The sequence below is a fragment of the Alteromonas sp. 5NW40-0090 genome (assembly GCF_057552975.1).
Map to the genome: position 1 here is coordinate 230,179 of NZ_BAAJLT010000005.1, position 57,671 is coordinate 287,849.

Here is a 57,671-nt window from a genome sequence, read left to right on the forward strand (position 1 = left end):
GCGAAAGGGCAGCTTACCATCTGCGCTATGCCATCATTTGCAGAATCTCACCTACCGAATATCTTGTCAGTTTTTCATCAACGTATTCCAAACGTTAACCTGCGAATAGTGGATGTGGTGATGGAGCAAGTTATCCATGAAGTTACTAGTGGTCGTAGTGAAATTGGTTTCTCGTTTGAACCAGAGCGAAAAGATGGTTTAGTATTTAAAGGCCTTTTCGCTGATAAGTTTGTTGTTGTGACCAATAAAGCACAATCAGCGCATTTCGGGGACAAGTTACATTGGCAGGACTGTCTAACACTTCCATTAGTGATGATGAATAGGGGGTCTGCGGTACGCCATTGGACCGAATCGAAGCTAGCGCAGTATGGCGAATTAAATATTATCGCTGAAACGGGGCAGTTATCTACGCTCGGAAAACTTATTCAAAATGGATTGGGTATTTCTATTATGCCGGCAATTTGTAAGCCCCAAATGGAGAGATTGGGGCTAGTGGCAAAAGAAATATTTGAAGAACCTTTGACTAAAAATATTGGAATAATAAGAAATGAGCGAAAAGGACTATCGCTACCGGCTCAATCGATGTGGGACTTAGCCCTTGCGCATTATGCAAGAAAGGCATAATGCGCCAAATAGACTCTTTGCAGAATCGAAACCTACCACTTTTTCTTCGGCGCAAAGAGTTCGTCTAGCTCGTCTCTTTCTTCTTCCTGCTTCTTAGCGCGATCCTTTTCGTTAACGCTCTTAAGGTTACTTTGTATATCGTGTAACCACTCATTAAGTGAAGCGAGCTTGGACGCAGAATATTCGTCTTGAGGATTTTGATTTTCTAGTGCAGTTTTTGCCTTCTCGAAATACTGTCTTGCGGATCCAAGCATATTGGTTTGTAATGCAGCACGGCCGCGCTTAATCAATGTTTCTACATTTACCTTTACTTGCAAGCGTTCAAGCTGCTTATCTTCATCCATGAACACCTTTGAATCGATTTGGCCTTTGCTATGCTCAGAACGAAGAATAATGCGGAGTCGTTTAACTGCTTGGATGTACTGAATAATCATCTTGTCATTATCAGGTAATGAAAATTCAGCTGTTGCCCCGGAGTTATCAGAGAGCGCCGCAGCAGTTGCTTGTTCGCTATTAGAAATTCTTTGCTTCAGTTCAGCAGTGCTGGATAACTCGTTAATTGCTTTAAGCGCATTGAGGATACGGTTGTGGAGGATGCCCATGATCCTTGACGAAACCGGCATGTTTACACTTGCAGCGATAACGTTTTCGGTTTCATCGACAAGGGTGCGTTGTTTAGCAAGCTCAGTACGTCGCTCCGCCTCTTGCTTTTGTCGATGTTGTTGTATTGCATTTATGAAAATAGCTGCAATAAGCAAGACAACAATTAAAATAATAATGATCACGTACATGCGTGTGTTTCCGTCTGTTTTTATTTCTTATAACGCCAGTTTTTTCTTAAACGCGAGCGTTACTTTCTGAATTATCTATTGTTATCGGACAATACTACGGTATTTTTACTTCAAATACACTTCCACCGAAACATCCACCATTTAATAGGGCAATAGTGCCATTTCTATCGCCTTGTGAATGCGCACTTGCAATAAGTTTGGCAAAAAATAGCCCCAGACCTGTCCGGCCTTGGCTTAATTCAAAGTCACACAAATCTTCGTGGCTTTTGGATAACATTTCGTCTGGGTAACCACTACCATCATCTTCAATTTTTAACGTCATAAAATCATTATCGTCGACATGCGCTGAAACAAGTATGTTTGATGTCCCATAGCGCATAGCGTTTATAATGACGTCATTCAAAAGTAAATAAATTAGCTCACTGTCCAAATACCAGCTCAAGTCTTCTTCAATATCAATGATTATATTAATATTTTTTTGAGCTACATAAAGTGCGTTTGAGCCAATAACGTCTTCTACTAAATCTTTTAGAAAACTTTCGTCAACCGTTATGGGTAGGCTTTCTAGCTCTGCTCTGTATAAAGAGAGGATCTGGACAAGGTTAGTGTTAAGCCTAGACGCTTCATAATGAACACTGGCAACTTGTTCTCTTGCTTTTGTGTTCCGCGGAGAGAGGGTATCGCTTAGCGTTTCAATAGACTGAATCAAAAGAAAAAGTGAGTTTTTCATATCGTGTACAGCTGCAGCTAGTACCGATGAAAAATCAATTGTGGATGTAACCTGTTTACTGCTACTCATTAACTATTAAACGCCGTGCGACTATTTCACCCTAAACATACTGTAGAAGAGATTGAACAATGAAGGGCAAATTACGCGTAAATTTGTAAAAAAATAAATAAATTCAACTTTATAATGCAAATTTTGTAATAGCAACTAGTAAAAAACAGTAGTTTTGGTTATAACGGTGGGAGTAACGTGTCAGTCTTTCCTTTAAACGGTGTAAAATATGAAGCTACAGCAACTACGCTATATCGTAGAAGTCCTCAATAATAATTTGAATGTGTCGGCAACTGCAGAGAGTTTGTATACCTCTCAACCTGGTATTAGCAAACAAGTTCGCATGTTAGAAGATGAGCTAGGCGTTCAAATTTTTGGCCGTAGTGGAAAGCACCTTACACACGTTACTGACGCAGGCAACGACGTAATTAATATTGCGCGTGAAATCTTGGCGAAAGTTGAAAGTATTAAAGCCGTGGCTAGAGAGCACACACTTCCTGACCAAGGTAAACTGAATATTGCTACTACCCATACGCAGGCCCGTTATGCATTACCTGATGTCATACAGGGTTTTATGAGCAAGTATCCCAAAGTTTCACTGCATATGCATCAAGGTACGCCATCGCAAATTAGCGACTTAGCAGCTAAAGGCGAAGCAGATTTTGCTATTGCCACAGAAGCTCTGCACTTATACAACGATTTGGTCATGCTTCCCTGTTATCACTGGAATCGCAGTGTAATCGTAAACAAAGATCATCCGCTGTCGAAAAAGGGCACTATCGATATTTCTGATATCGCAAAGTATCCATTAGTTACGTACGTTTTCGGTTTTACAGGACGGTCTGAGTTAGACCAAGCCTTCGAAAGGGCTGGGCTAACGCCAAAGATTGTATTCACCGCTACCGATGCCGACGTAATTAAGACTTATGTACGCTTAGGAGTAGGTATTGGCGTAATAGCCTCCATGGCAGTCAGTGAAGAACTAGATGATGATTTGGTAAAAATAGATGCAAGTCACTTATTCGATTACAGCACTACCAAAATTGGCTTTAGAAAAGGCTCGTTCTTAAGAAGCTACATGTACGACTTTATTGAACGTTTTGCGCCACACCTAACAAAAGACAAGGTCGAGAAGGCCATGATGTTGAAAAACAATGAGGAAGTTGAAAAGATGTTTAAAGGCGTAACGCTTCCGGTGAAATAAAGTTTTTTAGCTTGTGAGCATAAATTGAAAAAGGGGCAAATGCCCCTTTTTTGTATCTTATTGACTGATTTATCCGGCTTAGCACTCGATAATATTCACTGCTAGTCCACCTCGTGCGGTTTCCTTGTATTTAGTTTTCATATCGTTACCTGTATCGCGCATTGTTTTAATAACCTTATCTAATGAAACCTTCTGCTCACCAGTTCCGCGCAGAGCAAGACGAGAAGCATTAATGGCTTTGATTGCGCCCATGGCGTTTCGCTCAATGCATGGCACCTGAACAAGGCCACCAACAGGGTCACAGGTTAGACCTAGATTATGCTCCATACCTATTTCAGCAGCATTTTCAACCGAAGCGGCCGTACCACCCATAATTTCCGCTAACGCTCCTGCAGCCATTGAGCACGCAACACCCACTTCTCCTTGGCAGCCAACTTCAGCACCAGAAATCGACGCGTTTTCTTTGTAAAGAATACCAATGGCTCCAGCAGTAAGCAGGAAGCGGCTTGCTACTTCTTCATCCACAGGTCTGATAAATTTATCAACGTACTGTAGCACCGCTGGAATAATACCCGCTGCACCATTAGTTGGTGCGGTGACAACTCGGCCTCCAGCTGCGTTTTCTTCATTTACTGCTAAAGCGAACAAGTTCACCCAGTCCATGGTCTGCATGGGATCGTTCGTATGTTCAGTTTGAAGACGACGATACAAGCCAGGAGCACGACGTACCACTTTCAAACCGCCAGGCAAAATCCCTTCGCTTTCAATACCGCGTTGTATGCAGGCTTTCATTACTAACCAGATATTATGAAGTTGTTGTTTAACTTCGTGCTTTGGCCTAAAAGTCGCTTCGTTTCGCAGCATTAATGAGCTAATACTCAAACCATTATTCTTGCACAACGCTAAAAGGTCGCCAGCGGTTTTGAAAGGAAAGGGAACAGATGCCTGTAGGCTGGCTGCGTGAGCTTTAGTGGCGTCAAAGTCCTCATCTTTTATGATAAAACCACCGCCAATACTGTAATAAGTTTGCTGTTTTACAAGCTCATCTTTCGCGTACGCATAAAACGTTAAGGCATTAGCGTGTTTGGGGAGCGTTTTACGGCGGTGAAAAACAATGGCGTTTTTGTTAGGAAAGCGCACTAACTTCTGGCCATTAAGGCAAAGCTTTTCCGTGTTGCGTATTTCTTCAAGTTTAGTCTCGATGCTGTCCACATCGACAGCGTCTGGAAGTTCTCCTAGTAAACCGAGGATAACAGCTTTTCCTGTTCCGTGGCCGATACCGGTTTGGCCTAATGACCCAAACAGTTCAACTTTCACGCTATCCACTGAATCAAAAAGCGCAGCTTCCTGAGCGAGTTCGGTGACAAACTCGGCGCCTGCTTTCATTGGTCCTACGGTGTGCGAACTCGATGGGCCAATGCCCACGCTGAACATATCAAATACACTGATCATAAACTTTCAAAATTAAAACAAAGTAATAGTAAGATCATGCATCCACCACGGAAAAACCACAATACAGAAAAGCTAATAAAGGGATTAGTTTTGCTAATACGCTGTAAAGTTTAATTTATAGTACACGCAAGAGCGGATAAGCAAATACACAGGCTAAGGATGAATATGATGAGATAGATTGCGTAACATTGCCGCCGTTGCGCCCCATATCATGCGGTTTTTCCATGGGATAAAGTAAATTGGAAATGCCTTTTTATCGCGATGCGTCGTGTGAACTAAATGATTTCTTCTGTCTAAAACATGTGCTAGGGGCACTTCAAAAGCACTTTCTACCTCATTTTTATCAATAATCGGCGTAAAGTCAGGATTTACAAAGCCAACAATTGGCGCAATTTCATATCCGCTTATTGTTCGGTATCTAGGCAACATGCCTACTACGTCTACGTGAGTAGCGGGTAAACCAACTTCTTCTTCTGCTTCTCTAAGTGCCGCGTCAAAAAAAGAATTGTCAGCTTTGTCGACCGCGCCGCCTGGAAAACTGATTTGACCTGGATGATGCTTGAGGTGGTGCGCTCGTTCGGTAAGCAATAATTGAAGCGAATTCCCATAATCTATCAGGGGGATAAGCACAGCCGCAGGGCGTCCTGTTTTTCGCAACGGAAAATCTGGCTCGGTGTGAGGCTGCCTTAGGTGGTGAAACTGTGATAGAAATTCGTTCTTTGTCATAGATATTTGCTTACAACCTATATGCTTACCTTTGTGCTAACACATTACGTACAGATACTGTGCTATTGGTTAATTGATTCAAGTACTGGCAGTATTCTAGACACTTTATCTAGGGTTTCTTGATATTCTTCGCTAGAAACCGAATCTAGCACAATACCACCTCCGGCCCAGCAATGTAATCGACGGTTCTCTGCCAATACGGTTCTAATACAAATACTTGAATCCATGTCTTCACGAAAACCCATATAGAACACGCTGCCACAGTAGATATTCCGGCGGTGAGGCTCTAGCTCATCGATTACTTCCATCGCACGGATTTTCGGTGCTCCAGTTATTGACCCCCCAGGAAATGCTGATGCCAGAAGGGATAAAGGCGAAGAAGACTCATTCAATTTACCGGTTACCGTACTAACTAAATGGTGCACAGCCTGATAACTTTCAAGAGCAAAGAGTGCAGGTACGTTTACCGAGTGAGGTTTGCAGTGCTTTGAAATATCGTTGCGCAGCAGATCCACAATCATAAGATTTTCTGCACGATCTTTTTCTGCAGAGAGCAAGCTCTGTGCACTGGCTGCATCTTCTTTCTCGTCTTCAAATCGTGGGCGTGTACCCTTTATTGGTTTTGTTTCTACAACCCCATCTTTAACGCGTAGAAAGCGTTCTGGTGAAATGGAAGCGATACAGCCTTGGGGAAGGTTATAAAAAGCTGAAAATGGCGCTTGATTTTGATTGCGTAGCTCACAATAGGCTTGCCACACATTTCCTTCAAACGCTGCGCTAAAACGTTGCGCCATATTTACTTGGTAGCAGTCACCGGCACGCAAATAGGCGTGTATTTTATTCAAACAAGCTTCATAGTCCGTTTTAGATAAATTTGATTCGAACCGCGACGTTAACTTGAAATTTGGCTCAGATGTTTTGTCGTTGAACGAAGAAAAAACCTGAGTCAGCGGTTGACTATCAACCGAGCAATAATAGATATAACCTGTTTTTGTATCTTCAATAAGCGAACGAAGATAAAGGCCAACCGCGAAATCAGGGGTTTCGTAGTCATCTTTGGCGATGCTTGGCATCGTTTCATAAAAGCGCCCAGTGTCATAGCCTGCCATACCAGCCACACCGATAATGAAAGGGAGGTGCGCTGTATTTACACTGGCATGTATCTGCACATTTGAAACGCGCGCATGTAAGTGTGCTTGCACCGCTTCGAAGGGGGCCAGTGTCAAGTCTTGGCGCTTTGAAGTGTTTAGTTCGATAAGTTGAACCTTGTCACCTTTTGCTTCGATAACTGCAGAAGGCGAAAATGCCATAATATTGAAGCGACCTTCACTTTTCGACGAACCGGAAGTATCCAGTAAAAGAGAATATGGGTGTGAAGAGACTCGCTTAAAAAGTGCATTGAAAACGGCTGTGTTCTCGTCACAATTTAGCGTTAATATGTCGGCTAATTCCTCTGCAGTGAAACGGGAAACATGAACGTGAATAGTATCTGCGTGTGACATAGGTGTTTTCTGTACTTCTTTTTATCGTGGGCGTTTGGTGCTTGAATTAAGCACAAACTTCCTTCTATTTCTAACGGGCGTTGACAAATAAGGGCTAATAACTGATGACATTCGGCTGCTTTTTCAGATATTCCTTCAGCATAGTTTTTAAAAATGACTGGAATTAGCCACAAGCACATGGTTTTACATGGTGCGTTGTCTTTAGATGCGCTAGTATACGCTTTTTTAGCTAGCTAAGACCACGAAAGCCAAATAAAAAGAGGATGTCATGACCGTTATCCGTCAACAAGACTTCATTGACAGCATTGAAGATGCCCTGCAATTTATTTCTTATTATCACCCGCTTGATTACGTTAAAGCCGTAGAAGAAGCCTATAAAAAGGAAAAGAGCCAAGCCGCGAAAGACGCGATGGCACAAATTCTTATCAACTCACGCATGTCTGCAGAGGGTAAGCGCCCTTTGTGTCAAGACACGGGGATCGTAACCTGTTTTGTTAAAGTTGGTATGGGTGTGACGTGGGATAAAACTGACATGACCGTTCAAGAAATGGTTGATGAAGGTACACGTCGTGCATACCTTAATCCAGACAATCCACTTCGCGCCTCTATCGTTGCTGACCCTGCCGGTGCGCGTAAAAACACCAAAGACAATACGCCATCTGTTGTGCATATCGACATGGTAGCGGGTGAAAAGATCGAAGTAATGATCGCGGCTAAAGGCGGCGGCTCTGAAAACAAATCAAAAATGGTAATGCTAAACCCAAGCGATGATATTGCTGACTGGGTAGTAAAAACATTGCCGACAATGGGCGCTGGCTGGTGTCCGCCTGGAATGCTTGGTATAGGTATTGGCGGTACGGCTGAAAAAGCAGCAGTACTTGCGAAAGAAAGTCTTATGGACCCAGTAGACATTCAAGAGCTTATTGAGCGCGGCCCGCAAACTACCGACGAAAAACTTCGTTTAGAAATTTTTGACCGCGTAAATAAGTTGGGTATCGGTGCGCAAGGCCTAGGTGGTTTAACGACTGTTGTTGACGTTAAGATTAAGTCGCTACCTACTCACGCTGCGTCAAAACCTGTAGCAATGATCCCTAACTGTGCGGCGACTCGTCACGCACATTTCTATTTAGATGGTTCAGGTCCAGCGGAGCTTACGCCACCTAAGTTAGAAGACTGGCCAGAAGTAACCTGGGAAGTGAGCGAAAACACCCGCCGCGTCAACCTTGATGAAGTTACAAAAGAAGACATTCAAGAGTGGAAAGTAGGCGAAACGGTACTGCTGTCAGGTAAGATGCTTACCGGTCGTGATGCTGCTCACAAGCGCATTCAAACCATGATGGAAAACGGTGAAGGTTTGCCTGAGGGCGTTGACCTAACTAACCGCTTTATCTATTACGTTGGCCCTGTAGATGCAGTGGGTAACGAAGTGGTTGGTCCAGCTGGCCCCACAACGGCTACCCGTATGGATAAATTTACCGACATGATGCTAGAGAAAACAGGCCTTATTGGCATGATTGGAAAAGCAGAGCGTGGTCCAGCAACCGTTGACTCAATTGCTAAACATAAAGCGGTTTACCTAATGGCAGTTGGTGGTGCAGCATACCTTGTATCAAAAGCCATTAAGAAATCTCGCGTTGTTGCTTTTGAAGATTTAGGTATGGAAGCCATTTACGAGTTCGACGTAGAAGACATGCCAGTAACCGTTGCAGTAGATAGCACGGGTGCCAATGCTCATAAGAATGGCCCAGCCATTTGGAAAGCAAAAATTGAGGAACTTGATGCCTCGCTATCTAAATAGAGAGGAAGGCAAAACTTAAGATGCAGCGTTCTGCTTAAGAAAGCCAATTAGGTTTCTTGCCACGATACAAAAAACGGGTGCAATAGCACCCGTTTTCATTTGTGTAGTTTCATTTATTAAAGTTTTACGTGCTAGTCGTTTCGCCCCAACTCCATTTTAAATTTATACCAGTTGGTATATTTATCTGATTTTGTTTATAGTGCTGTACAAAATAACAGTATGAACGTGCACTATGTTAATTAACCTTATTTCTAGCGAACCCACTTCCTTTCTAATAGCCTTCGTAAGTGTGTGTGCTTTTTCACTTTATTCATTTATTCGAGGCCAGTCGAATGCCACCAAGATAGCGCAGCTTAAGCAAATCAATGAACAGCTACAAAATAACTTGAATAGCGAGCGTATTGCTATTGCCAAGCTTCAAGCACAAAACGATGCGCACCAAGCAAGAATTCAGGCGCTTCATGCTGCGCATGAAGATAAACTAGCGTCTATGAACGCATCTGAACAGCGTCTGCATACGCAATTCGAAAATCTAGCAAATCGTATATTCGAAGAAAAGCAACAGCGTTACACGCAACAAACCAAACACAATATAGAAGCTGTACTGGCACCGTTTAAGAACGAATTAGAGGGCTTCAAACGCCAAATATCTGAGCAGCATATACGTGAAGGCCAAGAACGAGCCTCACTTAAAACAGAGATTCTAAGTTTAAAGGCACTCAACCAGAAAATTACGGAAGAAGCTGCAGCGCTGACCAATGCACTAAAAGGTGACAATAAAAAGCAAGGAAACTGGGGCGAAGTAGTGCTTGAGCGGATACTCAAAGAATCTGGTTTACGCGAGGGTCATGAATTTGAAACTCAAATGTCAGCAACATCAGATCAAGGCAAGCGTTTTCAACCAGACGTCGTAGTTCATTTACCCAACGATAAAGACGTAATTATTGACTCAAAAGTAAGTCTTGCCGCGTATGAGCGCTATTACAATTGCGACAATGAAACCGAGAAGGCGCAATATTTAAGTCAACATGTAGCATCCATAAAAGGCCACATTAAGGGCCTTGGCGCAAAAGACTATCAAACCTTACAAGGCATTAAAACGCTGGATTACGTTTTGCTGTTTATCCCGATAGAGCCAGCATTTCTTATCGCAGTTGAAGAAGAGCCCGAATTAGTTACCATGGCACTAAATCACAACATAATGCTAGTAAGCCCCACAAATTTACTGGTTGCATTAAGAACCATTAACAATATTTGGCAATATGAATACCAAAATCAAAATGCCCAGCTAATTGCTGACCAAGCGGCAAAGCTTTACGACAAATTTGTTGGCTTTATCGTCGACATGGAAAAGGTAGGAAAGTCTATGGATAGCGCACAAGCAAGTTATGAGCAAGCCATGAATAAATTAACTAGCGGGCGAGGGAATATCGTCAGGCAAATTGAGAAGTTTCGTGAACTAGGGGTACAACCGAGTAAACGGATGTCTCAGCATTTACAGCAACTTTCTAACGACGATTAAAAAAGGCCGCGATTGCGGCCTTTTTACTTATGAAGAGAACGTTATGAACGTTTCATACGTCTACGTAGGTATACCGCTGGAGCTAGAAGCAGTGCAATCCAACCCATAGAACCACCAGACTTATCGTTAACTACGATAGTCACGCTATCTGTGGTTGTATCGATACCGTCGGTTGCTGTTACTTGAACGGTTACACGATTAGCTTGCTCGTGACTTGGTGCAGTTCCAGTAAATGACGTTGTCTCAACACCGTCAATAGTGATTGTAACGTCGTCACCGTCTGCGTCAGTGGCTGATGCGGTTACGGTGAACGACTCACCTTCGTCCACGCTAGATGGCGCAGAGATTGAAAGGACAGGTGCATCTTGTACGCCTGCAACCGCTACCGTTACCGTACCTTCGCCTACGATGTCGCCTTCAACAACTTCGCCTGCGTCGGTAGTGGTGCCCTCAACCTGAACTGTGTAGGTAAATGCGTCTTCACCGAAGAAGTCTGCATTTGGCGTGTAAGTAACCGTGCCATCATCGTTAACCGTCACTGTACCGTTTGCCGCTTCAGTAGTAACTGTAACAGTTGACGGGTCAAGTGGCGCTTTATCAATAGTGATAGGCGTAAACGTACGGAAGTCTCCTGAAAGCGATTCCATAGTAAACGTGTTAATGATGGTGCTATCCATTTCATTAGCAAGAATGTTAGCCGTTACCGACGCATCTTCGTTTACTGAAAGCATATCGTCCATATACTCGCTTGAAGGAACCACAGTACCTGCGTAGCTGATTGTTACTTCATCGCCTGCATTAGCCGTTAGTACGAACTCATCACCTTCAACTGGAAGGGTGCCTTGGAGGCCTGCTGACGTTAGTGAAGCAAGCGTAGTACCGACACTACCAGATGAATTCTCTGCACCAACAACAGTTGCATACACTGGCGTGTCCATTGGACCGTAAACAAAGTTCACGTTACCTGTTTCGTACTCAAACCATAGCTGGAAGTTAAAGCTTGTACCGTCTTCATTCCAAATCTGAGCATTTTCCCACTCAACAACGAAGTGACCTGTTGTCAGGCTTACCGCATAAATGCTACCCGTACCAGCGCCACCACCAGCTAAATCCAAGTCAGTCCAATATGGAGCAACAATGTTATTAGGCTCGCTTAGGTTAGGAAGCACTTCAGCAAACGGAGTAGTAATGTTACCTGAGCTTGTGCCTAGTGATACAAAACCATTTGAAGAAATCTGCATGGTAGTGTACTCAGCACCTAGATAGGTGATAGTACGCGGCAAGCTAATTTCAATAGACGCATCATCACACGCTCCAGAACACACAAGCGGAGCAACACCAATTGAAGCCATAGGTACGTATCTACCTAAGCCGAAGCCTTCAAGTAGGTCACCAATTGTGGTGTCTGCATTCATTGAGAATGACGCAGTGTTTAGTGCACCTTCCCAATATACCGTGCCTGATTGAGCGTCGTAGCTTACAGGTTCTTGGTTACCGTTTTTAACAGCAGAAATCGTAGACGGGTTGATGTCGTATTTGTGATCAATTTCACCAGAAATACTAATCATACCAGTAACATCAGTGTTAGTAGCAAATGCTTCAGTAACGACTAGTTCACCTTCAGCTGCGAATTGATTACTAACGTCACTATCGAATAACGAAGGCTCATCGCTGCTAATTGGATAAACCGCTACAGGGATAAAGTAATCTGTCGTAGTGTCGTCTGTATCTGTCCAGTTAATGCCACCAAAAGACCATGAACCCGTAGAGGCAGTAGTTACGTCTACCGCGACCATAATCTCAGCTGAAGCACCTGCTGCTAGGGTAGCCATTTGCGGTGTAACGGTTGCTACAATTGCAGGGTCGTTGAACATCGCTGTTGCATCAACAGTTACATCTTCGTCACTTGTATTTGTTACCGTTATAGACATTTCACAGTTCAGATAACAGTTACCATCTACTAGGCTCAAGTCGCTATAAGTAAGTTCAACACTAGTAGCACGAGGAAGATCTAGACGACCTGCACCCATGTCAAAGTTGTCTGCTTGAGTAGCTGCATCTTCTTTAAGTACATCACGGATAGAAGAAGTTACAAGGGCACTCTTAATTTGTTGTGCAGTCCAATCTGGGTGCATTTGTTTAAGTAGAGCCGCTGCGCCAGCTACGTGTGGAGACGCCATTGACGTACCACCTTTAAACGAGAAGTTCTCGCCTTCATGATTAGGAGCATCCGGAGATTCACCAGAGAAAATTCTTACACCCGGTGCGGCAATGTTCGGCTTAAGGAACGTTGGATCGCCGTTTGGACCACGTGAGCTAAAGTCGGCCATAATGTCCGCTAAGCTTTCAGATACAACGCGAACTACTTCAGCACCGATTGTAATGTTTACCGCTTCCTCAGTACCTGAGATTAGGGTTGCTAACTCTTGACCCGGCGTTGCAGGTACCATAAATGAAGGAACAGTCTGTTCTGGGCTAAGGCCGCCCATTAAGATAGGAGCTTCGCCGCGACCATCAACGTTGTGAATTACAACCGCAACTGCACCCGCAGCTTCAGCATTTTCAATTTTCGTTACGAATCCACATGTACCACGACTAATAAGCGCAATAGCACCGTCAAACGCACCAGCAGCAAACTCTTCACAACCTTCAACGTTAGCCTCTGCAACTTCACCAGCATAAACAACAGGTGCAGTTAAAGCGGTATCAAAAACGATGTTAGGGTTACCAACAGAGTAGAGCGCAGGGATAGTACCAATTGAAGTGTCACCTTCAATTGTCAACTCATTAGCAAATAAGCGATCTGTCGTTGTCGCAGCTACAGTAATAACGTCTTCAGAACAACCTGGGCAACCTATAGTCCCTTCACCTGGGCCATCATTACCCGCTGCAAATACTGTTACTACGCCAGCATCGTGCATGGCTTCAAGCACGTCCTCGTATACAGAACCATTAGGGTTACCGCCAGCGCCGCCGCCCCACGAGTTATTAACAACATCAGCGCCGTCTACAAGTGCAGCTTCTAACATTGATAGCAACATTGATGATGCACCGCTAGAAGATGCTGGGTTTGCCGGGGTAGCATAAAGACCTTTATAGGCCATTAAGTAGGCGGCTGGTGCAACACCAGAAATCTCTGCCTCAGCGCCGTCGCGCTCAGCCATTACACCGAAGTTACCTACGGCAGTACCGGCAACGTGCGTACCGTGACCGTTGAAACCTAGCGGGCTTTCATATTCTTCCTCAACAACAGCGAAACCTTCTACGATGTCAGCTGCACGCGCAACGATAAGCTTGTTGTTACAAAAATCAGGAACTTCTGAACAGTAATCGTCTGTAGGTAGCGTATCTGCAGCAGGCGCTTCAAAGTTCTCACCGCTAAACAGTGGGTTTTCTGGGCGAATACCACTATCAATAACGGCTACTTTTACACCAGCACCAGCGCTTTCTTTACCGCCAAATTGTTCCCACGTCTCAACAGCACCAATTAGGTCAAGACTTGCGTCCATTTGCGCATGATGAATAACATCTGGGTAGACTGCTTTAACATTTGACAGGCTTGAAAGCTTATCAAGTGAGCTTTTAGATACGATACCCGCAAAGCCGTTGAATGCTGCTGTGTAAGATAGGTCAGCTTTAAATGATTTATCGAAAGCTCTAATTTGTTGGATAACAGATTGCTGTTTAGCAGCTAGGAATGATTTGTATTCCTTTGCGGCGTTAGAAGCAAAGTTAACCTTTTGACCTTTGTGCGCAGACATGCTGCTTACACTTGGATTTACTCCACTAAACTGTGCCATTGGGGCATCGTTCAGTTGGATAATTACACGAACACTATCGCTGTTTACTTGGATAGCGTTTGCAAGAATGTTTTTCTTGTCGAAAGATGCTTCGATAGCGTTTTGTTGTTCAACGCTATGACCGGAAATTTGATTTGATAGTGCAAACGCACCAAAAGCAGAACCTGCTAAGGCGGTGGCAACTACCGTGCTAATAATTGTTTTTTTCATAATTATTCTCGTGTGAAAAGTTCCCTGGGTCTGACGATCTTTGTAACGCTCTAAAGGTCATTTGCCTTTTTAATCACTTCAAGTCGTCATGACACATTTATTGTTAGCACACTTTTTGAGGTTATGTAATGTGTATTTCAGAAATACACAATTTACATATTTTGTTACATTTGGAAGAAGCTTGGTCATGAAATAAAACTAGAAAATTTACGCGTAAAAGTGCAGGGAATCCGCATATTTATTGAAATAAAATTACATAAATAAACATTTAATATAACGAACCTCAATACAGAAACGCACTTTCCTGATGAGGAATATCCTACTGTGTTATCATATAATTTACATATGTTTTACGTTTTTAGGACGATTATCCTTCCCAACCAAACTAAATGAGTATGGCTATTTCACCCATTTAAAAAAATACCTTTTAATAAGTAAGACACTCCTGCTTCTCCTCATCTAGCATATTCCAAACTCTATAAGTCGCTATTAACCCTCATATTTAAGGGGAACAAACGTGAAAGACAGAAATCATTTGGCCGAAGTAAAAACAACAAATAAGGTCGAAATTATTACTAAAGGGGTTGTTGATATCCCAATGCTGCAAATCCTTTCTGCTGAAGGTGAACTCATTGAGAAAGCAGTCGAACCTGACCTTAGCAAAGAAGAGGCATTAAAAATATTTAATACCATGCACTACATACGTGTATTAGATGAGCGTATGGTGGGTGCACAGCGCCAAGGTCGTATTAGTTTTTACTTGGCAAGCACAGGTGAAGAAGCAGCGTCAGTAGCAAGTGCTGCAGCATTATCAGACGACGACATGATCATGTCTCAGTACCGTGAGCAGGGCGCATTAGCGTACCGCGGGTACACCACAGAACAATTCATGAACCAAATGTTTAGCAATAAAGACGACCCGAACAAAGGACGTCAGATGCCTATCCATTATGGTGACAAGCCACTCAACTTCATGACCATATCATCACCGCTAGGCACACAGATCCCTCAAGCATCTGGTTACGCTTATGGCCAGAAAATGTCCGGTAAAGATGTGGTTACTATCTGTTACTTCGGTGAAGGTGCAGCGTCAGAAGGAGACTTCCACGCAGGGTTAAACATGGCGGCGGTACTTAACTGCCCAGTTATTTTCTTTTGCCGTAATAATGGCTACGCCATTTCAACACCAGCAGAAGAACAGTTCGCGGGCGACGGCATTGCTTCTCGTGGTTTGGGTTACGGTATTAAAACCATCCGTGTTGATGGTAACGATGCGTTAGCCATCTACGCAGCTACAAAAGAAGCGCGTCGTATTGCCATTGAAGAGAAATGTCCTGTGCTTATTGAATCCATGACCTATCGTTTAGCGGCTCACTCCACGTCGGATGATCCAACAGGCTATCGCTCTCGTGAAGAAGAAGATAAGTGGCGTGCAAAAGATCCTATCGCTCGTATGGCGAAATGGTTAGACAGCAAGGGCTGGTTTGACGAAGCGGAGAACCAAAAGCGCGTCGATAAAGCAAGACAAGACGTATTAGCTGCAATGAAGAGTTGCGAAAAGACAGACGTCTGTGCCATTGAGGATATTGTTGAAGACGTATACGACACACCGCCTTGGCATTTAAAAGAGCAACTTAGTGAACTGAAAGCGCATATTAAGAAGTACCCGAAGATGTACCCTAAAACAGCAGGGAGAGTAAAGTAATGGCTAAGATGAACCTACTTCAAGCGATAAACAATGCACTCATCACAGCCATGACCGAAGATGAAAAAGTAATGGTCTTCGGTGAAGACGTGGGCCATTTTGGTGGCGTGTTCCGTGCAACCAGTCACCTTCAGGAAAAATTCGGCAAAGCACGTTGCTTTAACACGCCACTTACTGAGCAAGGCATTATCGGCTTTGCCAACGGCTTAGCTTCACAAGGCTCTGTACCTGTTGCTGAAATTCAATTTGGTGATTACATTTTCCCTGCGTTCGATCAAATTGTGAACGAGACGGCTAAATGGCGCTACCGTTCAGGCGGTCAGTTCGATGTTGGTACGCTAACAATTCGTACACCTTATGGTGGCGGTATCGCAGGCGGCCACTACCACAGTCAATCACCAGAGGCATTCTTCGCTCACTGCCCAGGGTTAAAGATTGTTATCCCTCGTGACCCATATCAGGCGAAAGGTTTGTTGCTTGCGTCAATTCGCGATAAAAACCCCGTATTGTTTATGGAGCCTAAACGTCTTTACCGTGCTTCTGTATCGGAAGTGCCTGAAGAAGATTACGAACTGCCATTAGGTAAGGCAGATATTGTTCAAGAAGGTAGCGATATCACCTTATTAGGGTGGGGCGCGCAAATAGAAATTCTGCAAAAAGCTGCAGAAATGGCTCTTGAAGATGGTGTGTCGTGTGAAATTATCGATTTACGCAGCATATTACCGTGGGACGTTGAAACGGTTATGCAATCTGTAATGAAAACAGGTCGCTTATTGATAAACCACGAAGCACCGCTAACGGGTGGCTTTGCGAGTGAAATCGCAGCGAGCATTCAGGAACGTTGTTTCTTATATCTTGAAGCGCCTATTGCAAGAGTGTGTGGTTTAGACACGCCGTATCCTTTGGCGCACGAAAAAGAATATATGCCAGATGAAACAAAGACGTACGAAGCCATAAAACGTACGCTTCACTACTAAGCCGGGGGACGATGAAATGACAATTGAATTTATCTTACCGGACATTGGTGAAGGTATAGTTGAATGCGAACTTCTGGAATGGTTAGTTTCTGAAGGTGAGCATATAGAAGAAGATCAACCTGTCGCGGAAGTAATGACCGACAAGGCTACCGTGCAAATTCCTGCAATGCATGCGGGTGTGGTTAATAAACTGCATTACGCGGTAGGCGATATTGCTAAAGTGCACGCACCGTTATTCTCTATGACGCCAGATGATGCCGACGCTAACTCAGATACACAAGAAGACGTGCAAGCGGAAGTAAAAGACAATGCGTCTGAAAAAGCGACAGCGAATGATAGTGCTTCTTCAGGCGCTTCAAACGGCAAGCACATCGAAGACTTTATTTTGCCAGATATTGGTGAAGGTATTGTCGAGTGCGAAATTGTGAAATGGAACGTGGCTGAAGGCGATGAAATTGAAGAAGATCAAGCCGTTGTAGAAGTGATGACCGACAAGGCAGTGGTAGAGATCCCCGCTAAAAACGCAGGTACCGTGCATCGTCTTTATTATGCGCAAGGCGATATAGCGAAAGTGCATAGTGCATTGTTTGCGCTAGAAGTTGCCGGTGAAGTCACAACTACTAGCGGTACTAATGACGAATCGCCATCGGCAAACAACAGTGCTTCAAGCGTTGCATCTCAAAGTTCAGTGAACACGCAAACAAACGGTTCAAGTCAGCAATCAGCGCAAGTTGCTCCTTCAAAATTCAGCGACGGCGAATACGAGCCACCTATCGCTATAGAAGGTAAGGTGTTGGCTAGCCCCGCGGTAAGACGTGTTGCAAGAGAAATGAATATCGACCTTTCTACTGTGGAAGGCTCGGGAAAAAAGGGGCGGATCCTTAAGTCTGACGTGTTGAATCTACAACATCCGAATGTTGACACGTCGTCTCAAAATTCGACATCTTCTGCGCCAAGCTCATCTAACGCAGAAAAAGGTGATTCGAATAGCACAAGCACTGTGCTTAAAGGCAGCGTTAGAACAGAAAAAGTACGCGGTATTCAGGCCGCTATGGCGAAACAAATGTCGGCTTCGGTCTATACTATCCCGCACTTCACAGTCAGTGACGAGTTGGTAATGGACAACCTGATGGCGCTACGCAAGCTGCTTAAACCTGAATTTGAAGCGAAGAATGTAAAACTCAGCTTTATGCCGTTTTTCGTTAAAGCAATGTCATTGGCACTTAATGAGTTCCCTGTCATTAACAGTCAGCTTAACGAAGACGCCACTGAGATAAGCTACTTCACAGATCACAATATTGGTTTTGCAGTAGACTCTAAAATTGGTTTGCTTGTACCCAATATTAAACGCGTACAAGACCTCTCGCTTTTAGATATTGCTGTTCAAATGCAGGATATTATCGAACAATCCAGAGCGGGCCGCGTGGCTGGCGAGCACCTAAAAGGCGGTACGATTAGTATCTCTAATATCGGCGCAATAGGCGGTATTACCGCAACGCCAGTAATTAACAAGCCAGAAGCTGCCATTGTTGCTCTTGGCAAAACGCAGAAACTTCCACGCTTTGACGATGAAGGGAATGTTAGCGCGCAAAATATCATGGCGGTTAATTGGTCTGGCGACCACCGTATTATTGATGGTGCGACTATGGTGCGATTCAATAATCTATGGATGAGTTACCTAACTCAGCCGGAAAAAATGTTGATGCACCTTAAGTGATATCATCCAAAGCAATTTGATTTGCAGTAGCAATATTTTTAAAGGGCCAATAGTAAAACTATTGGCCCTTTTTTGTTTTGTATACCTCAAAGCGCGTTGACGTTATTATAGAGCACTATAAACAAACGAAAATTTTACTGAGGTTTTGTGCTTAGTTATCAACATGCCTTTCATGCGGGCAACCACGCTGATGTCATCAAACATCTTTGTTGGATTGGCGTTATCAACGCATTAAAGAAAAAAGATAAACCTTTTACGCTTTTCGACACCCACGCAGGCGCGGGCGCGTACGATCTAACCGATGCCATGTCATCAAAAAATAAAGAGTACGAGACAGGTATTTCTCGTTTGCTTATAGATGATAAAGGCGTTCAGGGCTTGCCAAATTTGTTGGCCGACTATTTATCGTTGTGTGAACCGTTTTTAGCACAACAACAATATCCGGGCTCACCGGCAATAAGCGCAAAAGCGAAAAGAGACGGTGATAACTTACACCTCATGGAACTTCATCCTGCGGAATTCGATAAATTAGACAGCAACGTATCCCGTTTACGTACCCTTAATAGCCACGTCCATAAACGTGACGGGTACGAAGGTCTTCGCGCACTCACGCCACCTAAACCCAATCGCGGTGCTATTTTAATCGACCCTCCTTATGAGCGCGTGAATGAATATAGCGACCTTGTTAAGGGTGTGGAACAGGTATTTAAACGCTGGCAGCAGGCACAAATCGTAGTGTGGTATCCACTATTGTCAGAGAGGGCTGGTGCCAAAAGTGGTGCAAGTGAAGCTATGTGTGAAAAGCTTGCAGCAATGGGTAAACCCTGTTTTAAAGCAGAAATATGCGTGGAAGAAAATGCCGCTGATGCCGGAATGTATGGTTCGGGCGTATTCGTGCTAAACCCGCCTTGGCAGCTAGATGCTAATTTAAAAAGCGCGTTGGAAAGCGTTGTTGGTATGCTAGGTGAGAATGAAGCTGGTTATCACGCTACCGCGAATGTTACCTGGATAAACGAAGATAATTGACCGCTGACTGTAAAGTCTAACAATGGAAAGCGTATTGTTGCTGATTAATCCGTTTCAAATAAGTCACTAAAAGCGTGAAGTAAAAAACATGTCGCAACTCAAAGGCCTAAAACATTTCTATATACCCGATGAGCAGTCGATATATCTGCTATCTCATGCGGATGCGAAAAAGCTAAAAGACTGGGTAAACCTTTGTATCTCACAGTTAGAAGGGTTGGGGTACAGTGACATCGAACTTTTAGGGAAAGGAGCCTTTGGGTTTGCGTTTGCAGGGAACGCGCCAAGCGGTGAATCACGGGTATTTAAGTTTTCGCGAATAACGTTGCCGCAGCATGTGCAAGATAGACTAGAAGAGGAAGCATTTATGCTTTCTCACGTTAATCACGAGTTTGTGCCGCGGTTCATTGAATATCAACAAATACGTAAACAATCCATTTTAGTTATGGGGCGTGCACCTGGAGAAGACTTAGAAAAAGTCAGTTTGAAAACAGGCCCACTATCGCCCCGTATTATCGTCAAAATTGCAGTGCAGGTCGGCGAACTTTTATCCAGCTTTCGCCAATACAGTGAAAACGGAGAAATTAAACCCATTGTTCACGGAGACATAAAACCCTCGAATCTGGTTTGGGATGCCGAAAATGAATCGGTTAGATTGATTGATTGGGGCTCTTCAGTGTTCGCACAGACTGACATCACTGGGCAATATGTGGGTAACAATGTCATGGATTTAATGTCGGGTGAACTGCATCAAACTAATGCTCGACTTGGTGATGTTTATTTTATTGGAGAAGAGCAACTTAATGGCGCACTTTCCAGCCCACGCTTTGATGAACAAGGCCTAGCGAGCACCCTGTATGCTCTGGCTTCAGGGCAGTCGTGCCGTTACGGAAGCAAGGTTATTACACCTTCATCTCTTGGTCTTCCCAAAATGCTTGCTAATATCCTTGAGCATATGCTCAGTGAAGATCCAGAAAAGAGAAGACATGGCGGAGATTACCTGTTTAATCATCTCCACGTTTTGAAGAATATGGTTTTCACACAAGACAAGCCACCGCAATACACTCCGCTAATACCTACGTGGCTGGCCCACTCTCAAAACCGTGCTGATATTGAAACCGTTGTTTACAGCTCTCGAAAATCTTACCTACGCCAACAGGCCAGATTGTCTGATTCATTAGATGAAAAAGACGTAGAGGAACTTCGCTATATAGACGACGCGCAATTTGACCGCTACTACAAAAACTATTTACAGGGCATGGGGGATACCGAAAAAGCATTTGTTTCTGCAATAAGTAGACTAGGCCGTTACCCTGTAGTTGGCGGTATGGCTGTGCGCTGGGAGCCAGAAGGTATATATGTCGATTCAAGCTTGAACTTATATGATGAATCAATGAAAGCAGCGTTTGATTTAGCAGTAAATAATGTCATTAATTTAGCAAGGGCTATTCACAAGCCCGCGGTGTTCAAATGTTGTATGTTCAACGCCAAAAACACGCTGCACATTGAACGCGAAAGTGAAGATGAAGACTTTAAACCAGCAGACGGTATGTTTATTCCCTACGAACTATCACGGGTTTCTGCACAAAAGGATGAAAGCCGTACTCACTCATATTTCGAAGATGGCGATGACCCAGACGAACTATTAAAGCTGCCTCAGGAGATTATCGATACCATCGTTCAACTTAATACAATACATCACACTGGTTGTATTATATTTGAAGCATTACCGCGGCATTTGAAAATTCACAACTATTACACGTTGCTTGATCACAGCCAAGAAGAGCGCTTCCACGCATTATTAGCGCAACTCGTTCAGCAAATTCCCAAAATAAAAGGGCTAGGCATTTCAGGGTTTATGAAGTTACCCTATAAAGATACGCGCTTTTTCGAGCATAAAGCAAAATTGCCTGAGAAGTATTACCCGCGAAACCCAAAAGCAGTAATTGAAGAGAAAGTACAACATGTCTGAGATTAAACTATCGTCACTTTTTGAACTCGAAACAGTGGAAGCTGGCATCTATCGAGGTCAAAGCTGGGATTTAGGCTTCCGCGCCTTGTTTGGTGGACAAGTTTTGGGGCAAGCGTTAGCAGCTGCATACGAAACAGTGGAGGCTGGTAGAGTCGCACACTCATTCCACACTTATTTTTTACTACCAGGCGATGCTAAAAAGCCTGTAGTTTACGATGTTGAAGTAGTGCGAGACGGCAGAAGTTTCTCTGCTAGACGGGTTAAAGCCATTCAGGATGGTAGAAATATTTTCTACATGACAGCGTCTTTTCAGGTTCCTCAAGATGGCATGGAGCATCAAAACCCAACAATGCCAGATGTGCCTGCGCCGGAAGATGTGCAGTCTGACATTGAATTCTATGAAGCTAACTTCAATAAAATTGCACGGCCTATGCAAGAAGCGTTGAGCTATCACAAACCTGTAGATATCCGCACGGTAGATGCAGCTAACTCTTACCAGTCAGCGAAACGCGAACCGACGCGTTATATCTGGTTAAAAGCAAGAGACACAATGAATGCATCACTGACTGTTCATCAAGCTGCGCTTGCTTACGCATCAGATTATCATTTTCTCAGTACTTCGCTTCAACCACACGGTGTTGCGGTAACCGATAAATCACTTCGAATCGCAACTATAGACCATGCTATGTGGTTCCATCGCCCAATCAATATGAACGAATGGTTATTGTACGCAATGGAGAGTCCTTTTAGCGGAGGCTCTAGAGGTTTGGTACGCGGACAAATTTTTAACCAAAATGGTGAACTTGTTGCGTCAACCATGCAAGAAGGATTAATGAGAAAAGTAGACGAATAGGGAGAGGGTAATGCGCTACAAATTAGGTTCTACATCACCGCTGGTTGATGAAAGTACGTTTATAGCGCCAGGCGCACATGTTATTGGTAATGTTGAACTCAAAGTGGGTTCAAGCGTTTGGTTCAATGCGGTTATACGCGGCGATATGGACAAGATAACCGTTGGTGAAAATACGAATATCCAAGATGGCAGCGTACTACACACCGATGCAGGTATTCCTTTAATGCTAGGTGAAGGGGTAACAGTAGGACATAAAGTCATGCTACACGGCTGCGAGATTGGTGACTATTCCTTGATAGGCATTAACGCTGTCGTATTAAACGGTGCAAAAATTGGAAAGTACTGCATCATTGGCGCTAACGCTTTGATAACGGAAAACATGGAAATTCCAGATTATAGTTTAGTAGTTGGAGCGCCTGGTAAAGTCATTAGAACATTTGATGAGAAGATCGAACCCAAACTAAAAGCGTCCGCTGAACACTACGTAGATAACGCCAAAACATATAAGTCATCATTACAGCCAGTTGATAGCTGAAATTTAAGACTAGGCTGTTCGCGATATTTTGAATCCCCATAAAAAATGCCCAGAACAAACGTTCCGGGCCTAGGGGAATGGCTCATTGCTGAGCCGTGCGCTAACTTTTACACAGGAGAGTTTAAATAAAATCTTTTAAACGGACAATGAGTATAGAATACATTTGTTTAAATTATAAACAATTTTTGTGTGAATTTTATCTTACACTCTCAACGTCAATTAAATTGTAGAACTTATACGTTAGTAATCAATGGACTAAAAACTGGTCGGATGTGATGTTTTTTGAGAAAAAGATGTACAGTTTATATCCACATGTTGCACACATTTTATCCACGTGATGAAGCGTTGTTAATATATACCCTTGTTAAATATATAGACATACTTTCATTCATGTAAGTTATGTTGAAAACAGACGGTTGTACCATGCCATTATCCTTGTAGTATGACGTCAACGTTCATGCTAAATATGCGTGATACTGACTCTAAAAACAGGCTCTTACATTAATACGAGGATGGATTATGCAATCATTTTCTACTTTTATTCCCCCTGAACGGACTTTGATGGGTCCAGGACCATCCGATGTTAACCCCAGAATTTTAAACGCCATGGCGAGACCCACCCTGGGCCATCTCGATCCATTATTCATTGAGTTAATGGACCAAACCAAGCAGCTTTTACAGTATGCGTTTAAAACTGAGAATGCACTTACTATGCCTATTTCTGCTCCGGGCTCAGCAGGAATGGAGGCATGTTTTGTTAATCTTGTAGAACCAGGCGATAAGGTACTCGTGTGTATTAACGGCGTATTTGGCAATCGAATGGTCGAAAACGTAGAGCGTTGTGGTGGTGAGGCTATTACCGTCAACAATACATGGGGCGAGCAAACTGACCTTAATGTGGTAGAAGACACCCTTAAAGCCAATCCGGATATTAAGATCCTTGCCTTTGTTCACGCAGAAACATCTACGGGCGTACGCAATGAAGCCAAAGCGCTTTGTGAGCTGGCTAAAAAGTATGATTGTCTTAGCATTGTTGATGCAGTTACCTCTCTTGGAGGTATCGAGTTAGATGTTGACGGTTGGAGCATTGACGCTATTTATTCAGGTTCACAGAAGTGTTTAAGTTGCGTGCCGGGTATCTCTCCTGTTTCATTTAGTGAAAGAGCAGTTAACGTTATTCAAAACCGAAAAACGAAAGTGCAAAGCTGGTTTCTAGACATGAACTTGATTGTTGGTTATTGGGGGCAGGGCGCCAAGCGTGCCTACCACCATACCGCACCTGTCAACAGTATGTACGCTATGTACGAAGCACTTCTGATTTTAAAAGAAGAAGGCTTAGAAAATGCGTGGCAGCGTCATGCATTGGGTCATGAAAAACTTGCGCAGGGTCTAAGTGAACTTGGGTTAGAGCTAACGGTAGACAGTGCTTATCGTTTGCCTCAGTTAAATGTAGTTAAAATTCCAGACGGCGTAGACGATGCTGCCGTTCGCAAGCAATTGCTTGAAGATTTTAATTTAGAAATCGGCGCCGGTTTAGGCGATCATGCCGGTAAAGTATGGCGAATTGGTCTTATGGGATACGCATGTAAACCCCGTAATATCGACCACTGCCTTGCTGCGTTGCGCACTGTGCTTAAGTAAAACGCCAAGAGCCTTTTAATCTTTTCGGTCAACACGTTCAGCGAGATGCTTAGCTGAACGGTTGGCTTTTAACCATTTAGCATATAAAGCCAATTTAACATCGCGCTTAGATACCGGTCCGCATAGATCATTACCCACTCTGCGAGATTTAAAATGTTCGTAATCACGTCGTGTTACCGCATGTATAGTGGTACTACATCAAGTTAACTGGTATTACTTATCCATTTTTGGGTCTTGCCTCATAAAAAGCACATCTCGGCGAAGTTATATCTCTTCTTGTCTCAGTTCAGTGCTAAGATTTCGTTTGTTGCGTATATTCATAAACTATTCAGTTTTAAACATTTATCCTTTCGGTAACGTAATTAAACGGTACCATAAAAAAAGGAATCTCTATGAAAATGATCACGCGTACTAATACTTATTTGACAGCTAAAAGTGTAGTTAAAAAAGCATTGTTAGCATCATCATTTATTGCCTTATCTGCACCTATGGTTTCTGCACAGGCCGCACAAGAAGCGGTTATAAATGTGCAAGGCGTAGGAGCGGTAGAAGTGACACCAAACGCTTATTCAGTCACACTCGTTGTTGAAGAAGAAGGTAATACAGTAGGTAAACTGAACACTCAGCTTGATTCGGATCTGCGCTCTATTGTTAAGTTCTTGCTTAATCAAGGCATAGATGAAAAGCACATTCAGAGTATGCAAGTACGCTTACAACCTCGCTATATCAATACGCCTCAAGGCCGTCAGCAAGAAGGTTTCACGTTGTCACGAGATATCACTGTCACATCTACTGATCTTGAAACTTATGACAAAGTATTAGATGGCGTGCTTAAACGAGGCGTTGATCGCATACAACAATTTAATTTTATTTCAGTTGGTGAAGGCGATGCCTATCAAAAAGCACTTATCTCTGCGGTAAAAGACGCAAAGCAACGTGCACAGTTACTAGCAAAAGAATTAGAGATTGAAGTAGGTGAAGTTGTTGCAATCTCAGAATCTGGTGGCAATATGCCGATTCCAGTAATGCGCGCAGAAGCTTTTGCCAAAGACATGTCTATGTCTTTACCTGGCCAAGAGCGCATAGAAGCGCGTGTTAATGTGTCTTTTAACATTGTTCAATAGCAGGAAATTCGTTTGAAAGAACAACAGTACGGTCAGTTAATAAACCAAGCAAAGAGCTTGGTTTCTGGCGAGCACGATCTTATCGCTAACATGGCAAATATAAGTGCGCTGCTTTTCAATAGCCTCGAAGAGGTGAATTGGGCAGGTTTTTATTTGTATAAAGAAGAACAGTTGGTGCTTGGTCCATTTCAAGGGCAACCAGCATGTATCCGCATTCCTCTTGGAAAGGGCGTTTGCGGAACGAGTGCAAGTACCAGAACCGTTCAGCGTATAGCAGACGTTCATCAGTTCGAAGGACACATTGCCTGTGATGCCGCGTCAAACTCTGAGATTGTTGTTCCACTAGTGCTAAACGATGTGCTGGTTGGTGTACTTGATATCGACAGCCCTGTTTTTGAACGCTTTACCGAAGAAGACGAAAAAGGGCTCGTTGAAATTGCTCAAATTCTTATGGATTCGCAGAAATAATTATGAAATCCAGTGTTGATATTCACGTTGTTTTATCCACGTATGAGGATATGGAAGACTTTCATGATGACCCAGATGAGGCATCTGAACGTTTAAATTTTATCTTACATGCGGTGTACGACAATGCAGAAGAAGATATTGAAACACAGCGTTTAGAGCAAATTTTGCACTACGCATGGGAATCTTGGCAACAAGATAAGCATTTATTAGAAATAGATGACGACGAATTGCTTGATTGGGTTGACCACACGCTGGCAACTTGGGATGATGCAAGTAACGATGAAATCTCCTGAATAATTTAGAAAGTTAATGGAATCACCAGAGAAGTTTACCAACAGTAAGGAAGTGATAGCTTTCCTTGCAGAGACCTTTCCAAAATGCTTTAGCATTGAAGGCGAGGCCCGCCCACTTAAGATCGGTATTTTTCAAGATCTTGCCACACGTTTAGAAGAAGAGGAACGCGTTAGCAAAACCTTACTTCGTTCTACACTACGACATTACACCAACAGCTGGCGCTATCTTCATAGCATCAAAGAAGGTGCAAACCGTGTAGATTTAGACGGCGTTGAAGGCGATGCAATTGAAAAAGAACACGCTGATCATGCGCAGCAGCAGTTAGAAGAAAGCAAAGCCAAAGCAGCTGAAAAGCGCAAAGCTAAGCTAGCTCAGCAGCCTAAGCGAAAAGATAAACGTCAATTTAATCGTCCAAAAGGTGAAAAATCTGCAAATTCGGACCATGCTGATACTAAGCGCGGAACTAAACCGAAAAATAACAGACCAAACAATACACCACCTGCGAAATTGACAGATAGCGATTTACAGCAAGGTACGCAAGTTACCGTTAAATTAGGTAAAGCACCTATGCCTGCAGTAATTACCGAAGTAGCTAAAGATGGCATTCACGTTCAATTAGACTCAGGCATGGTAGTTAAAGTAAACGCAGACGCTTTACGTTTGGCACGCTCCAAGAGGTCGTAAAATATGAGAGACATCCTTCGAATTTCCATCGCCAGTGCTTTTCTTACCGTTGGGGTAGGAGCAGGTGCAGTTACGTCAACACCAGAGGTAGACGAGCTTCCCATTTTACAACAGGAATCTCAACACAGTGTTGCAGCTAAGCGAGTAAGCGCACTCTTTACTAGGGCGCACTACAAGGAAATTTTGTTGGATGATGCACTCTCAGCTAGAGTTTACCAGCGCTTTATTGATTCATTAGATCACAATAAACAAGTGTTATTGCTGTCTGATGTTGTGGGTTTTGAGAAATACCGCACATTGTTTGATGATGCGCTGAGTAAAGGCAACCTCTCCGTTGCCTATGACATGTATAACGTAAGCGCAAAACGACGCATTGAGCGTTATGAATTTGCACTTGCACTGTTAGAGAAAGGCCCGTTCGACTTTGAAAAAGAAGGCGATAAGTTTTTTTATGACAGAGAAGATGCTGAATGGCCTGTTAATAAGGCTGAGCTGGATGAAATTTGGCGTCAACGCGTTAAATACGACGCGTTGAATCTAATACTTGCAGACAAAACGTGGGAAGAGGCGAAAGAGCTTCTTACCAAACGCTATACGCGAGCGATAAAGCGCACTAAGCAAGCAAAGAGCGAAGACGTTTTTCAAACTGCAATGAATGCATTCGCACGTACAATTGAAGCTCACACCAGTTACTTATCTCCGCGTAACGCTGAACGTTTTCAAATGGACATGAACTTGTCGTTTGAAGGCATTGGTGCCGTATTACAAAGTGAAGATGATTACACGGTAATCAAAAGCGTTGTACCTGGCGGTCCTGCAGACGAGTCTGGCGCAATAAAACCAGAAGATAAAATTGTTGGCGTAGCACAAGACGACGAAGAGTTTGTTGATGTGATTGGTTGGCGATTGGACGAAGTGGTTGAGTTAATTAAAGGTCCGAAAGGAAGTACTGTTCGTCTACAGGTAGAAAAAGGAGCCACGGACGCGAAAACCACGTCGGTAGTTAGCCTTACTCGCGATAAAATTAAGTTAGAAGATCGCGCAGCCAAGTCGGAAGTATATGTGCCAGAGACTGGCCCTCACGCGGGTGAGCCTTTAGGTGTAATCACCATTCCAAGTTTTTACAACAACCTTAGTATGGATGTTGCTAAAGAAATTGAAAGCTTGAAAGCGCAAAACGTGAAAGGCGTTATCGTAGACTTACGCGGTAATGGCGGTGGCTCTCTAACCGAAGCAACTTTGCTTACTGGCTTATTTATCGAAAAAGGCCCGGTGGTTCAAATTCGATACGGTCAAAGCAAAGTTAGCGTTAACCGTGATACAGATGGCGAAGTGGCTTATGATGGCCCGCTAACGGTATTGGTTGACAGATATAGCGCATCTGCTTCAGAGATTTTTGCGGCAGCGATGCAAGACTACAACCGTGCCCTCATCGTTGGTGAACAAACCTTCGGCAAAGGGACAGTGCAGCAGCATCGCGGTTTAGGTAAAATTTATGACCTTTACGATAACCCATTAGGTAGTGTTCAGTTTACTATCGCCAAGTTCTATCGCATTGACGGCGGCAGCACACAGCATAAAGGCGTTATTCCTGACATTCTTTATCCATCGGCGGTTGAACCAGCTGAATGGGGAGAAAGCCAAGCAGAAAATGCGTTGCCATGGGATAGTATCAATCGCGCTAACTATACAACGTTTGCAGACGGTACTGCTGCGCTTGACGTTTTAACAGCGAAACACAACAAGCGTATTTTACAAGATCCTGAGTTTTCTTATATCCAAGACGACATAAAGGAATACAAGGAAAATAAAGACAAGGACTTCATCTCATTAGTTAAATCTGTACGTGAAGGCGAGAAGAAAGAGGCGGAAGAGAAGTCGCTTGCTCGTGCTAACGAACGTTTACAGCGATTGGGAATGGAAACTGTCACAACATTGGACGACCTACCTGAAGATATGGAAGAATTAGATCCATTCTTGGACGAGGCAGCCAATATTACATTCGATATGATCGAAACAGGCCGTTACGCTATCACAAGAAATTAAGTGATTAGAAAAAAGGGCTGGTCTAGGGCCAGCCCTTTTTTTGTGTCTATAAATTATTAAAACAATAATAAAGGGAAATAACATGGCTATCAGAGGCGAATTTTCCTCTCGAATAGGGTTCGTGCTAGCAGCGGCAGGCTCGGCAGTAGGACTAGGTAATATTTGGGGCTTTCCTACAAAGGTAGCGAGTAACGGCGGCGCAGCATTTGTTCTCGTATACTTACTACTGGCTTTTGTACTCGCTTATCCCGTACTTATGGCAGAACTTATAATCGGACGTAGTTCACGTTCGAATATGGTTGACGCTTTAGGTAAAATATCAGGCAATTTCGTCGGAAGGCTAACGGGCATTTGGGGCTGTGTTACCGTGTCACTTATCCTTGCATTCTACGCTATTGTAGGCGGATGGATGCTGGTCTATTTCGCCGATGCAGCCGTAAGCATGGTGGGAATTACGAGTGCTAGCGACTGGCTACTCACTTCATCAGTTACGCGTAACATCATTTTCTGCTTCTTATTCATGGGCTTAACTGCATTTATCGTTGTCGGTGGTGTAAAGTCCGGCATTGAGAAGTGGTCAGTGCGTTTGATGCCTACATTGGTTATTCTCATTCTTGCATTGATTGTTTATGTGAGCCTACAGCCTGGTGCCGTAGAAGGTTGGTCAGCATATTTAGTACCTGACTTCTCTCGCGTTCTAGACCCAGACTTATTAATTAACGCCATGGGACAAGCCTTTTTCTCAATGTCGCTAGGTGTAGGTACCATGCTGGTTTATGGTTCATACCTAAGTAAAAATGAAAATCTACCTAGCATTGGCGCGTCGGTAGCGCTCGTCGATATCGGCGTTGCGGTTATCGCGGGTATGCTTATTATCCCGGCCATGTACGTAGCATTAAACAACGGCGTTGAAATCTTCACACCAGAAGGCGCGTTAATCCAAGGTGACACGCTGATTTTCAAAGTACTACCAGCACTGTTTGATACCATTGGTAGCGTTGGCCTTTTCGTTGCCTTTACCTTTTTCGCGCTAATGGCGATTGCTGCCGTCACGTCTTCAATTTCAATGTTGGAAGTTCCCGTTGCGTTCATGGTAGAAAGTAAAGGTCTTCAACGTAAAAAGGCCGTGTTATTAATGGCATCGGTGATCTTTGTATTAAGCTGCGTCATCATTTTAAATTTTGAAACCTTGTTCGGCTTTGTTATCGCATTAACTACCGAGTATAGCCAACCGTTGCTAGGACTCGCCTTGTGTATTTTCGCGGGTTGGGTGTGGCGCAGAGATGCAATACTCGATGAACTTAAACAAGGTGATCAGTTTGCTGAACACAGCATTTTCTGGAAAATTTGGCCTTGGTACGTACGCTTTGTGTGTCCCGTTATCATTGCGCTTATGTTCTACCGCTCAGTTTTCTAAAGCATTCTGGTAAAAAGCGGACAGCACGCTTAACGCGTTACAAACACAATAATAAGGTTTTAAAAAACGACAATGACGAATAAAGAAATAAAAACGCCGTCACTTCTCGATGCAATGCTTCCTATTCTTGCGTTAGTCATAATGATGGGAAGCGCAGTTTATTTGTTTGCCGATAACTCTTCTTACGGTCCAAACCAAATTGCACTTCTTTTAGCGATGGGCTTAGCCGCTATCATTGGAATGAAAAATGGCTACAGCTGGAAAACAATCGAAAAGGGCATTGTAGACGGTATCTCAATGTCTTTAGGTGCCTGCTTAATTCTATTAGCGGTAGGTTCTCTTATTGGCACATGGATGCTAGCTGGAACCGTGCCTACGCTTATCTATTTCGGTTTAGAGTTGCTTAACCCCTCGTTTTTCTATGCTGCCGCTTGTCTAATTTGTGCGGTTGTTGCAATGAGTATAGGTAGTTCTTGGACTACCGCGGCGACTGTGGGTGTTGCGCTAATGGGGGTTTCTGCAGGCATGGAAATGTCGGCAGCCATAACAGCCGGCGCAGTAGTATCAGGTGCGTACTTTGGTGATAAAATTTCGCCATTGTCCGAAACAACAAATTTAGCGCCTGCCGTTGCGGGCACGGATTTATTTGAGCACATTCGTTACATGCTTTGGACGACGATTCCGAGCTTTGTTATTGCGCTTATTCTATTTACGGTACTTGGCTTTAGCGAAGTGGGTGAAGCCAAAGCAGAACGCATTGAGCAGATGCAACTTTTGTTAAATGAGTCCTTTGACTTAGGTTGGCATTTGTTAATCCCTCTTGTCGTTTTGCTCACCTTAGCGATTAAAAAGATGCCGGCGTTCCCAGCTGTTTTTATCGGCGCTTTGTTAGGTGGTGTCTGGGCAGTAGTATTCCAGTGGGATGTGGTTACTTCTATGGCAAGTAGCGATGATTCAATGAATGTAGGTGCGTTGAAGGTAGTTTGGACTGCGCTATTCGATGGCGTAAGCTTTTCAACGCCTGACGAGAACTTAAATAGCTTACTTTCTCGTGGTGGCATGTCTTCAATGTTAAATACTATTTGGTTGATCATTTGTGCAATGTCTTTTGGTGCCGTATTAGAGCGTGTTGGCCTATTAAAGCGTGCAGTTTCTGCCATATTAATTGGTGCAAAGTCTGCAGGGGATATGGTGAGCCGAACCATTCTTACTTGTTTTGGTACCAACCTAGTTACAGCAGATCAGTACATTTCAATCGTGATGCCAGGCCGTATGTACAAGGAAGAATTCAAAAAGCGTGGTTTAGACCAATTGAATCTTTCTCGCAGCCTTGAAGACGGCGGCACACTTACGTCTCCACTTATTCCTTGGAACACCTGTGGTGCTTACATGCACAGTGTTTTATTAGTCAATCCATTTGATTACGTATTCTATGCATTCTTCAACGTAATCAATCCGATCCTTGCTGTTGTTTATGCGTATTTAGGTATTAAGATTTTACGTATTACGCCACCACATGTTGAAGTAAACAGCAAAGATTCGGTTTAACACAGAGTTCCAATTAACCCCACGTAGGCTTTCTTTTAGGAGGATCTATGTCAGTTCAAGCTAAACGCCGGGCGGACTACCAGCCGCCCGCTTTTTCAATAGCGACAGTTGACCTAAATATAACGCTACACCCAACGCAAACCAAGGTTATTAGCACGCTGTCCGTCACTCGTAATGGCGCGCACGATAATTCATTAGTACTTGATGGAGATAATCTATCGCTAGATTCTATTTCTATAAACGGTGCGCATCTAGCTGATAATGAATACACGGTAACAGATAGCGCTTTAAGCGTAGTTACTGAACTTGATGAGTTCGTCTTAGAGATTACCAATACCATTGCGCCTGAGCACAACAAGGCGCTGGAAGGTTTGTATTTATCAGGTGGTGCCTATTGTACGCAGTGCGAAGCGGAAGGGTTTCGTCGCATTACGTACTTCATGGACCGCCCGGATGTTTTGTCGGTCTACACAGTGACGGTAGTTGCCGACAAATCAGTACCTATGCTTTTGGCCAATGGCAACCCAGTGGACAAGGGCGAAGTTGACGAAAATACTCATTTTGTTAAATGGCACGATCCACATCCAAAACCTAGCTACCTTTTTGCTCTGGTTGCCGGTGACTTCGATTTACTTACCGATAGCTACACCACCACTAGCGGTAAAGAGGTTGCGCTAGAACTTTATGTTGATAAAGGCAAAAAGTCTCAAGGTATTTTCGCATTAGAATCTCTAAAGCGGGCGATGAAGTGGGACGAAGATGTGTTCGGGTTAGAGTACGACTTAGATATCTACATGATTGTTGCCGTCGATTTCTTCAATATGGGAGCGATGGAAAACAAGGGCTTAAATGTATTTAACAGTAAGTTTGTATTAGCCGATCAAAAAAGTGCCACCGACGATGACTTTTTCAATGTTGAGTCGGTTATCGCGCACGAGTACTTCCACAACTGGACCGGCAACCGGGTTACTTGTCGCGATTGGTTCCAGCTAAGCCTTAAAGAGGGGCTTACTGTATTTAGAGACCAACAGTTCAGCGCTGATATGACTTCGGCGTTAAGTAATCGTATAAAGCACGTTCGTGTTATGCGAGAACACCAGTTTGCAGAAGATGCGAGTGCAATGAGTCACCCAATTCGTCCAGAAGAAGTCATTGAAATGAACAACTTCTACACGGTGACGGTTTATGACAAAGGCGCTGAAGTTATTCGCATGTTCCACACATTATTGGGGCCTGACGGCTTCAGACGTGGTATGGACGAGTACTTTAGAAGACACGACGGTCAGGCTGTCACCTGTGATGACTTCATTTCAGCCATGCAGTCTGCTACTGATTTAGATTTAACCCAGTTTACCCGCTGGTATAGTCAATCTGGTACACCAGTGATTTCTGTCGCACACAGCACTGAGGTCGATGATGATGGCATTGTTAAGCATAGCTTTACATTGTCACAGCACACACCTGCAACCTCTGATCAGAAAGAAAAGCTTCCTCTATATATTCCTGTAAATATCGAGATTATTGATGAGGAGGGGAAAAGCTACACAGATAACGAGTCGCTAATTCAAAACGGCATGGTCATTTTAAAAGATGATTCTATGCGCTTTACTGTAGAAGCAAAAACTACTCATTTAACTCCTGTAGTATTGGGTAACTTCTCAGCGCCAGCTAAAGTAGAAAACCCATTGGGGACAGAGTCTTTACTTACTATATTTAAGCACGCGAAGGATCCATTTAATCGTTGGGATGCAATGCAAACGTTGTATGACCGCTGTGTGAAGCAATTGGAGGAATCGCCGGGGTCTGGTATTAGCAATGAAATCTGGAACGGTATCAAGCAAGCTATTGCCCAAGAGCAAAACAACCTTGAGCTGTTAGGTGAATGTTTAGTAATCCCTTCGTTTGAGACTCTTTGCCAAAGCCGAAGCAACATAAACGTTTCCGCACTTTCGAAAGCGAGAAAAGCGTTTTGCGACCAGTTTGCACGTGGCTTAGAGAAAGAATTGTTATATATTTTCAACAGCATAGAACAAAAAGCTTATAACTATACACAGAGCGCTATCAACGAACGACGCTGCAAAAACGTCGTGCTTGCACACTTAGCTCGGTTACCACAGCATGAGCACATTGTAGTTTCTCAGTTTGACTCCGCTGACAATATGACTGACACACTAGGAGCGCTAAGAAGCGCACAACACTGTAGCGCTTCCACTTTCGATAGCTTAATGGCTCAATTTGAAGAAACGTGGAATCACGACCCGCTTGTTTTGGACAAATGGTTCGCACTTCACGCGACACAAAATAGAGACGACATCTTTGCCACTATCACTATGTTGTGTGAGCATCCGCAGTTTGCGATGAGTAATCCAAATCGCGTTCGCTCGGTGATTGGTAGCTTTGCTTTCTATAACAGCGAAAAGTTCCACGCAGTGGATGGCAGTGGCTATAAGTTCGTTACCGATTACTTACTTAAGCTCGATGCGGTCAACCCACAGGTTGCAGCCCGCATTGTAACGCCACTGACGCAATGGCAGGGCTATGCAAGTGAACACCAAGTTCATATGAAGCAACAGCTAGGCCGTTTGCTTAATCACAAAGGTTTAAGTAAAGATTTGTTTGAGAAAGTAAGTAAAAGCCTTGCTTATGACAAGCGTTAGCCAAACTGATTCGGTTTTTTTCTTTTCAATAAATGCGCCTTACAAACAATGTGAGGTGCTTTATGTTCCATCTATGCCAGATGTGGTTATGGTGAGTGAATCTGGCTTAAGCGTTCAAGTACCAACGAACCGTTTGAGGCAGTTTGTTACCTCCGATGGCATTAAAGGTCGTTTTAGGATGATTGTTGATGCCAACAAAAAAATAAAATCTTTTGAAAGGCTAGGGTAGAGCCTTTTTCTTATTCACACCTAAAGATAATATTACTTAGCATAAGAGTACCTGAACACTTTCTTACCTATCGAAAAAAGTTAGATATAGTTCCCCACATATCCTTTATGTAGCCCAAAATAACTAACACACCTCATTTTCAATAAATTTGTACAATTTCTCTGCAACTTTATAAATGCCTTTTATACTCACAATAAAGCAATAACTATTTGATACGACTAATGTTGTAAATTTTGTTAACTGGTAGGATTAGTTCTTGCGGTTATGGCAAAATGATGTAATGATTTTGTTAATCGTTATGGTTGGTCATGATGTCACGTATTAAGTCACATCGACTTGGGAGTATAAAAATATGAAAAACGGGCCTAGCGCTTTTAAAATATCACCGGTAGCAGCGGGAGTTCTCTCACTGCTAGGTGCTGCTGCAGTACCAGTACATGCTGCAAACTGGCAAGTAGGTGATGTAAGTATTTCTTTAGATTCAACATTTACATTGGCTACAAGTATTCGAACAGAGGCACGAGATTACGACCTTATTGGTAACAGTAACCACCCTCAATTCGATTGGAGTGGCTATCACGCAGCTTTCAATCCTTTATACCCAAGCAGCGATGTGTGGGCGTTAGCAGACGGAGCATATTCAACCAATGGTGACTTAGGTAACCTTGCTCACGATCCAGGCGATGCTTTCGCTACGCAAGTGTCAGGAACACACGAACTAGATATTAACTTTGGTGACTACGGCTTTTTTGCTCGTGGATTCTGGTTCTATGATTTTGAGCAGATGGATGGCGACCGCCCATACTCTAACCCTATAACGGGTAACCAATACGACTTGTGCCAAGACCCAGAAGCAGAAGACTTACTATGTACAGACGTACGTCTATATGATGCGTTTTTCTACGGCGACTGGTGGATTGGCGACAAGCCTCTTACGCTTCGTGTAGGTCGCCAGGTTATCAGTTGGGGGGAAAGTACGTTCATCCAACACGGTATCAACACAACCAACCCTGTTGACGTTACTCGTGCACGTGCACCAGGCGCTGAACTTAAAGAGGTATTCCTCCCAGTAGGTATGGTGTATGCGTCGTTAGGCCTTACCGATACAGTCAGTATCTCTGGTTATTATCAATACGAATGGCAGGAGAGCTGGTTACCGGTATCGGGAAGCTACTTCGCTGGTAATGACTTCGCAGGCGAGGGCGGTCAGCGCAACAACATCCAGCTAGGTTTCAGTGGTAACCCTGATATTGACCTTGACCATTTATTAACAGCGCTAAATGGCTACGGCGATTTACTGCGCTCAGGTGCAGATCCTGCGGCGATTTCTCAAGCTTACCTCGCTTACCCAACAAAAGTTGCTGTGAGAGGCTTTAGTGATGAGGTGCGTAATGATGCAGACGATCAAGGTCAATACGGTCTTCGCTTAACATGGTTTGCAGAAAACCTTAACGAAACTGAGTTTAGCTTTTACCACATCAACTATCACAGCCAACGCCCATTGATTTCAGGCGTTACCTCTGACTTTACGCAAGCGGGTATCGGCGCAGACTTGGCGTTTATAGCAGCAAACGAAGTTACACGTGATAATATTACCGAACTTGGCGCATTCACAAAGTCTGAATTCTTTTTCCCAGAAGACATCAAGCTTTATGGTATGAGCTTTAACACTAACATTGGCACTACGGCTCTTGCTGGTGAGTTTGCATACCGTGTAGATGAGCCATTACAAATCGACGATGTTGAACTGCTTTATATGGGTATGCCTGAGCAGCTTGCGAATGCTGGCCTACGTCCTGATTTAGCAGGTATATCACAGCTTAACAACATTGGTCGCGCTGTAGGCCCAGGTGAAACCGCAGAAGGTTTCCTATTCTCTGATACATGGCAGATGCAGTTTACTGCATCACACGTATTTGGTCCTAAGTTCGGCTCTGATAACTTTGTGCTTCTAGGTGAAGTAGGTTATGTGAACGTTGTTGATATGCCAGACCCAGACGTAATTCGTTTAAATGCACCGGGCACAGCACGAACACCGTCTCTAGAACCGATCAACGGCAATGCTCGTGAGGGATTACACGTTGGTCTTTCGGATGGCCCTGAAACTAACCCGTTTGCAACAGACGACGCATGGGGTTACCGTTTGTTAGCTGTTGCTGATTACAATTCAATATTCGCGGGTATGAACCTTCGCGTTCGCGGTACCTTCTCGCACGATGTTGAAGGTACAACGCCGGATCCATTATTCCTTTTCACAGAAGATGTTAAGTCTGCTGCACTTTCTTTCACGTTCGACTATTTAAGCAAATGGTCTGCAACGGCGTCTTACAGTGCATTCTGGGGTGGTATTGGTACAACCAATGCGCTATCTGACAGAGACTTCATTTCATTTAACATCAAATACGCAATCTAAGAGTGGTTTTTATGATTAGAAAAGTAGGAATTATCGCTGCAGCCTTGTCACTAGCCTTGTCTGGTGCAAGCGCAATGGCTAAAGTGTCTGAAGCAGACGCAAACAAACTGGGTAATGATTTAACACCATTAGGTGCGGTTAAAGCAGGAAATGCAGACGGCAGTATTCCAGCATGGACTGGCGGTATTACTGCTGCACCTTCAGGTTATACCGTGGGTGACCATCACCCTGATCCATATCCAGATGATAAAGTGTTATTTGAAATTACGGCTCAAAACTACAAAGAGTACGCAGAATTTTTATCAGAAGGTCAGAAGAAGTTATTTGAAGCGTACCCTGAAACGTTCCGCATGCCGGTTTACCCAACACGCCGTTCTGCGTCAAATCCACAAGCGATTTATGATGCTACTAAGGTAAACGCGTCACGAGCTGAACTGCTAGATGACGGTAATGGTATTAAAGGCGCGGTTTTGGGTATTCCTTTCCCAATACCCCAAAACGGTCTCGAAGCAATTTGGAACCACATTCTTCGCTATCGTGGCGAAGCGGTTCAGCGAAATGGTGGCCAAGCGGCGGTTACTACCGGCGGTGACTACAACGTTATTGGTTTTGACGAGCAGTTATTAATTAAGTACGCAGAAGAAGATGCTACGCCAGAGAAGCTAACAGAAGACAATATTTTGTTCATGTTTAAGCAAAAGGTGACTAAGCCAGCTCGCTTAGCGGGAACTGCGCTACTTGTGCATGAAACAGTAGATCAGGTAAAAGAGCCGCGTAAAGCATGGACTTATAACACCGGTCAGCGTCGTGTGCGTCTTGCGCCAAACATCGCGTATGACACACCAGGTACAGCAGCAGACGGTCTTCGTACTACCGATGACTTCGATATGTTTAACGGCTCTCCAAACCGTTATGACTGGAAGCTTGTTGGCAAACAGGAAATGTTTGTTGCCTACAACAACTATGCACTTCATTCAGACAATGCCTCATATGAGGATATTTTGAAGCCAAATCACGTTAATCCAGACTTAACACGCTGGGAAAAGCACCGTGTTTGGGTAGTTGAAGCGACGCTAAAAGAAGGGTTCCGTCATATTTATCAAAAACGCGTATTCTTCATTGATGAAGATAGCTGGCAAATTCAAGTTGCTGATATGTATGATAATCGTGGCGAACTGTACCGCGTTGGTGTAGCTTATGGTGTGAACTATTACGAAGTACCAACACAATGGTCGACGCTTGACGCGTATTACGACTTAAACTCTCGACGTTACTTAGCCATTGGCTTAGACAACGAGGAAGAGATGTATGACTTCACCGTGCGCCCTCGAGATGTGGAATTCACGCCTCAAGCGTTACGACGAGAAGGTATGCGCTAATCGCCTTACACAACAAACGGTTGGCAAATGCCAACCGTTTTTGTATACAGACAATTATAAATAGGGGGAATGGTTAATTATGAAAAAAACCATTGCAGCGTGCATTGCCGCCACTTTCGCAGTTAATTACTCTTCAACTGCACTCGCCGAAGAAGCATTCATGGCACCATTGGTTGAGCAATCGGTTCTTTTGGACATAGACGCTGATTCATTTGTCGTTATTGTCGGTGAACGCGGTCACGTTTTATTATCGGAAGATGGCAAGAGTTTTCATCAGAAACTCGTGCCCACTCAATCAACGCTAACTGCGACTACTGTTGTAGGCGAGAATATTTGGGCAGTAGGTCACGACGCTGTCATTCTTCATTCTTCAGACAAGGGCGAAACCTGGGAAATTCAAAATTATCAACCCGACCTTCAACGCCCGTTTTTAGATGTATTATTTTTTGACGAAAAGCAAGGCATTGCCACTGGTGCCTATGGCCTGTTTTATCGAACGCTTGACGGTGGAAAAACGTGGTCTGCAGAGCGCCACGCCAGTCTTCTTGACCCAATGGACCAAGAATATCTCGAAGAAATTCGCAAGGAAGACGAAGATTTTTATCAACAAGAGTTAGAGTCTATCTTGCCTCACTTAAATCGCGTGACCCTTGACGGAGATACGCTTTATATGGCGGGTGAAGCGGGTTTGTTAGCAAAAAGTACTAACATGGGGGAGTCTTGGGAGCGTTATTACGTTGACTATACTGGGTCATTTTTTGATATCAAACCGTTAGATGAAAATACGGTGTTAGCGGTAGGACTTCGCGGTAACATTTTCGTGAACAGAAACCAAGGGGAATGGGAATACGTTCAAACCTGTTCAACCAGCACGCTTAACTCAATTCTCGTTGGCTCAGAGTCAAAGGTCTATGCGTTAGGCAATAATGGTATGATGGTAAGCGCACAGCGTCCACTTCCTACCAGTATGCGGGACCCTTATGCCAATCCATCGGACTGCGAAGCTGATGAAGGCATCAAGGTATCACAGATAAAAGATAAAGCAGCGCTTTTAAATGCCACACAGTTCAATGGTACAAGCATTGCTGTTTCCGCGAATGGCATTAAAACGTTGAATTTAAAATAGGGCAGTATAAAAACAATGACCCATTTTCTAGAAAAATTAGTGTTTGGAAACCGTAAAATTGTGGTAGCACTTTTCGCTATTGCAACGGTATTTCTAGGTTACCAAGCCTCACAGATGCGCTTAGACGCAGGTTTTGAGAAAAATATTCCGCTTAATCATGAATACATGAAAACCTATATTGAGCACCGCCAAGATTTTGGTGGGGCCAATAACATATTGGTTTCTGTCTGTGATAAGAACGACAATATTTACAATCAAAACTTCTTTGATACGTTGAAAAATGTTCACGACCAGCTTTTCTTTATTAATGGTGTGAACCGCTCATTAGTTATCTCACTTTTCTCGCCTTCAACGCGCTTTACAGAAATCGTTGAAGGTGGTTTTGCTGGCGGTCCAGTCATTCCCGCAGACTTTAATTCGTCTAGCCCTGAAGCACTGGAATTAGTTGCTGCAAACGTAGAAAAGGCAAACATTGTAGGCCGACAAGTTTCCAGTGATTACAGCTGTGCTATGGTAACCGCACAGTTACTCGATATTGACCCACAAACAGGGGAGCCGCTTAATACACTCGCTCTGGCAGCAGAGCTAGAAGAGCAGCTTCGCGGTCAGTATGAAAACGAAAACACATCTATTCATATTATCGGTTTTGCAAAAATGATTGGTGATGTGGCCGACGGAGCTAAAGACGTACTGTTATTCTTTGCCATCGCAATCGCGATCACTGCGGTAATGGTGTACTTCTTCTCACGCAGCATCATGCTTACTTTATTGCCATTGGTTTGCTCAATTATTGCTGTTATCTGGCAGCTTGGACTTTTGACCTCAATCGGCTTTGGCATGGACCCTATGTCAATTTTAGTACCATTTTTGGTGTTCGCGATTGGTGTTAGTCACGGTGTGCAAATGATTAACGCTGTAGAAAAACAGGCGGTAACGGGTATTGGTGCAAAACGGGCCTCTATGGCGGCATTCAGAAATCTACTCGTACCGGGCGGAATCGCCCTGTTATCGGATACGGTCGGTTTCATGACGTTGCTGGTTATCGATATTGGCATTATTCGCGAGTTGGCAATAACAGCAAGTATGGGTGTGGCGGTAATTATTCTTACTAATCTTTTGCTGCTTCCTGTCCTGATGAGCTTCTTAAAGCTAGACCAGAAGTATGTTAAAAAATTTGCGGGTAAGGAAAATGCTAACTCTAAATTCTGGGAAGTTATTGCTGCATGTTCGCGTAAAAAGCCAGCAGCATTTATCTTAACTGTTACCGCTATTTTGTTTGTACTTGGGCACTTCCAAGCGCAAAACATGAAGATAGGGGACTTACACGCAGGGGCTCCGGCCTTGCATGAGACATCACGCTATAACCAAGATACCTTCTTAATTACCGATAAGTATGAGGTTACAGTAGACTACATTTCTATTCTGGTTGAAACCACGCCAGAAGCCTGTACATCGCACAGCGTAATGAAAGCCATGGACGACTTCCAATGGAAAATGGAAAACGTACAAGGGGTTCAGTCGGCGGTTTCACTTGCATCTGTAGCAAAAATTGTGAACGCAGGTTACAACGAGGGCAATGTTAAATGGCAGGTGCTTCCTCGTAATCAACAAACGTTAGTTCAAGCTATTTCCCGCGTACCTACGTCATCTGGTTTACTTAATGGTGACTGTTCTGTTATGCCGATTATCCTGTTCATGGAAGACCACAAAGCCGAAACCATATCTCGGGTTGTCGATGCAGTTAAAGCGTATCGAGATGAGTATCAAACCGATGATATGAAATTCAGCCTTGCTTCAGGACCGGTTGGCGTAATGGCCGCAACTAACGAAGCGGTTAGTGCAGCGCAAGATCCTATGATGCTATATGTGTTTGGTGCTGTAATTGCACTGTGCCTGATAAGCTTCCGCTCTGTACGTGCCACGTTAGTCGTTGTAATACCGCTTTATGTAGTGTCTGTATTAGCTCAAGCGCTAATGACATACCTTCAAATTGGTCTCACCGTCTCTACGTTACCGGTTATCGCACTAGGCGTGGGTATCGGTGTGGACTATGGTATTTATATACTATCGACCAAGAGCTTGATGTTGAAGAAAGGCGCCACCGTTCAGGAAGCGTATTTCGCAGCCCTAAAAGAACGTGGAAGTGCTGTGCTATTTACCGGCATCACGTTGGCAATAGGCGTAAGTACCTGGGTGTTCTCTTCACTTAAGTTCCAAATGGATATGGGCATATTGCTAACGTTTATGTTCGTTGTGAACATGCTCGGTGCAATAATTGTACTGCCTGCCTTAGCTAGGTTCCTGTGGTGGAATAAGAATGACCCTGATGCATAAATTATTTTTGCATAGCTACGCATAAAAAAGGGCCTTTTGGCCCTTTTTTTTGGGTGTTTTCTGCATAGTTATCTATGCTGTTAATATAAGGTTAAAAATGGGCTTTCATTAGCGTCATTTATTAGAGAAAATAGTTAGGTACTCGGCACTTATACCAAGTTGAATTGGTATTACGACATTCAAAAAAGGTTAACAAATGACAGTCACCTCACAGCGACACTCAGTACTGCTAGAAAACGTATTTGCACTTATTGATAAAAAAGTAGATACCAAGCAGAAGTCTCTTGTGCAGCAATTCGGACGTCTGTTGTATAAAAACATATCAAGCGATGACTTAGAAAATCGCAACGACAGCGACCTTTATGGAGCAACATTAAGTTTATGGAATGGCTTAGCAAAGTTTGAACACGCGTCACCATACATACGTGTATTTAATCCGGAAATTGCTAAACACGGATGGCACTCTAGCCACACCATCGTAGAAATTATCGTATCAGATATGCCGTTCTTGGTTGACTCTGTTCGAATGCTGCTTAACCGGTTAAACATTACCGCACACCTTTTCCTTCATAGCCCAATTGGCATAAAACGAGACGGTGCAAACAAAGTTGAAGCGTTTGCCGAGCCTGGCCAGAGCCTTGAAGGTGCTAAAAAAGAGACTGTCATCTTCATTGAAGTCGATACTCAGACATCAAAAAAGGATATTGACGCGTTAACCAAAGAGCTTTTCTCTGTTGTTGACGAAGTATCTTTGGCGGTTAAAGACTGGCAAGATATGACGAATACCTTACAAGACGTCATCAAAAACAACGCTAAGTATAATTGGCCAGTGTCTGCAGACGCTAAAAAACAGACGAAGGCGTACTTGGAATGGTTGAGCGATCATAACTTTACTATGATGGGATATCGTTATTACGATGTTAAAGCCATTGAGGGGGACCATAGATGGATCCCAAGAAACGATACCAGCTTAGGCCTTCTTAAAAACTCAGTAAACGACCGAGAGCGTTTATTATCACGCTTGCCTGCGTCGGCAAGGGCAGAAGCATTAAGTAAAAATCCGTTAATTCTAACCAAGACCAACTCACGAGCGCGGGTACATCGCCCAGCATACATGGATTATGTCGGTGTAAAAGTCTTCAATAAAGACGGGCAAGTTGTCGGCGAACATCGCTTCTTAGGTTTGTATTCAGCATCGTTTTATAACAATAGCGTTACTCAACTGCCGATTTTGCGCGAAAAGATTAAGCGTATCTGTGAGTTATCCGGTTTCGAGCCTGGCACACACGCCTATAAAGCGTTCGCTAACATCATAGAAACCTATCCACGTGACGAATTATTACAAACGCCAGCGGAAGAACTTGCGCAAATTGTAATGGGTATTTTCCAAATGCAAGAGCGCGGTATTTCACGTTTGTTTATCCGCAAAGATACATTTGGTCGTTTCTTTTCTTGTATGGTGTTTGTACCGAGAGAGCGCTACAACACTCAGTTGCGTAAAGAAACACAAGCGCTACTTAAGGCGTCTTTAGGTGCAACTGAAGAAGTGGAATTTACCACCTTCTTCTCAGAGTCGGTGTATGCCCGTACGCATTACATTGCAAGAGTCAACGACAACAACGCGGAATTCGATGTGAAGGAAATAGAGCAAAACATTATTGAGTTGACCAAAACCTGGAATGACAGACTCGCGTCAGCTATTTCAGCTGCGCACGGTGAAGCATCTGGCAAAGCTCTTGAGCGTAAGTACAACAATGCGTTTTCTCGTAGCTACATGGAGCATAACCTTCCATCTGCAGCGCTAGTTGATATTGGCAAGCTAGAGATGCTTGACGACAACCATACGTTGGACATGTTGTTCTATCGCCCTCAAGAAGAGGACGCAGACAGCCAAGTTGTTAAGCTTAAGCTTTTCCACCGCGCAGAACCTATTCATTTGTCTGACGTGTTACCCATGCTCGAGAACTTTGGGTTACGCGTAATTGATGAGAGTCCTTATAAAATAACGTGTTCAGAGGGCGAGCGTAACTGGGTAATGGATTTCACCATGTTGCACAAAAGTGGACAACACTTTGACATGGAAAACGCGCAAATCCTCTTCCAAGATGCCTTTGCAAAAGTGTGGTATAAAACGCTAGAAGATGACGCGTTTAACCGCCTTATTCTAGGCGCAAATATGACGGGCCGAAAGGTCACCATACTGCGAGCCTATGCTAAATATATGCGCCAAACAGGCAGCTCATTCAGTCGCGATTACATTGCGAATACCCTTTCTAATTACCCAGATATCGCGCGCTTACTTGTCGACTTCTTCGACCAACGCTTTAACCCTAAGAAGAAGCGTAACCAGAAAAAAGAAGACGCTATTTTAGAATCGATTAAAGCGCAGCTAGACAACGTAAGTAATCTTGATGACGACCGTATTATCCGTCGTTACTTAGATATGATGTCAGCAACCTTGCGCACAAACTTCTACCAACCTGACGATGCGGGTAATGAGAAGTCTTACGTGTCATTTAAGATGATGCCTGAACTGATCCCTGAAATGCCGCTTCCGCTGCCAAAGTTTGAAATCTTTGTATACAGCCCTCGCGTTGAAGGTGTGCATCTACGTGGCGGAAAAGTTGCCCGTGGTGGCCTTCGCTGGTCTGACCGTCAAGAAGACTTTAGAACCGAAGTTTTAGGTCTGGTTAAAGCACAGCAGGTTAAAAACACAGTTATTGTCCCTGTTGGTGCGAAAGGTGGCTTTGTTTGTAAAAATTTGCCAGTAGGTGAAGGCCGTGCCGCTATACAAGCTGAAGGTCAGGCATGTTATCGAACCTTCATCACAAGCTTACTGGATATAACCGATAATATTGTAAACGGCGAAATAGTACCGCCTAAAGATGTTGTTCGCCTTGATGATGACGACCCGTATTTGGTTGTCGCAGCAGATAAAGGTACTGCTACCTTCTCAGATATTGCCAACGGTATTGCAGAAGAATTTGGCTTCTGGTTGGGCGATGCATTTGCCTCGGGTGGCAGCATAGGTTACGACCACAAGAAAATGGGTATAACTGCGCGCGGCGGTTGGGAATCAGTTAAGCGTCACTTTAGAGAGATAGGTATTGACTGCCAGACCACTGACTTCACCGCTGTGGGTGTGGGCGATATGGCTGGAGACGTGTTTGGTAACGGTATGTTGTTATCAGAGCATACGCGACTAATCGCTGCGTTTAACCATTTACATATTTTCTTCGACCCAAGTCCAGATGCAGCAGCAAGTTATAAAGAGCGGCAGCGTTTATTTGAAAACCCAAGTTTGAGCTGGGAAGACTACGACAGTAAGCTGATTTCGAAAGGCGGTGGTGTATTTAGCCGCGCGTCTAAGTCTATCAAGCTAACGCCCGAAATGAAGAAATGGTTGGGTACGCGCCAGCTTACCATGACCCCTAACGAGCTTATTCATAATATATTGAAAATGCCTGTCGACTTACTGTGGAACGGCGGTATCGGTACCTATATCAAGAGTAAGAAAGAATCTCACTCTGAAGTGGGCGATCGTGCGAATGATGATTTACGGGTAAATGGCCGTGACGTTCAAGCTAAAATCGTAGGTGAGGGTGGTAACTTAGGCTTGACCCAATTAGGCCGTATCGAGTACGCCTCTAATGGCGGCCGCGTTAACACCGACTTTATCGATAACGTTGGTGGTGTTGATTGCTCGGATAACGAAGTTAACATCAAAATCCTGCTTAACAGTTTAGTGAACGACGGTGAGCTTACGCTCAAACAGCGTAACAAGCTGCTTTACGATATGACTGACGATGTGAGTCGTATTGTACTGAAAGACTGTTATCGCCAAACCCAGTCGATTTCCATTACCGAACTGGCTGGCGTGAAGCAGCTTAAAGAACAACTTCGCTTTATTCACGGTCTTGAGCGTGAAGGTCAGTTAAACCGTGAGTTGGAGTTTATTCCAAGTGACGATGAGATTTCAGATCGTGTCGCCACAGACCAAGGCCTGACGCGCCCAGAATTAAGTGTTCTCATCGCCTATGGCAAGATGGTGCTTAAAGACGCGTTGAACATTCCAGAAATAACTGACAACCCTTATCACGGAAAGCTGTTAGTAGAGGCGTTCCCTAAAGTGCTACGCGAAAAGTTCGCAACACATATGCAGCAACACCCGCTTAGAAGCGAAATAATCGCCACTAAATTAACCAATAACATGGTTAATGACATGGGCCTTAACTTCGTGTTCAGAATGCAGGAAGAAACGGGTGCAAGTGTAAGCGAAATTGCTGACGCCTACGCAATTGTACACGGTATCTTCAATATGAAGACGCTGTGGGAGCGTATAGAGGCATTAGACAACGCTATCCCAGCTAAGCTTCAGCTTAAAATGTTGGATGAAGCACGCAGAATTATGCGTCGCGCTTCACGTTGGTATATTCGCCACGGCAATAAAGCGCAATCCATAGAAGAAGCCATTGCTAGCTACCGCGGTACATTCGATAAACTGTCGAAAAACTTACAGCATTATTTGGTTGAAAGTGAATATTCGCAATTAGAAGCGGCAACGCAGAAGTATATCGATAAAGGTGTACCTCAAGATATTGCATATCAAGTTGCGAGTTTCTCAAACATGTTCTCTAGCTTCGACTTGGCACAGATCGTAGAAACTGATAAACACGATACCGATGTTGTCGCTAAGCTTTACTATCAATTAGGTTATCGCTTAGAGCTTCACTGGTTCTTGGACCAAATAAACAATCAAGCAGTGAGCAACCATTGGCAAGCGTTGGCGCGGGCTTCATATCGCGAAGAACTTGATTGGCAGCAGCGTTCAATCGCAGCAAACCTGTTGTCTTCTCGTGAAGACGTCAGTGATGCTGACCAAATTCTAGATGAGTGGATTGAAAGTAATCAGGTACTTCTTAAACGCTGGTATCACATGATGTCAGAGTTTAAGACCAGTACAACACATGAATTTGCGAAATTTTCTGTCGCTTTACGTGAATTGATGCTTTTAAGCGTGAAGTCTAACCATTAGAATACACGCACCTTAATATTTTAAGCCCTGTTAATCAGGGCTTTTTATTGGCCGCTTGAACATTATTGTATAGTTTCACAGCAGTTTTATCGAAAATGAGACCTGTGCAAACCCTTATATGGTAGCGTTCTCTAGGCCCCTAATAAGCGAGCGTTTAAAACAACCATGCAATCTCTAGTGCAAAAACTCTTACTTCAGTGCGAGCCTGAAAAAAGTCACGATTTCACCATTAATTGGCTGAACAAGACCCAACATACCCCGCTGAAATGGATGTACAGCACACCAACAATCAAAAAGCCCGTTACCGTTGCGGGTATGACCTTTGACAACCCTGTTGGTTTGGCGGCAGGCTTAGATAAAAATGGCGATTGTATCGATGCATTTTCGAGCATGGGATTTGGTTTTGTTGAAATTGGAACGGTTACGCCTCGTCCTCAACCAGGAAACCCAAAACCTCGCTTATTCAGAATTCCTGAAAAGCACGCCATTATTAACCGCATGGGGTTTAATAACAAAGGCGTGGATCATCTAGTAGAGCAGGTAAAGCAAGCACAATTTAAGGGGCCTATTGGCATAAACATCGGTAAGAATAAAGATACTGAAGAGGCCAATGCCCTTGACGACTATCTTATCTGCCTGAATAGGGTTTACCCCTATGCCAGCTATGTCACTATAAACATTTCATCTCCCAACACACCGGGGCTTAGAAACCTGCAGTACGGTGAAGCGCTTGACAAGTTATTAGTAGGCTTAAAAGCCGCCCAAGAAACGCTCACACAAACCCACGGTAAGTATGTGCCCTTGTTCATTAAAATAGCGCCTGACCTTAGTGATGTTGAAATCGAAAGCATTGCGGCATCGTTGATCAACAGTAAAATGGATGGCGTGATAGCAACGAATACAACGCTTTCACGAGACGCTGTAGCGGGGTTAAAGCACGCTGATGAAATGGGCGGCTTGAGCGGTTCTGTGATGACAGATATGAGCCTAGAAGTAACTCGCAAGCTAAATAAAGCCCTTGATCGAGCGATACCTATTATTGGCGTAGGGGGCATCGACTCTCCAGAAACAGCGCAAGCGCGCTTAGACGCAGGCGCATCATTAGTACAAGTTTACTCGGCTTTTATTTATCAAGGCCCATCGCTCGTTAAACGCATAGTAAACGCGTTATAATACAATCGAAGTAAAGTACACCCGAAACCAATCTCTCGTGTACGTGCTTTTTGCATAAAGCACGTACATCAAATACAGGTACATGAATGAATACTATTCTGGTTACGACCAGTCGCGGTCTTGACGAACTATTAAAACAAGAAGTGCTAAGTCTCTGCCCTGATGCACAAATAAAGCAGGGTCCTGGCACTATTCAGTTTGAAGGCTCAAAAGAAGATGCGTATAAACTTTGCCTATGGTCACGCTTAGCTAACCGCGTGATCTGGGTACTAGCATCGGGAAAAGCAGGCGATGCAGATGCGCTTTATAACACGGCGATGGGCATCGACTGGCAGATGCAAATGGATTCACGTCATACCTTATCTGTGCAATTTATCGGCACCAACTTTGCTATCAAAAATACCCAGTTTGGTGCAGTTAGAGTGAAAGACGCCATCGTAGATTCATTCGTTGAGCAAGATTTACCTCGCCCGTCTGTTGAGCGCAAAAGCCCTGATATTTCTGTATATGCCAGACTGCACCGTGACAATGTGATTTTGGGTATCGACCTAGCTGGAGCAAGTTTACACCAACGCGCGTATCGACAAGAAACCGGTGACGCCCCGCTTAAAGAGCATATCGCCAGTGCAATGCTTATGCGCAGTGGTTGGACAGAAAACACCGAAGCGCCTATGGTAGATTTAATGTGTGGCTCAGGCACCATTGCGATAGAAGCTGCCTATATTGCGCGTAATATTGCGCCAGGTATCAAGCGTTCATACTGGGGTTTTACTAAGTGGCTTGGCCACGAAGCTAAAGTTTGGGAAGAGTTGGTAGAACATGCTATATCTGTTCAAAAGCCAAACTGCGGCGGTATTTATGCTGGTGACTTCAGTCGTAAAATGGTGGCGATTGCGAAAGCCAACGCTGATTTTGCAGGCGTATTCAACGATATTTCGTTCTCACAGCAAGACGCAACAAAGTCTTCTCCGCCAGTAGCCACTCCAGGCTACATTGTCTCTAACCCACCTTACGGTGAGCGTTTGGGTGAACTGACTTCGTTAATACCACTATTTAGTGATTGGGGTAAACGCTTTAAAGAAGCGTGGAAAGGTTGGCATGTGTCGCTTCTTAGCAGTAACCGCGATTTACTACGCGTATTAAAGCTTCGCGCCACTAAAGACTATGCTATGAATAATGGTAAGTTAGAGTGTCGCTTAGCCAACTATGTGCTTGATGAACAAAACACGGTTCAATTTAGTGAAGATGCCAGCAACCACGAGTTTGCAAATCGCCTTAAGAAAAACCTTAAACGCATGAAAGGCTGGATAAAAAACGCAAACACAAACTGCTACCGTATTTACGATGCTGACTTACCGGATTATAACGTAGCCGTTGATAGATATGGTGATTGGCTGGTTGTTCAGGAATATGCTCCGCCTAAAACCGTATCAGAAGATAAAGCCCGTAAACGCCTGCAAGAAGTATTGTTGCATCTGCCTGCCGTAACTGGCGTATCCCCCAAGCATATTGCACTTAAAGTGCGTAGCCAACAAAAAGGGACGAAGCAATACGAAAAAATAAATCAGTCAGGTGACATGATGGACGTGTTCGAAAACGACGCTCGCTTTTTAGTTAACCTTACTGATTACTTAGATACCGGTCTTTTCCTAGACCATCGCAATACCCGTCAAAAAGTAAAAGCCTTGTCAAAAGACAAAGACGTATTGAATTTGTTTTCTTACACGGGCAGCGTATCTGTATTTGCAGCTATGGGCGGTGCCAAGTCTGTTACCACAGTAGACATGTCGAATACCTACTTGGAATGGGCAAAGAAAAACGTAGCGTTAAATAAACTAAATGGGCCTCACGCATTCATTCAAGCGGATTGCACAACATGGTTAGGTACGCACAAAGGTAAATATGACCTTATTTTCATCGACCCACCGTCGTTTTCAAATTCAAAGCGTATGCAAAACACATGGGATGTTCAGCGCGACCATGTAAAAATGCTTACCGACGCCAAAGCCTGTTTAAAAGAGCAGGGGACTATAATCTTCTCTAACAATAAACGTGGTTTTAAGTTAGACGAGTCAGCCATCTCTACGCTTGGCTTAGCAATTGAAAATATTACTCACGAAACCATACCCGAAGATTTTGCCCGAAAAGGTAAGATACACCAGTGTTGGATTCTACGTTCATGAAAATAATCTTTTACACGGGCCCTCAATGTAGCCTCTGTGACCTAGCGGATGTTGAACTTCAGCAAACATCCAAGTTCTCGTCACTTGAAATTGCGAAAGTAAATATTCGTACAAGCACCGAGCTGTACCATTTGTACGGTGCAAGGATCCCCGTATTGAAACGAGCAGATAACGAAAAAGAAATTGGCTGGCCTTTTACAGCAGCCGATTTAGAGGAGTTTCTTCAGTGAGCATTTTGCAGTTAAAAAACATCACTGTTATTTATGGAAATCCACCGCTTTTAGATGGTGTTGAACTTGTCGTACAGCCTAAAGAGCGTGTATGTTTGGTAGGTCGCAACGGAAGCGGTAAATCAACGCTTATGAAAGTTATCGCAGGTGATATTATTGCCGACGATGGCCAACGCATTATTGAGAATAATACCGTAATAGCTCGTTTAGAGCAGGACCCGCCACAAACAACCGATGTAACACTGTTTGATTACGTTGCTGAGGGATTATCTGACGTAGGTGAAACGCTAAAAGCCTATTTCCATCAAACGCGCATTGTGGGTGAAGACCCAAGTGAAGCTAATTTAAATAAACTTCAACGACTACAAGAACAATTAGAAGCAAGAGATGCGTGGCAGTTCGAACAGCAAATTGAACAAACGCTTACCATGCTTAAACTTGACCCTGAGATATCGTTATCTACGTTATCTGGGGGCTGGCGCAGAAAAGCAGCGTTAGCACGTGCGCTTGTTAGACAGCCTGATTTATTGCTGTTAGATGAACCTACCAACCACCTTGATATTGAAATGATCCGCTGGCTTGAATCCAGCTTAAGCAATTACCAGGGTGCTATCGTGTTTGTAAGCCACGACCGTGCATTTATACGCGCTATGGCGACACGTATTATTGACCTAGATCGCGGGTCTGTTACCAGCTATCCAGGCAATTACGAAACCTACCTTGAGAAAAAGCAGCACGACTTAGAGGTAGAAGCGTCTCAAAACGCGGAGTTTGATAAAAAGCTTGCGCAAGAAGAAGTATGGATCCGTCAGGGTATCAAAGCCCGTCGTACTCGCAACGAGGGGCGAGTAAGGGCACTCAAAAAACTTCGGGAAGAGCGCAAAGCAAGAAGAGCGGTACAAGGAAATGCCGTTGTCAATCAACATCAAGGCGTACGCTCTGGCAAAATGGTATTTGAGGTAAAAGACTTAACTTATAGCATTGAAGGTAAGCCTATTGTTAAAGACTTAAACCTAAATGTATTACGTGGTGATAAGCTTGCCCTGATTGGGCCTAACGGCAGCGGAAAAAGTACGCTTATCAAGCTTTTGTTAGGTGAGTTACAGCCTGATAGTGGAAATTGCAAGCAGGGCACTAATTTAGAAGTCGCTTATTTCGATCAACATCGACACGGATTAGATTTAGAAAAGACTGTTATTGACGCTGTAGGGGATGGTAAGCGCGATCTTATGGTGAACGGCCACCCGCGCCACGTTATCAGTTACTTGCAAGACTATCTATTCACGCCTGAACGCGTTAATGCGCCGGTTAAGTCGCTATCTGGTGGTGAAAAGAACCGTCTAATGTTGGCCAAACTTATGCTTAAGCCAAGTAATGTTCTTGTGCTGGATGAGCCAACTAACGATCTTGATGTTGAAACCTTAGAAATGCTCGAAACCTTGCTCAATGAATATACCGGCACTGTTCTGTTGGTGAGCCACGATAGGGAATTTGTTGATAACGTAGCAAATAGTAGCGTGGTTTTCGAAGGTAATGGTTTGCTCAGGGAATTTATTGGGGGTTTCACTGACGTAGAAAACTGGTATAAAGAACAGCAGGAAAAACGTCAGCAAATCGAAAAGGAAGAAAAAGCCAAGGTAAAGAATGAAACTAATTCAGCTTCAGACAGTCCTAGTGCTAAGTCTTCTCCCCGTAAGACGAAAAAGTTATCATACAAAGACCAGCGTGAGCTTGAGTCCTTACCCAAAGAGCTGGAAACGCTCGAGGAGGAACTTGAGGCTATGCAAGAGAAAGTTAACGATCCAGACTTTTTCAAACAAGACAGTGACACTACTGCCAAGGCATTAGCCGAATTGGCAGATAAAGAAGAATTACTTTCCCAGAAATATGCGCGCTGGGATGAACTAGAAAGTATGCTGGAAGATAATCAGCAGTAAATAGGATTTTAAATGAAACGAACTCAGCTTGCCGCCGCCGTTCTGTTGGCAACAGGAAGTGTTTCGGCATTTGCCGCGACCTATTCAGTGACACCTCTTCCTTTGCAGGATACCGCTAGAAACAATTTTGCTCGTTCAATTGATAATTCAGGCAAAATGTTGTCTGTAGTGCAACTTGAATATAACCCACCTATAGATGTGGAGCAGTTAGAAGAAGATACCACTTTCTTCGATGTTAACGGTGAAGATTTAGAAAACGAAGATGATGCACGTCAAGGTGTATTCACTGATGCAGATTACTCAACAATTGTTAACTATCTGCTTTCTAACACCAATGCAGTCACTGGTCAAAAGCTTGCACCGTTTAGAACTTATATCACCGACACCCAAGATATTTCTTTGGTTCCGGGCTTAGACGAAATTACTGAAAAGTTCGATGATTATACGCGTTCTGTAGAAGCGATAGGCAGAGATAGTCTGAATGGCAACTTCATAGTGGGTGATTCATCTGGGTTGGTGGTGTTAGACCCTTATGAGAATGAAGATGGTGATACCATCAATTATACCTACCCTGAATCAGCGCAGCAGGGCTTTGTTCAGACCTCAGGTGCGACTAAAGCGTTGCCAGCAGTAGACACGACAGCGGGCGGTTTCTCGTCAGCCCGCGCAATCAATTCGAACCTGCAAGTTGCGGGCTTCAGCACAGTAAGTTTCCAAGACGATGTTGATGAGGCAATTGATACCTGTTCCGACGCAGAGCTTCGTGGTGACCAGTCTGAAGGTCGTTGTATTTTTACCATATACAATGGTGATTTTTCAGTACCGCGCATCTCTAGCTATTACTTGAATACATCCACAAACTATTTGCCCGGCTTCGTTTTATTGTCTGAGGTTAATGCCACGATTTGGCAAATTGACGTCAATGGTGATGTTATTAGTACAGATACATATCCGCTGTTATTTGAGCCAGATGAAGATGACTCGGCACACTATTTCACCTACGCATATGACATCAATAGTCAGGGTATTGCCGTCGGTGAGGGTCTAACAGGTGATCGTATTACGATTACTCGCCCTAACCAGTCTGGATTAACAGAAAGCGAGCGTGTTGCCACAGTATTTAGAGACGGTGAAACTATTGAACTCCTTCCTCGAGAGGAGAATATTATCAGCCAAGCCATTGCTATTAATGATGAGAACTGGGTCACAGGTGCTGTGCTTCGTTCGCAAAGCGATATCGCACGCTCACGCCTTTTTGTTTATAACCTAGATACCCAAGAACAGAAATATCCAGATGGATTCTTCGTCAGTGCAGGTGTGACAGCAAACGCTATCAACAATAACAATATTGTGGTGGGCAAGGCCGATGTTGATGCAACAAGCGACACCCTACGCGAAACTGCAGCGTTTATGTACAACATCGATACAGAAGAGTTTTTAGACCTCAATGATCTAGTATCTTGTGACAATACTTATGAATTGATTGAAGCAGTTGATATCAATGACGATAACGAAATTATCGCCAATGCGCGTATTAAAACAAACAGTAAATACGTAACTGGCGTTGACATTATTAACTCAAGCGGAGAGACACAATTAGTTGACTCTATTGTAGCGGTTAAGCTTACGCCACTGGCTAATGGCTCTGTCGATGATTGTGAAGTGCCTGAAGACGAACAACCATTTGAGCGCAGCGGTGCATCAATGGGTTGGCTCGCATTTTTCGGGTTATTTGCTGCCGCGTTTGTACGTAGACGTTTTAGTAAACGATAGAACTCTATGGTCGGTTTTTAGGCCGCCGTTGAAAGCCACATTCGAGTGGCTTTTTTTATGCCAAAAAAATGAAAAAACAAACATATTTATGCATAAAAAATGTAACATAAATTTCATCGAAACTTCATTTATTTAAAGTTTGTCAAGCGTTTTAATTTTAAATTTTTCTTGAACCATTTTGTTAATTGCACTATCAAAGTAAGGTACGCAATTAATTTTCCGGCACTATCAACCGATATGATGTAGAGCGCTCGTGAAAATGATTTGTTGTACATTCAACAAACAAAAGAGGCTAATCAATGAAAAGACAAAAAAGAGATAAAATGACTCGCGCCCATTCTAAAGGCTATCAAGCTGGTATCAGCGGTCGTTCAAAGGAAAATTGTCCATTTCAGCAAAACGATGCACGTTCACAGTGGTTAGGTGGATGGCGTGAGGCAGTAGAAGATAGACACTTAGGTTTAAGTGTTAAATAACACTTCTCTTTTATGAACTGATTATGCAAAAAGGAAAGCCCCTGAAAAGGGGCTTTTTTTGTTCTATCGCTTGTTACTCAACGTCGATTAAACAGCGATTAAAAATTCGATGTATCTTGGAACAAGCCTACTTTCAAATCTTTTGCGACATAAATTTCGCGACCGTCGACTTCAACCGAGCCATCAGCCATACCCATAAAGAGTTTACGCTTAATTACACGCTTCATCGTAATCTTGTAAGTGACCTTTTTGGCTGTAGGAAGTATTTGGCCGGTAAACTTAACTTCACCAACACCAAGCGCACGACCTTTTCCAGGGCCGCCGCTCCAACCAAGGAAGAAACCCACAAGCTGCCACATTGCATCTAGGCCAAGACAGCCAGGCATAACGGGGTCACCTGGAAAGTGGCAGTCAAAAAACCACAAATCTGGCGTGATATCTAATTCAGCAATAATTTCGCCTTTACCATGTTCGCCGCCATCTTCCGTAATTGAAACTACGCGGTCCATCATCAGCATATTGGGTGCTGGTAGTTGACTGTTGCCCGGACCAAACATTTCACCGCGGCTACACGCCAATAAATCTTCTTTATTAAAACTACTTTTCTTCTCTGACATTCCCAACTCATTGTTGTTATTAAAGTGACGGTGTTAATTTAGCGAACACTTGTACGCCAAACAACTCTGAACAGTCATTTTTCTGAAGAAAAACGCGTGCTAAGATACTCAAAGTTAATTTAACCCGTACGGATATCGCCCTACAAGTTCAATTTATAAACAGCGATTAAACTACGCTTCACAATATCGTATCTATGTGTGAAAACTATGACAGATCAAACAACAAAAAAAACCAGTAAGAAAAGCCCTGTAGATAGAGCAAAAGCAAACGCTGATAAACAAAGACGCTTTAGAGAGAGACAAAAAGACGCAGGAAAAAAATTAGTGAGAGGTTATGTTAGCCCAGAAGCAAAAGCCTGCTATGACGAAATCCGAGATAAAACAGGCTGGACCGACAGCGAAGCTATGTCTAATGCTATGCGACTTATGTATGCCGCCTACAAATGTGGCCAGATTAAGCTTTTAAATGAATGGCTTAGAAAAAATAACCGTTAAGTTGTTTTATTGACTCTGTTGTTTAACCACGCGCGGCTTGGACTATTTTGCATGGTATGACGCCTAACTATGCGCTGCGCTTCTTTAATGACATCATCGCGCTCTCGAAAGTCCCACAACCTTTTTGCAGTCATGCGGTTATTTTGAGCGATATCTATAATTGGTGCGATATAATCACGGTCAATATTAAAGTCTAACATCTGCGCTTCTAATGGCGGTAGCAAATAGGGAGCATGAACCGCTTCATTAGGTAGACTCGCCAACTCAGGTACCCACTTCTTTATAAAGACACCCTCGGGGTCTAGCTGTTGTGACTGTGTTGCAGGGTTATAAAGGCGCACAGTGTGAATACCAGTCACGCTCGCCTGCATTTGTATTTGTGGATAATGAATACCGGGTTCAAAGTCTAAAAACTGTGTTGCCAAATAATGAGCAGCTTTCAACCAATGAACATTAAGGTGGTGACATAGAAAACTCGTGACCATTGCTCGCATACGGAAGTTGATATACCCGGTATATTTAAGTGCGCGCATGCAAGCGTCAACAAGCGGGTAACCAGTTTGACCCGTAGCCCAACGATGAAAACGACGTTCAGCTTCAGGGCCATCTATAAAGGGAAAGTTTTCGTACGCGCTGTTCATAGAGCGCCATTCTATACTGTGCTCGCTTTCAAACTTTTGAATAAAATGGCAGTGCCAATGCAGTCTGGATGTTAAGGCAGATAGGGCGCGACTCCACTGTTTACGCTGTGATGTTGGTAAAGCTTTCTTAGCTTGCTTTTCTAGCTGAACGCTTTGATAAACCTGCTTTATTGAGATATTGCCCCATGCGAGATAAGGGCTCAATCGCGAACATGCTCGACGTGCATATTCAGGCTTAGAAATATGCTGGTGATAATACTGCCCACGATAGCTGAAGAAGTCTTTTAACACCTGCCAAGCACGTTTTTCACCGCCAGGTTGCATTGTAGCTATATCGGACGCTACTTCATTTTTGGTGTACTCAGACTTGTATACGTAACATTCACCCCCGTCAGAATAGTCTTTAGGTCGGTCGGATAGAAAGGATTTTAATTCAGCTATTTCCTTAATAGATTTAGACGCTTTTTTAAGACTGGCATGGTCACGCCAATTAACCCAATTTGCAGCTTCTATATCAAAATCATAGGTGGCAGCAGCAAAATGACGCTCCCAGTTTTGCTGC

At 43.7% G+C, this 57,671-nt stretch carries 41 protein-coding genes (2 of these 41 only partly in view); 33 read left to right on the forward strand and 8 right to left on the reverse strand.

Annotated features, from left to right (window positions below):
* Positions 1 to 624, forward strand: the 3' portion of a protein-coding gene (locus tag AC27KT_RS08200) for a LysR family transcriptional regulator (protein WP_487128952.1). It extends 270 nt beyond the left edge of the window; 624 of the gene's 894 nt are visible here — the last part of the coding sequence; its start codon lies off the left edge, out of view; the stop codon is at positions 622 to 624.
* Positions 625 to 656: 32 nt separating this feature from the next.
* Here AC27KT_RS08200 and AC27KT_RS08205 read toward each other — a convergent pair whose 3' ends face one another.
* Positions 657 to 1,415 carry a hypothetical protein gene (locus AC27KT_RS08205; RefSeq protein WP_487128954.1) on the reverse strand — a complete coding sequence of 253 codons (759 nt, stop codon included), beginning with the start codon at positions 1,413 to 1,415 and terminating at the stop codon, positions 657 to 659.
* Positions 1,416 to 1,509: 94 nt separating this feature from the next.
* Positions 1,510 to 2,214 carry a sensor histidine kinase gene (locus AC27KT_RS08210; RefSeq protein WP_487128956.1) on the reverse strand — a complete coding sequence of 235 codons (705 nt, stop codon included), beginning with the start codon at positions 2,212 to 2,214 and terminating at the stop codon, positions 1,510 to 1,512.
* Positions 2,215 to 2,422: 208 nt separating this feature from the next.
* On the opposite strand from AC27KT_RS08210, the gene cysB reads away from it, so the two are divergent.
* Positions 2,423 to 3,397, forward strand: a complete 975-nt coding sequence (cysB, locus tag AC27KT_RS08215) for an HTH-type transcriptional regulator CysB (RefSeq protein ID WP_014949524.1) — start codon at positions 2,423 to 2,425, stop codon at positions 3,395 to 3,397.
* Between the two features lie 78 nt (positions 3,398 to 3,475).
* Here the strand turns inward: cysB and AC27KT_RS08220 are convergent, their stop codons facing one another.
* The 3 genes from AC27KT_RS08220 to pabB form a co-directional block, all read right to left on the reverse strand.
* Positions 3,476 to 4,849 carry an L-serine ammonia-lyase gene (locus AC27KT_RS08220; protein ID WP_487128959.1) on the reverse strand — a complete coding sequence of 458 codons (1,374 nt, stop codon included), beginning with the start codon at positions 4,847 to 4,849 and terminating at the stop codon, positions 3,476 to 3,478.
* 153 nt (positions 4,850 to 5,002) lie between these two features.
* A complete protein-coding gene (locus AC27KT_RS08225; RefSeq protein ID WP_487128961.1) occupies positions 5,003 to 5,575 on the reverse strand; it encodes a CoA pyrophosphatase in 573 nt (190 codons plus the stop codon).
* Between the two features lie 62 nt (positions 5,576 to 5,637).
* The gene (gene pabB, locus AC27KT_RS08230) at positions 5,638 to 7,077 is read right to left on the reverse strand and encodes an aminodeoxychorismate synthase component I (RefSeq protein ID WP_487128963.1); all 1,440 of its coding nucleotides are present in this window, start codon (positions 7,075 to 7,077) and stop codon (positions 5,638 to 5,640) included.
* A gap of 268 nt (positions 7,078 to 7,345) precedes the next feature.
* Here pabB and AC27KT_RS08235 point away from each other — a divergent pair, with 268 nt between their 5' ends.
* Together AC27KT_RS08235 and rmuC are read left to right on the forward strand one after the other, a co-directional pair.
* On the forward strand, positions 7,346 to 8,875 hold the full coding sequence (locus AC27KT_RS08235; RefSeq protein ID WP_136781537.1) for a fumarate hydratase: 1,530 nt from the start codon (positions 7,346 to 7,348) through the stop codon (positions 8,873 to 8,875).
* Between the two features lie 232 nt (positions 8,876 to 9,107).
* Positions 9,108 to 10,397 (forward strand): DNA recombination protein RmuC, encoded by a 1,290-nt coding sequence (rmuC, locus tag AC27KT_RS08240; protein ID WP_487128965.1) that lies wholly within the window; start codon positions 9,108 to 9,110, stop codon positions 10,395 to 10,397.
* 41 nt (positions 10,398 to 10,438) lie between these two features.
* Here the strand turns inward: rmuC and AC27KT_RS08245 are convergent, their stop codons facing one another.
* The gene (locus tag AC27KT_RS08245; RefSeq protein WP_487128967.1) at positions 10,439 to 14,407 is read right to left on the reverse strand and encodes a S8 family serine peptidase; all 3,969 of its coding nucleotides are present in this window, start codon (positions 14,405 to 14,407) and stop codon (positions 10,439 to 10,441) included.
* 517 nt (positions 14,408 to 14,924) lie between these two features.
* On the opposite strand from AC27KT_RS08245, the gene AC27KT_RS08250 reads away from it, so the two are divergent.
* The 28 genes from AC27KT_RS08250 to rmf all read left to right on the forward strand — a co-directional run bounded on the left by AC27KT_RS08250 (position 14,925) and on the right by rmf (position 55,356).
* Positions 14,925 to 16,112, forward strand: coding sequence for a thiamine pyrophosphate-dependent dehydrogenase E1 component subunit alpha (locus tag AC27KT_RS08250; protein WP_487128969.1), 1,188 nt, complete (start codon positions 14,925 to 14,927; stop codon positions 16,110 to 16,112).
* Positions 16,112 to 17,089 carry an alpha-ketoacid dehydrogenase subunit beta gene (locus AC27KT_RS08255; RefSeq protein WP_061095031.1) on the forward strand — a complete coding sequence of 326 codons (978 nt, stop codon included), beginning with the start codon at positions 16,112 to 16,114 and terminating at the stop codon, positions 17,087 to 17,089. The genes AC27KT_RS08250 and AC27KT_RS08255 overlap by 1 nt, the downstream gene beginning before the upstream one ends.
* A 16-nt stretch (positions 17,090 to 17,105) precedes the next feature.
* A complete protein-coding gene (locus AC27KT_RS08260; RefSeq protein ID WP_487128972.1) occupies positions 17,106 to 18,806 on the forward strand; it encodes a dihydrolipoyllysine-residue acetyltransferase in 1,701 nt (566 codons plus the stop codon).
* A gap of 147 nt (positions 18,807 to 18,953) precedes the next feature.
* A complete protein-coding gene (locus AC27KT_RS08265) occupies positions 18,954 to 19,832 on the forward strand; it encodes a 23S rRNA (adenine(2030)-N(6))-methyltransferase RlmJ (RefSeq protein ID WP_487128974.1) in 879 nt (292 codons plus the stop codon).
* An 88-nt stretch (positions 19,833 to 19,920) separates the two neighbouring features.
* The gene (locus AC27KT_RS08270) at positions 19,921 to 21,801 is read left to right on the forward strand and encodes a protein kinase domain-containing protein (protein WP_487128976.1); all 1,881 of its coding nucleotides are present in this window, start codon (positions 19,921 to 19,923) and stop codon (positions 21,799 to 21,801) included.
* Entirely contained in the window at positions 21,794 to 22,654 is an 861-nt protein-coding gene (gene tesB / locus AC27KT_RS08275) for an acyl-CoA thioesterase II (protein WP_014949536.1), read from the forward strand. The genes AC27KT_RS08270 and tesB overlap by 8 nt, the downstream gene beginning before the upstream one ends.
* 10 nt (positions 22,655 to 22,664) lie before the next feature.
* On the forward strand, positions 22,665 to 23,189 hold the full coding sequence (locus tag AC27KT_RS08280) for a gamma carbonic anhydrase family protein (protein ID WP_487128978.1): 525 nt from the start codon (positions 22,665 to 22,667) through the stop codon (positions 23,187 to 23,189).
* A gap of 519 nt (positions 23,190 to 23,708) precedes the next feature.
* Positions 23,709 to 24,830, forward strand: a complete 1,122-nt coding sequence (locus AC27KT_RS08285) for a pyridoxal-phosphate-dependent aminotransferase family protein (RefSeq protein ID WP_239247201.1) — start codon at positions 23,709 to 23,711, stop codon at positions 24,828 to 24,830.
* A gap of 392 nt (positions 24,831 to 25,222) precedes the next feature.
* A complete protein-coding gene (locus tag AC27KT_RS08290; protein WP_487128980.1) occupies positions 25,223 to 25,954 on the forward strand; it encodes an SIMPL domain-containing protein in 732 nt (243 codons plus the stop codon).
* Positions 25,955 to 25,966: 12 nt separating this feature from the next.
* A complete protein-coding gene (locus AC27KT_RS08295) occupies positions 25,967 to 26,422 on the forward strand; it encodes a GAF domain-containing protein (RefSeq protein WP_014949540.1) in 456 nt (151 codons plus the stop codon).
* 2 nt (positions 26,423 to 26,424) lie between these two features.
* Complete coding sequence (locus AC27KT_RS08300) at positions 26,425 to 26,715, forward strand: hypothetical protein (RefSeq protein WP_014949541.1); 291 nt, start codon at positions 26,425 to 26,427, stop codon at positions 26,713 to 26,715.
* A gap of 16 nt (positions 26,716 to 26,731) precedes the next feature.
* Positions 26,732 to 27,400 (forward strand): RNA chaperone ProQ, encoded by a 669-nt coding sequence (proQ, locus tag AC27KT_RS08305; protein ID WP_014949542.1) that lies wholly within the window; start codon positions 26,732 to 26,734, stop codon positions 27,398 to 27,400.
* A gap of 3 nt (positions 27,401 to 27,403) precedes the next feature.
* Positions 27,404 to 29,446: a carboxy terminal-processing peptidase gene (prc, locus tag AC27KT_RS08310; RefSeq protein ID WP_487128983.1), complete on the forward strand. Its 2,043-nt coding sequence runs from the start codon at positions 27,404 to 27,406 to the stop codon at positions 29,444 to 29,446.
* Positions 29,447 to 29,528: 82 nt separating this feature from the next.
* Positions 29,529 to 30,863, forward strand: a complete 1,335-nt coding sequence (locus tag AC27KT_RS08315) for a sodium-dependent transporter (protein WP_487128985.1) — start codon at positions 29,529 to 29,531, stop codon at positions 30,861 to 30,863.
* A gap of 72 nt (positions 30,864 to 30,935) precedes the next feature.
* Complete coding sequence (nhaC, locus tag AC27KT_RS08320; protein WP_487128987.1) at positions 30,936 to 32,411, forward strand: Na+/H+ antiporter NhaC; 1,476 nt, start codon at positions 30,936 to 30,938, stop codon at positions 32,409 to 32,411.
* A gap of 47 nt (positions 32,412 to 32,458) precedes the next feature.
* The gene (gene pepN / locus AC27KT_RS08325; protein WP_487128989.1) at positions 32,459 to 35,068 is read left to right on the forward strand and encodes an aminopeptidase N; all 2,610 of its coding nucleotides are present in this window, start codon (positions 32,459 to 32,461) and stop codon (positions 35,066 to 35,068) included.
* Complete coding sequence (locus AC27KT_RS08330) at positions 35,055 to 35,297, forward strand: DUF2835 family protein (protein ID WP_487128991.1); 243 nt, start codon at positions 35,055 to 35,057, stop codon at positions 35,295 to 35,297. The genes pepN and AC27KT_RS08330 overlap by 14 nt, the downstream gene beginning before the upstream one ends.
* Before the next feature lie 352 nt (positions 35,298 to 35,649).
* Complete coding sequence (locus AC27KT_RS08335; RefSeq protein WP_487128993.1) at positions 35,650 to 37,710, forward strand: DUF1302 domain-containing protein; 2,061 nt, start codon at positions 35,650 to 35,652, stop codon at positions 37,708 to 37,710.
* A gap of 11 nt (positions 37,711 to 37,721) precedes the next feature.
* On the forward strand, positions 37,722 to 39,089 hold the full coding sequence (locus AC27KT_RS08340; RefSeq protein WP_487128995.1) for a DUF1329 domain-containing protein: 1,368 nt from the start codon (positions 37,722 to 37,724) through the stop codon (positions 39,087 to 39,089).
* 79 nt (positions 39,090 to 39,168) lie between these two features.
* Positions 39,169 to 40,215, forward strand: coding sequence for a WD40/YVTN/BNR-like repeat-containing protein (locus tag AC27KT_RS08345; protein WP_487128997.1), 1,047 nt, complete (start codon positions 39,169 to 39,171; stop codon positions 40,213 to 40,215).
* 15 nt (positions 40,216 to 40,230) lie between these two features.
* Complete coding sequence (locus AC27KT_RS08350; RefSeq protein ID WP_487128999.1) at positions 40,231 to 42,549, forward strand: efflux RND transporter permease subunit; 2,319 nt, start codon at positions 40,231 to 40,233, stop codon at positions 42,547 to 42,549.
* 196 nt (positions 42,550 to 42,745) lie between these two features.
* Positions 42,746 to 47,584 carry an NAD-glutamate dehydrogenase gene (locus AC27KT_RS08355; protein WP_487129001.1) on the forward strand — a complete coding sequence of 1,613 codons (4,839 nt, stop codon included), beginning with the start codon at positions 42,746 to 42,748 and terminating at the stop codon, positions 47,582 to 47,584.
* Between the two features lie 165 nt (positions 47,585 to 47,749).
* Positions 47,750 to 48,757, forward strand: coding sequence for a quinone-dependent dihydroorotate dehydrogenase (gene pyrD, locus AC27KT_RS08360; protein ID WP_487129003.1), 1,008 nt, complete (start codon positions 47,750 to 47,752; stop codon positions 48,755 to 48,757).
* Between the two features lie 86 nt (positions 48,758 to 48,843).
* Positions 48,844 to 50,940, forward strand: a complete 2,097-nt coding sequence (gene rlmKL / locus AC27KT_RS08365) for a bifunctional 23S rRNA (guanine(2069)-N(7))-methyltransferase RlmK/23S rRNA (guanine(2445)-N(2))-methyltransferase RlmL (protein WP_487129005.1) — start codon at positions 48,844 to 48,846, stop codon at positions 50,938 to 50,940.
* Complete coding sequence (locus AC27KT_RS08370) at positions 50,937 to 51,170, forward strand: glutaredoxin family protein (RefSeq protein WP_039220177.1); 234 nt, start codon at positions 50,937 to 50,939, stop codon at positions 51,168 to 51,170. The genes rlmKL and AC27KT_RS08370 overlap by 4 nt, the downstream gene beginning before the upstream one ends.
* A complete protein-coding gene (gene uup, locus AC27KT_RS08375; protein ID WP_487129008.1) occupies positions 51,167 to 53,107 on the forward strand; it encodes an ATP-binding cassette ATPase Uup in 1,941 nt (646 codons plus the stop codon). The genes AC27KT_RS08370 and uup overlap by 4 nt, the downstream gene beginning before the upstream one ends.
* Positions 53,108 to 53,119: 12 nt before the next feature.
* A complete protein-coding gene (locus tag AC27KT_RS08380) occupies positions 53,120 to 54,880 on the forward strand; it encodes a DUF3466 family protein (protein WP_487129010.1) in 1,761 nt (586 codons plus the stop codon).
* Between the two features lie 299 nt (positions 54,881 to 55,179).
* Positions 55,180 to 55,356 carry a ribosome modulation factor gene (gene rmf, locus AC27KT_RS08385; protein WP_039220169.1) on the forward strand — a complete coding sequence of 59 codons (177 nt, stop codon included), beginning with the start codon at positions 55,180 to 55,182 and terminating at the stop codon, positions 55,354 to 55,356.
* Between the two features lie 98 nt (positions 55,357 to 55,454).
* Here rmf and fabA read toward each other — a convergent pair whose 3' ends face one another.
* A complete protein-coding gene (gene fabA / locus AC27KT_RS08390) occupies positions 55,455 to 55,973 on the reverse strand; it encodes a bifunctional 3-hydroxydecanoyl-ACP dehydratase/trans-2-decenoyl-ACP isomerase (protein ID WP_334020676.1) in 519 nt (172 codons plus the stop codon).
* Between the two features lie 207 nt (positions 55,974 to 56,180).
* Here fabA and AC27KT_RS08395 point away from each other — a divergent pair, with 207 nt between their 5' ends.
* The gene (locus tag AC27KT_RS08395) at positions 56,181 to 56,468 is read left to right on the forward strand and encodes a hypothetical protein (protein ID WP_487129012.1); all 288 of its coding nucleotides are present in this window, start codon (positions 56,181 to 56,183) and stop codon (positions 56,466 to 56,468) included.
* Here AC27KT_RS08395 and AC27KT_RS08400 read toward each other — a convergent pair.
* Positions 56,465 to 57,671 carry the 3' portion of a cryptochrome/deoxyribodipyrimidine photo-lyase family protein gene (locus AC27KT_RS08400; RefSeq protein ID WP_487129014.1) on the reverse strand. Its footprint extends 443 nt past the window's final position, so the window shows 1,207 of its 1,650 coding nt (coding positions 444-1,650); its start codon lies off the right edge, out of view; its stop codon occupies positions 56,465 to 56,467. The genes AC27KT_RS08395 and AC27KT_RS08400 overlap by 4 nt on opposite strands.

What these genes read in the sequence shown, in the direction of transcription:
- tesB (WP_014949536.1), top strand. Translation starts at nt 21,794, where the DNA reads ATGTCTGAGATTAAACTATCGTCACTTTTTGAACTCGAAACAGTGGAA.
- cysB (WP_014949524.1), top strand. Translation starts at nt 2,423, where the DNA reads ATGAAGCTACAGCAACTACGCTATATCGTAGAAGTCCTCAATAATAAT.
- AC27KT_RS08345 (WP_487128997.1), top strand. Translation starts at nt 39,169, where the DNA reads ATGAAAAAAACCATTGCAGCGTGCATTGCCGCCACTTTCGCAGTTAAT.
- AC27KT_RS08270 (WP_487128976.1), top strand. Translation starts at nt 19,921, where the DNA reads ATGTCGCAACTCAAAGGCCTAAAACATTTCTATATACCCGATGAGCAG.
- AC27KT_RS08335 (WP_487128993.1), top strand. Translation starts at nt 35,650, where the DNA reads ATGAAAAACGGGCCTAGCGCTTTTAAAATATCACCGGTAGCAGCGGGA.
- rmuC (WP_487128965.1), top strand. Translation starts at nt 9,108, where the DNA reads ATGTTAATTAACCTTATTTCTAGCGAACCCACTTCCTTTCTAATAGCC.
- pepN (WP_487128989.1), top strand. Translation starts at nt 32,459, where the DNA reads ATGTCAGTTCAAGCTAAACGCCGGGCGGACTACCAGCCGCCCGCTTTT.
- AC27KT_RS08210 (WP_487128956.1), bottom strand. Translation starts at nt 2,214, where the DNA reads ATGAGTAGCAGTAAACAGGTTACATCCACAATTGATTTTTCATCGGTA.
- AC27KT_RS08370 (WP_039220177.1), top strand. Translation starts at nt 50,937, where the DNA reads ATGAAAATAATCTTTTACACGGGCCCTCAATGTAGCCTCTGTGACCTA.
- AC27KT_RS08220 (WP_487128959.1), bottom strand. Translation starts at nt 4,849, where the DNA reads ATGATCAGTGTATTTGATATGTTCAGCGTGGGCATTGGCCCATCGAGT.
- AC27KT_RS08350 (WP_487128999.1), top strand. Translation starts at nt 40,231, where the DNA reads ATGACCCATTTTCTAGAAAAATTAGTGTTTGGAAACCGTAAAATTGTG.
- AC27KT_RS08290 (WP_487128980.1), top strand. Translation starts at nt 25,223, where the DNA reads ATGAAAATGATCACGCGTACTAATACTTATTTGACAGCTAAAAGTGTA.
- nhaC (WP_487128987.1), top strand. Translation starts at nt 30,936, where the DNA reads ATGACGAATAAAGAAATAAAAACGCCGTCACTTCTCGATGCAATGCTT.
- rlmKL (WP_487129005.1), top strand. Translation starts at nt 48,844, where the DNA reads ATGAATACTATTCTGGTTACGACCAGTCGCGGTCTTGACGAACTATTA.
- AC27KT_RS08245 (WP_487128967.1), bottom strand. Translation starts at nt 14,407, where the DNA reads ATGAAAAAAACAATTATTAGCACGGTAGTTGCCACCGCCTTAGCAGGT.
- AC27KT_RS08280 (WP_487128978.1), top strand. Translation starts at nt 22,665, where the DNA reads ATGCGCTACAAATTAGGTTCTACATCACCGCTGGTTGATGAAAGTACG.
- proQ (WP_014949542.1), top strand. Translation starts at nt 26,732, where the DNA reads ATGGAATCACCAGAGAAGTTTACCAACAGTAAGGAAGTGATAGCTTTC.
- AC27KT_RS08255 (WP_061095031.1), top strand. Translation starts at nt 16,112, where the DNA reads ATGGCTAAGATGAACCTACTTCAAGCGATAAACAATGCACTCATCACA.
- AC27KT_RS08260 (WP_487128972.1), top strand. Translation starts at nt 17,106, where the DNA reads ATGACAATTGAATTTATCTTACCGGACATTGGTGAAGGTATAGTTGAA.
- rmf (WP_039220169.1), top strand. Translation starts at nt 55,180, where the DNA reads ATGAAAAGACAAAAAAGAGATAAAATGACTCGCGCCCATTCTAAAGGC.
- AC27KT_RS08205 (WP_487128954.1), bottom strand. Translation starts at nt 1,415, where the DNA reads ATGTACGTGATCATTATTATTTTAATTGTTGTCTTGCTTATTGCAGCT.
- AC27KT_RS08285 (WP_239247201.1), top strand. Translation starts at nt 23,709, where the DNA reads ATGCAATCATTTTCTACTTTTATTCCCCCTGAACGGACTTTGATGGGT.
- AC27KT_RS08340 (WP_487128995.1), top strand. Translation starts at nt 37,722, where the DNA reads ATGATTAGAAAAGTAGGAATTATCGCTGCAGCCTTGTCACTAGCCTTG.
- pyrD (WP_487129003.1), top strand. Translation starts at nt 47,750, where the DNA reads ATGCAATCTCTAGTGCAAAAACTCTTACTTCAGTGCGAGCCTGAAAAA.
- AC27KT_RS08355 (WP_487129001.1), top strand. Translation starts at nt 42,746, where the DNA reads ATGACAGTCACCTCACAGCGACACTCAGTACTGCTAGAAAACGTATTT.
- AC27KT_RS08330 (WP_487128991.1), top strand. Translation starts at nt 35,055, where the DNA reads ATGACAAGCGTTAGCCAAACTGATTCGGTTTTTTTCTTTTCAATAAAT.
- AC27KT_RS08395 (WP_487129012.1), top strand. Translation starts at nt 56,181, where the DNA reads ATGACAGATCAAACAACAAAAAAAACCAGTAAGAAAAGCCCTGTAGAT.
- AC27KT_RS08315 (WP_487128985.1), top strand. Translation starts at nt 29,529, where the DNA reads ATGGCTATCAGAGGCGAATTTTCCTCTCGAATAGGGTTCGTGCTAGCA.
- AC27KT_RS08380 (WP_487129010.1), top strand. Translation starts at nt 53,120, where the DNA reads ATGAAACGAACTCAGCTTGCCGCCGCCGTTCTGTTGGCAACAGGAAGT.
- fabA (WP_334020676.1), bottom strand. Translation starts at nt 55,973, where the DNA reads ATGTCAGAGAAGAAAAGTAGTTTTAATAAAGAAGATTTATTGGCGTGT.
- AC27KT_RS08300 (WP_014949541.1), top strand. Translation starts at nt 26,425, where the DNA reads ATGAAATCCAGTGTTGATATTCACGTTGTTTTATCCACGTATGAGGAT.
- AC27KT_RS08235 (WP_136781537.1), top strand. Translation starts at nt 7,346, where the DNA reads ATGACCGTTATCCGTCAACAAGACTTCATTGACAGCATTGAAGATGCC.
- prc (WP_487128983.1), top strand. Translation starts at nt 27,404, where the DNA reads ATGAGAGACATCCTTCGAATTTCCATCGCCAGTGCTTTTCTTACCGTT.
- pabB (WP_487128963.1), bottom strand. Translation starts at nt 7,077, where the DNA reads ATGTCACACGCAGATACTATTCACGTTCATGTTTCCCGTTTCACTGCA.
- AC27KT_RS08225 (WP_487128961.1), bottom strand. Translation starts at nt 5,575, where the DNA reads ATGACAAAGAACGAATTTCTATCACAGTTTCACCACCTAAGGCAGCCT.